Origin of the sequence: Streptococcus porci DSM 23759 (assembly GCF_000423765.1) — a bacterium.
In the GTDB taxonomy this organism is placed as follows: domain Bacteria; phylum Bacillota; class Bacilli; order Lactobacillales; family Streptococcaceae; genus Streptococcus; species Streptococcus porci.
Window position 1 is genome coordinate 57,672 of the sequence record NZ_AUIP01000009.1, and the last position, 55,449, is coordinate 113,120.

Below are 55,449 nucleotides of genomic sequence, written 5' to 3' on the forward strand. Positions count from 1 at the left end.
TGAACATTCGTCGCCAGCTATCCTATCCGCCTTATTACTTCACAGTGGGCTTGACTCTATCTCATAAAGATGAAGAATTACTGGTCCGTAAAAGCTATCAGGTTATGGAAATGTTACGTAGTCGGTTGTCCCAGAAGGTTAAAATCTTAGGACCGACGCCTAAACCAATCGCTAGAACCCACAACCTCTACCATTACCAAATTATCATTAAGTACCGTTTTGAGAATCATTTAGAGGCAGTTCTTAATGCTATTTTGGATTGGACTCAGGAAACAGATAATAAGGAGTTACGACTAGCTATTGATCATGAACCACAGAATATGATGTAGAGTCTGTTACAAGGACTCTTCTCTTGTGCTTTGTGCAAGATTTGCTTGATAGGAGCACGGCTGATTGGCCTTTTCACATCTGACTTTTTCCCTGCCTTTTTATAAGGTGAAATTTATGAGTTAGACTTGGAAATATGATAAAATATTAGAAATTACAAATGGATAAAGTGGGATAACAAATGACAAAAACAAGATTATTATTTATGGGAACGCCTGATTTTTCAGCGACAGTTCTCAAAGGCCTTTTGGCAGACGAACGCTATGAGATTCTAGCAGTTGTTACTCAGCCGGATCGTGCTGTCGGACGCAAGAGAGAAATTCGGATGACACCTGTTAAAGAAGTGGCTCTGGCTCATGGTTTGCCAGTCTATCAACCTGAAAAATTGTCGGGCTCGGAAGAAATGGAAGCCATTATTAACTTGGGTGCTGATGGAATTGTAACGGCTGCCTTTGGTCAATTTTTGCCAACAAAACTTTTAAATAGCGTTGATTTTGCGGTCAACGTTCATGCCTCGCTTCTGCCTAAGTACCGCGGTGGAGCACCGATTCATTACGCTATTATCAATGGTGAAAAGGAAGCTGGTGTTACCATCATGGAAATGGTTAAGGAAATGGATGCTGGCGACATGGTAGCAAAAGCTTCAACGCTCATTTTAGATGAGGACAACGTTGGTACCATGTTTGACAAGTTAGCCATTGTCGGTCGTGATTTGTTAATTGAAACCCTGCCAGATTACCTTGCAGGAGAAATCCAACCTGAGCCTCAAGACCACAGTCAGGCGACTTTTTCACCAAATATTTCTCCAGAGCAGGAGCGCATTGACTGGAATAAATCGGCACGCGAGATTTTCAATCATGTCCGCGGCATGTACCCTTGGCCTGTGGCTCACACGCTTTTTGATAACAATCGTTTCAAGGTTTATGAAGTAGTAGAGGTTGACGGTTCAGGGATACCTGGTCAAATTATCGAGAAAACTAAAAAAACTCTGGTCGTTGCCGCAGGTAGCGGAGCGATTTCCCTAAAAACTGTCCAGCCAGCAGGTAAGCCTAAAATGGCAATAGCGGACTTCCTCAATGGTGTCGGGCGCAATCTGCAAGTAGGTGATTCTTTTGGCGAATAAATGGAAAAATACGGCGCGTGGGCAAGCGCTCATGGTTCTGGAAGAGGTTTTCCAAGAGGGAGCCTACTCCAACATCGCCTTAAACAAACAACTCAAAACAAGTACACTATCTGATCAGGACAAAGGTTTGGTGACTGAGTTGGTCTATGGAACAGTGGCTCGAAAAATGACTCTGGAGTGGCTTTTGGCTCACTATATCGAGGATCGTGATAAATTGCAGAGTTGGGTTTATGATTTGCTATTGCTTAGCTTGTACCAGCTGTCCTATCTGGACAAGATTCCAGCCCATGCGGTTGTCAATTCAGCTGTTGACTTGGCTAAAGAACGTGGGCATGGTCGTGGTGCTGAAAAGTTGGTCAATGGGGTTCTGAGAAAAATAATCCGTGATCCTTTGCCAGATCCAAATAGTATCAAGCGGGTTAATAAGCGCTATTCTATTCTCTACTCCCTTCCTGTTTGGTTGGTGAAAAAATTGATTGACCAATACGGAGAGAAGCGCGCGGTTAAAATTTTTGAAAGCCTTTTTGTCCGCAACAAAGCCTCGGTTCGAGTGATCAATCCAGACCATATAACTGAGATTGCTGAGAAGACTGGTGCGGAGCCTTCTCAGCTGTCATCGGTTGGTCTGACCAAACCATCGGGCGTCTTTGCAGCGACAGACTACTTTAAAACTGGTCAGATCACCATTCAGGATGAGACTAGTCAGTTAGTGGCACCAGCCTTGGACATTCAAGGAGATGACCTTATTTTGGATGCTTGCGCAGCGCCAGGTGGTAAGACTGTTCATATGGTTTCTTACCTGACTACGGGAACTATCACAGCCCTCGATTTATATGACCATAAGCTGGGGCTGATTCGTGACAATGCGGAGCGTCTCGGTTTATCTGACAAGATTCAGACCTATAAACTGGACGCAAGCTTAGTAGCTCAGCATTTTCCCAAAGACCACTTTGACAAAATCTTGGTGGATGCCCCCTGCTCTGGGATTGGGCTGATTCGAAGAAAGCCTGACATCAAGTATAATAAGGAGTTACAGGATTTTTCTAGCTTGCAAGAAACACAGCTGGAAATCTTAGCTAGTGTTTGTCAAACCCTCAAGAAAGGTGGTATAATGGTATACAGCACCTGTACCATCGTTCCTGAGGAAAATCAAGAAGTAGTGGCTAAGTTTTTGGCTAGTCACCCCAACTTTGAACAGGTAGAACTAGAACACAAGCAGAAAGATATTGTCCTTGATGGCTGTCTGCTCATCACACCAGAACAATATGGAACGGATGGCTTTTTCATTGCGAAATTCCGCCGTTTGGCTTAGTATCTAAGGAGGAAAGCTGAAAATCAGCAGATTATGATGAAAATTGCATTACAAACGGATATTGGACTCAAACGTTCAAATAACCAAGATTTTATCAACAAATATACCAATAAGAGTGATATTGTGCTGATTGTCCTTGCTGACGGCATGGGCGGACATCGTGCGGGTAATATTGCCAGTGAAATGGCCGTGACCGATTTGGGTTGCTCTTGGGTCAATACTGACTTCACTGAGTTGAGCCAGATTCGCGACTGGATGTTTGAAACCATCGAAGCTGAGAACCAGAAAATCTACGAATTGGGCCAAACAGATGATTATAAGGGGATGGGAACTACAATCGAGGCGGTTGTTCTTCTGAAAGATGTTGCTATCTTCGCCCATGTTGGTGACTCACGTATCGGTCTCATCCGTAACGGCTCCTACCAACTCTTGACTAGCGACCATTCCTTGGTTAATGCTTTGGTCAAAGCAGGGCAACTGACAGAAGAGGAAGCCGCGGCTCATCCGCAAAAGAATATCATCACTCAGTCTGTGGGACAAGCTGCGCCTCTAGAAATTGATGTTGCCGTTCAAGTCTTAGAAGAAGGAGACTACCTCCTGATTAATAGCGACGGTTTGACAAATATGGTTTCAAATCAAGTGATTTTGGATATTGTCATGGAAGAAACTAGCCTTGAAGTTAAGGCGGAAGCTCTTGTCGAACAAGCCAATTTCGAAGGAGGACTTGACAACATCACCGTTGCCCTAGTAGCAGTTGAAAGTGAGGCCGTGAGATGATTCAGATTGGCAAACTCTTTGCTGGTCGGTATCGTATTCTCAAATCCATCGGTCGCGGGGGAATGGCAGATGTTTACTTGGCAAATGACCTGATTTTGGACAATGAAGAAGTGGCTATCAAGGTCCTTCGAACCAATTACCAAACAGACCAAGTAGCTGTTGCCCGTTTTCAACGTGAGGCACGAGCTATGGCGGAGCTTTCTCACCCTAATATCGTTGCCATACGCGACATCGGCGAGGAAGATGGTCAACAATTTCTTGTGATGGAATATGTTGACGGCGCTGATTTGAAGAAATACATTCACGACCATGGTCCTCTATCGAATGAAGAAGTCATTCGCATTATGCGACAAGTCTTGTCAGCTATGACCCTTGCACACCAGAAAGGGATTATTCATCGTGACCTTAAGCCACAAAATGTTCTTCTGACAAAAGATGGTAGAGCTAAGGTGACGGACTTTGGGATTGCGGTGGCCTTTGCTGAGACAAGTCTAACTCAGACCAACTCCATGTTGGGTTCAGTTCACTATCTATCTCCTGAGCAAGCACGTGGTTCTAAGGCTACTATCCAAAGCGATATCTACGCTATGGGAATCATGCTCTTTGAAATGCTAACAGGACATATTCCCTATGATGGTGATTCAGCAGTCACCATTGCTTTACAGCATTTTCAAAAACCCTTGCCTTCAATTGTGGCTGAGAATCCAAATGTTCCACAAGCTTTGGAAAATGTGGTTCTGCGAGCGACAGCTAAAAAATTGACTGACCGCTACATTTCCACCTATCAAATGATTCGTGACCTCTCATCTGCTTTGGATCCAGGACGAGCTAGGGAGCGTCGTTTGACTTTTGATAATGGGTCAACAACGAAGACAAGCCTGCCTAAGCTGGAGACAAATACGGCAAATACGTCTCGTGACCACCTGTTGAAAAAAACATCTGAGATTGAGGCTCCACCAACAGTAGCCGCTCCATCAAGCGAACATGGGCAGCAAACCTCAAAACCTGTCAAGAAAAAACGCCGCCCATTAGCGACATTTTTCAAGATTTTCTTAGGTATTTTACTGATTTTTGGATTAATATTCGGCTATTTGGCACTTTCAGACAAAACTGAAGTTAAGGTACCAGATATGATTGGCATGACGCAGACTCAAGCAGAAAGTGCTCTTGAAGAAGCTGGCCTGAAGCTAGGAACAGTTTACGAAATTGACAGCGAGACTGTTGAATCTGGAAAGGTTGTGAAAACCAATCCGACCCCAGGGGCCAATCGTAAAGAGGGATCGAAAGTTGACTTGTACATTTCATCAGGTAGTGAGACCTTTGACATGCCAGACTATATAGGGAAGACTTATGAAGAGGCAAAAGCTGAGCTGATGGCTACTTATCAAGTACCTGAGGAAAAGATTACCTATGAGGAAGTAGAAGATACTGATGCCGATAATGGAACCATTGTGTCCCAAACGCCAAAGGCAGGAGATTCTTACAATCTAAAAGGAACAACTAAAATTGTTTTTAGAGTAGCTGCTAAGGAAAATATTAGTATGCCAAATGTAACTACAGACGCCTCAGGGAACTCTATGACTTACAGTCAGGCTATAGCTGTTTTAACGGCTCTAGGCATTTCAGAGTCACGGATTAAACTCTACACAAAAACGGAGTCAGGTTATCTAGAGGTTAAAAAACCAAGCAGTAACAGTCTAGTTGTTGGTCAGGAACCTTTTTATGGAACTAGTATTTCTGTCAAGGGTGAAGAAACCATTACTCTCTATCTACAGGCAGAAGTTTCGACGACAACAGAAACCACTGAAACAACAACCGCTTCAACTGAGACGACAACCACTTCAACTGAGACGACAACCAGTGAGACTGAAACGACCACCAGTCAGTAAGAAAATCCGCCCTAGGGTGGATTTTTTGCTTTTTCTGAAAGAATGGCTGAAATTTGAGATTAAATCTGATAAAATGGCATTAGCGATGACAACAGTAAAGGAGTAACATGAAAAAATTTCATATTTTCTTGATTGTGGAGAGTGCCCTCTTGGCTATGGCTATCATGACCATTTTGTCCAAGGACATTTCTGCCTTTCTCTTGCTCTTGGTGGTGACCTTACTTTTGCTCCGCTTTTACAATTTGGGCAGTCGCAATAATTTTCTTCTGACAGCTAGTTTTTGGTTGCTCTTTCTGGTTTTCATGCTTAATCCTTACGTGATTGTGGCCATTCTTTTCGGTGTGGTCTATGTTTTGATTAATCATTTTTCTCAGGTTAAGCAGAACAATCGCAGAGCTTTGATTCGCTTTGAGGAAAAGGAGTTGACGGTATCAACTTCTGCTAATCAGTGGCTCGGTGATCACGAACCTCTCAAACGGACCAGCTTTGCTTTTGACGACATCAATATTATCCGTCTTACAGGAAATGACACCATTGATTTGAGGGAAGTTATCGTGTCAGGAAAGGCCAATCATATCCTGATTCGTAAGGTTTATGGGCCGACTCAGATTATTGTACCAGTGGATGTAGCCGTTCGTTTAAATACAGCTTGTATCTACGGCAGTGTTACCTTTTTTGACTATCCTGAATACGATTTACGTAATGAGACGATTACTCTGGAAGAAGAAGGATTCAATCAGGCCAATAAAAGCATGAAGATTGTTGTCACTATACTAGCAGGCAATGTGGAGGTGGTCAGAGGATGAAAAAACAAACCGTTGCTATGCTCTTTATCTTTGACCTTTTAATTTTGGGAACGGTTACCTTTGTTCTTTTTGATAGTCTGGGTCTAAGTTTCAAACTCCTCTTTTCAAACATTGGACTAGGACTAAGGCTTGGTTTTAGCTTACTCTCTCTAGCGGTAACCCTCATGGTACTTTTACTTATGGGATGGTTTTTATTGGATGAGTTTAGTAAGCGGCAAACCAATCACAATTTGAGAAGAATTTTGGACAATAAACCAGTGCGAGAGACAGACGAGACCGAATTGGGACAGAATCTCTTACGCTTATCCAGTAAGATGAGACACTTAACCAACAACCTTCAAAAAACAGAAAATGCTTATATTGAAAATAGTGAGGACATCGTCAAACAGGAGAGGCGGAGAATTGCTCGCGATCTCCATGATACGGTCAGTCAGGAGCTTTTTGCGGCTAGTATGATTTTATCTGGTTTAGCTCAGACAGCCCCTGATTTGACAAGCAAACAGTTGGAAGAACAGTTAAAAATGGTTGAGGGCATCGTCAATGACGCTCAAAATGATTTGCGGATTTTGCTTTTACACCTGAGACCGACTGAATTGGAAGGAAAGACTTTGTCAGAAGGTTTGCGCATGATTTTGCGTGAATTGACGGATAAAGCAAATATCACGGTGGACTACAGAGCAGAAGTGACTGATATCCCTAAAAGAATTGAGGAAAATCTCTTTAGGATTGCTCAGGAATTTATCAGCAATACGCTCAAACATGCCAAGGCAAGTAGATTGGAAGTTTATCTGATTCAAAGCGACAGCGACTTGGAACTCAAAATGATAGATGACGGTCAAGGCTTTGATCTAGATGCTAATCGTGAGCTCAGCTATGGTCTTAAAAATATCGAAGATCGGGTAGAGGACTTGGCGGGGACCATGAAACTACTTAGCAGTAAAGGAAAGGGCACTTCCTTGGATATTCGGGTGCCTTTGATGGAAGGAGACGAGGATGACAATTAAGGTAATTTTGGTGGATGATCACGAGATGGTGCGCTTGGGACTCAAGGGTTTTCTTAACCTTCAGCCTGATATTGAGGTGATTGGTGAGGCGGAAAATGGCAGAGCTGGGGTTGAGATGGCTTTGGAACGTCGTCCGGACGTAGTGGTTATGGATCTCGTTATGCCTGAGTTGGACGGAGTAGAAGCGACACTGCAAGTTTTAAAAGACTGGCCTGAGGCAAAAATTTTGGTCTTGACGTCATATTTGGATAACGAAAAAATCTATCCCGTCATCGAAGCTGGAGCAAAGGGCTACATGCTCAAGACCTCAAATGCGGCTGAGATTCTCAATGCTATCAAAAAGGTAGCCAAGGGGCAACTGGCTATTGAAACCGAGGTCAATCAGAAGTTAAAAGATTATAAGGATGAACCGCACCTTCATGATGAGCTGACTGCCCGCGAACGTGATATCTTAGCTCTCTTGGCAAAAGGATATGACAATCAGACGATTGCTGATGAGCTTTTCATTTCTTTGAAGACGGTCAAGACACACGTCTCTAATATTCTCTCAAAGCTAGATGTGACCGACCGTACGCAAGCAGTTGTCTATGCCTTCAAGCATAGGCTGGTTAAGGACAGTGACTAAAAGTGGAGACCTAAATAAGCACGATAAGAGGAAATTAAACGCTTATTTCCCTGTTTTTGACGATTAGAATGACCCCAAGGAGCTTCACCATGCAAAACGTTTTTAATTATGAAAAAGTCGGTCAAAAAGGAAGAATCGAGCAGTTTGTCCTTCTATCGACTTCACCTCGAAGGAGGGACCTTCTGGCCTTTTTAAACCCTGCTCTTTCATCGGTAGAAGTGGATGAGAGGGCCTTGGAAGAGCACTTTATGGAGGTTTTTAAGGAGGATGATTTTTTGACGCGGGCTGCCAAGGTCTGCTGTGAAATCACCAAGGCCAAGTCCGACATGGAGCTGGAAGCTGATACCCTCTATATTTCAGCGGATACTATGGTCATTTCGGATGGAAAAATTTTCAACAAACCGGTAGATCTGCAGGAAGCCAGGCAGATGCTCTATTCCTATTTTGGCAAGAGCCATGATGTGGTGACGGCTGTTTGCTTACGGATGCAAGGCTATCTGGAAGTCTTCTACACAGTGGCTAGGATAGAATTTGCCCCTTTTTACCCAGAACTGGAACAGGTGGTGGAGGACTATCTGACCATCAAGCAGCCCCTGGATAAGGCCGGTGCTTATGGTTTTCAAGAACTGGACCCCCGCCTCATCAAGTCTGTAACGGGCGATATCCACACCATCATCGGGCTCCCCGTAGCAGAAGTCTCAGAGAGAATCTTTAAGACAGACCAATAAAAGCTTGCGACTTGCAAGCTTTTATTCGTTTAAGTTCAAACGGCTATAGAGGAAGGCCAGACCGGACATCAGGAGTATGGCCAAACCAAGGACGGCAAATGTTAGAATATGGATGGAGAAAGGCAGGGCCGTCATCAGACTTGTGGCCAAGGGCATAAAGATGACTGCCACTGTGAAAATGGAACTGAAAACCCGACCCAAAAGTTCATTGGGAACCTTTTTTTGCACCATGGAAAAGAAATGGATATTAAAAATGGTCAGGAAAAACTCAAAAATCAGATTGCCTGATGAGATGATGACCGCTGGTAAGCCAAACATGGCTAGTGGTGTTATGAGGGCCAGACCCATTCCGCTCAAAGCCAGCGAGAGGAGGAGATTGGTATGAGAATTTTGGAAGAGCTTCTTGGCAAGCAGAGCCCCTAAAATCGAACCCACAGCCCCCATGGACAGGAGGGTGGCATAGCTACTGCTATCGGAAAACAAGTGATTGCTAAAGGGAACTAAGTAATTGTAGGCTGCGATAAAGAAGTTGACAAGGGCTGCTACAACCAACAAGAAAAAGACTTCTTTCTCATGAAAGATGAACAAGAGGCCTTCCCGAATATCTCTCAAAATAGCCCCGACACTGGCCGCTTCCCTGGGTTCTTCCACATGTTTTTCTTTATGTCGAATGGAAAAGAGAAGGGCAAAAGAGAGAAAGAAGGTCAGGCTATCCAGGAGCAGGGTCGGTTTGAGACCAAAACGGTTCACAAAAAGAAAGGCAAGAAGGGGAGAGGAAATGCTGATGATTTGGGAGATGACTTCCAGCTTGGCATTGAAATCAACCAGACGGTCTTTTTCGACCAAGGTCACCACATAGGAGCGAAAAGAGGTTCCAGAAAAGGCATGGGAAATGGCCAGAATAGCATTGACACTGATGAGGCCATAAAGCATGATGTGGTCCGTTCCAATCAAGGCCAGAAGCAGGCACATGAGACCACCCACGAAGTCTGTTATCAGCAGAATCTTTCTTCGCTTGAAACGGTCAGCAACCGCTCCGCCAATAGGATTCAAAAACAAGGAAATCAGATTTTCAGCCAGTTGATAGTAGCCAAGGTAGCGTTGGGCAATGGGGCCAAGACTGACAATCCAGCTGCTATTTCCATAATCATAGACGACATTACCGATTTTATTGACCGCTCGGCTAGCTAGTAATTTGAGCTCATTTTTCTTCATAAAAACCTCCAAAAACTTTGTGCTTCTCAGTCTACACTAGCATCTTGGAGGTCGGAAAAATTTTGCAGATATGCCTTTATTTTACAAATTTTTCAAAATCAGTCTTGAAATTTTGGGCAATATGGGGAGAATCGAGCCATTCGCAGATTTGGATGGCATTCTTCATATCTTCAATGCCGTCTAAAACTTGACCAGATTTGTAGGCTTGCAGGCCCTTGAGAAAGAGAAAAATGGTCTTTTCATAGAGTTTCGTCTCGTTTTTAATCAGTTTTTGGACTTCTTGCTGGTAAAAGTTGGCGATGTCAAGGGCATCACGGTGCAGGCAGGTTTCCCAGATATTGAGCATGGTCATGAGGACTAGGTGACGATGGGTGGCGATTTCTTTGTAGAAGTGCCTGCGTTTTAGAATTTCTTGTCCCATCAGATGTAGGAGGGGAATATCGATGAAGAGATAGAGATTGCCGATTAGAACTAACTCATAGATGTTCCAATTTTCCGTAGCAAAAAGGTAGTCGGTTACCAGGTCCAAATTTTCTTTTGGGAAGGGGATGGAGTCATCGCATTTGCAAATAAAACCGTGCAATAAAATGCTGTTGAGTTGGTGCCGTTGGCGGTCAGGATGCTCTCTGAATTTCTCCATTTCTGCAGTCTGCATCTGACGAAAGCCCTCAATATTCCGGCGATATTCCAAGTCAATCAGTTGGCTCATAAAACGAATCTGGTCCGAGTGCTGGTAGCCAGAGAGGGCATCCATAAATTCCTTGACTTCAACATGGATATTTTCCAAGGCTGCCAAAAATTTAGAAACAGATAGTTCAGATTCGCCCCGTTCAAAGCGAGATAACTGGGATAGGGAGACGCGATGATCGGCGACTTGCTTGAGAGGAATATGGCGATTATTTCGCAATTCTTTAAAGGTTTGACCAAGTTCTTTAGGATTCATAAGAAGATTATAGCATAGGTAGCACCTGAGAGAAATATTTCCCATATACGAGAACTGTATCTGGTGAAAATGTCGCTCTCCTGTCACCATTCCAAACTGAAATATGCTATAATAGTTTCAAATCTGTTTTTTTGAAAGTGAGCAAAATGGACGCAAAAATAAAATACAAGGCTAAAAAGATTAAGGCCATTTTTTTTGATATTGATGACACATTACGTGTCAAAGACACGGGTTATATGCCAGAAAGTATCAAGGCTGTTTTTGATGGACTTAAAAAGAAGGGCATTCTGACTGGGATTGCGACTGGACGAGGTATATACGGTGTTGTTCCTGAAATTCGTGAGCTGAAGCCTGATTACTTTGTCACGATCAATGGTTCCTATGTGCTGAATGGCAAGGGCCAAGAAATCTTTAGTCAACCTTTGTCAAAAGAAGTCACGTCACGTTTTGTGGATTGGTGTCGTGAAATTGGGATTGCCTACGGATTTGCAGGCAAGGACAAGCCCGTAGTTTCAGAACGTAGCCAGCTCATTGATGAGGCGATGGTACCCGTTTATGGCGTCTGCGATGTGGCACCAGATTTTCATTTGACGCATGATGTTTATCACATGTGGACTTTTGCCAAAAACAATGCAGAGCTGGTCTTGCCAGATGATTTGGCAGAGCATGTTCGCCCAGTTATTTGGCATGAGCACTCATCAGACGTGGTAGACCTAGAAACCTCGAAAGCTTCTGGCCTTGCAAAAGTTCTCGAGAAAGAAAGATTAGTACCAGCTAACGCCATGATGTTTGGTGATGGGCCAAATGATATGGAAATTTTTGACTACGTTGGCCTCAAAATTGCCATGGGAAATGCAGTCTCAGAACTGAAAGAAAAAGCAGATTATATTACAGACACAGTAGAAGAAAATGGCATTTTCAATGCCTTGGAGAAATTAGGAATGGTAGAAAAAGAACTCAACTTCCCACAACTTGACTTGGAAAATACTCAAGGTCCAGTTGCAACAATCAAGACAAATCACGGTGATTTGGTCATCAAACTTTTTCCAGAACAAGCACCCCTGACCGTTAAAAACTTTGTAGACTTGGCGACATCTGGTTACTATGACGGTATTATTTTCCACCGAATCATCAAAGATTTCATGATTCAGGGTGGCGACCCAACTGGTACTGGTATGGGCGGAGAATCTGTTTATGGCGGTAGCTTCCAAGACGAATTTTCGGAGGAACTTTATAATATTCGCGGAGCTTTGTCCATGGCAAATGCTGGGCCTAATACCAACGGCAGCCAGTTCTTCATCGTCCAGAACCAAAACTTACCTTATAGCAAGAAAGAAATTGCCCGTGGAGGCTGGCCAGAGCCTATTGCTGAAGTCTATGCGGAAAAAGGAGGGACACCGCACCTTGATCGTCGTCACACGGTCTTTGGACAGCTCGTGGATGATGCCTCTTATGCCGTACTTGACGCTATCGCAGCAGTTGAGACAGATTATTCAGACAAGCCAAAAGAAGACGTGGTTATCGAGACCATCGAGGTTGTGGACTAATGAAAATTGGGCAAAAATACGAAGGTACGGTTTCAGGTTTAAAACCTTATGGTGCCTTTGTAGATTTGGATAATGGTATTAAAGGACTAATTCACATCTCAGAAATCAAGACAGGGTATGTGGATAGTGTTTATAATGTCTTTAAAATAGGTGAACGTGTGCAGGTTCAGGTCATTGATTACGATGAGTTTAGTGGTAAAGCTTCCCTATCTATGCGCAGTCTTGAAGAGGAAAAACACCACTTTCCCCAACGTCACCGTTTTTCAAATAGTCGACTGAGAATTGGATTCAAACCGCTAGCGGAAAACCTACCAGAATGGATTGATGAGAGCTTGACCTTTTTACGGGAAAGAGAAAAATAATTCAAAAATGACTTCAAGCATAAAACTTGAAGTCATTTTCTGATACATTCATTTAGTCTAGGTCGTATAAGGCTGTTGATAGGTATCGTTCTCCGTTGTCAGGAAGGATGGCTAGTACCTTTTTACCAGCGCCTAGTTCTTTGGCTTTTTCAATAGCGGCATAGATGGCTGCGCCTGAAGAAATGCCTACGAGGAAGCCTTCTTTAGCACCAATTGCTCGTCCAGTTGCTAAGGCATTTTCAGAAGTTACACGAATAATACCGTCATAGGCTGCTGTGTCAAGCGTATCTGGAACAAATCCAGCTGAGATACCTTGAATTTTATGTGGGCCTGGTTTCTCGCCTGAAAGCACAGCAGATTCATCAGCCTCAACAGCAAATACTTGAACATGAGGATTGACTGCTTTGAGGGTGTGAGACACACCAGAGACGGTTCCACCAGTTCCTACCCCTGATATGAAGGCATCAAGCCCCTCATTACCAAACGCTTCGAGGATTTCACGTCCTGTTGTGCTTTCGTGAATTGCAGGGTTTGCAGGGTTAGAAAATTGCAGTGGCACAAATCCATTTCGCTCTTCAGCGATTTCATGCGCTTTAGCGATAGCACCTTTCATACCTTCGCTACCTGGGGTCAGAACAAGCTCCGCCCCGTAGGCTTGAATAATCTTACGACGCTCGATAGACATGGTGTCAGGCATGACAATAACAACTTTGTAGCCTTTGGCAGCACCGACCCAAGCCAGACCAATCCCTGTATTACCAGAAGTTGGCTCAACAATGGTGTCCCCAGCTTTGATTTTGCCATCTTTTTCTGCCTGCTCAATCATAGCCAGAGCGATACGGTCTTTGACCGAAGAACCTGGGTTAAAAGCTTCCAGTTTGACATAAACCTCAGCCGCCCCCTCGGGCACGATATTATTAAGCTTGACGATAGGCGTTTGCCCGACCAATTCAGTAATGTTATTGTAAATCTTAGTCATAAAGAGTACCTCGCTTTTCTGCTTTCTAGTATAAGGGGAAAAGCTGGCGCTGTAAAATACTGATTTTTTATAATCATGATAGAGATTTTTTATCACATGCGAAAACGATAGAAGGTATCGTCAACCTCAAGCAAGGGAAAATCATCTGGGAGGTCAATCTTGTTGATTTTTTCAAAGCCGTAGTTTTGGTAAAAATGCTGGGCAGAGACAAAGACTTGTGTGGTTCCAAGGAAAATTTCCCTGAAACCTTTTTGTTCACAAGCAGTCACTAGCTGATTAACTAAGAGGCGCCCCAAACCATGTTTACGGTAGTCTTCTCTGACAAACATTTTCTTGAGAGCAGCTTTGCCATTTTCCAAAGCAATGAGACCGATACAACCAAGTATCTGACCATCCTTGACTGCTAGCCAAAATCCAGCATAGTGCTCTGCAATATGGAGCAGGTCGGGCTGTTCTTCCAAGGTAATAGCGATTGCAAATTCCTTTTGCTGGATGCCTAAAATCAACTGAATGAGTTGGTCCTGATACGTGGAATGATAAGGAATAATCTCCATAGTGCCTCCTAAAATTGTATTTATCCATCTTACCCCCAAAAATAGCTTTAAACAAGCACTTATAGAGGGACTTCCACCACTTGCTTACCTGATTTTTGACAGGCGACCTTGCCAGCGTAAAACTCAGTCAAATCAGCGATGGTCGTCTCAACCTTGTCCTTATCCACATAGACATGAGTGATGACCTCAGTTCCAAATTGTGTGTCAAATTCCTGAAGTTGCTTATCTTCTAAAAAGTTAGCAAAGGTCTGGTATTGGGAATAGCTGAGCTGGATTTGGATCCCGTTTAATTCCTTAATTTCAACGGTGCCAATCTCATCTAGAGCATGAGCAACTGAGCCAGCGTAAGCTCGAATCAGACCTCCTGCTCCCAGTTTAATCCCGCCAAAGTAGCGAGTAACAACGGCAACGACATTGGTTAGCTCCCTTTTTTCTAAAACGGTCAGCATGGGAATACCAGCCGTACCAGAAGGCTCACCATCGTCTGAGGAACGTTTGACTTGCCCGTCTTCACCAATAATCATGGCAGAACAGGAATGATTAGCCTTGTAGTGCTCTTTCTTAATCTGTGCGATATAATTGCGAGCTTCTTCCTCGGTCTCAACACGTTTGAGATGGCAGATGAAGCGAGATTTTTTGATGTCTTCTTCGACGATACCGTTCGCGGCAATGGTTTTGTAGTTTTTCATATCAGAATTTTACCATATTTTCAGCCAAATCCGAATAGTCAGGTATGGAAGATTTTTATGGACGGTTGTTTGTGTCTAGTCAGTTGACCACAACAGAAAAAAGTGGTGCCAAGACTATGCCAGCCATGACAGAGAGAAAAGGTAAACTGATGTGTAATCGTTGCGGCAGTCAGATTTTAGAAGATTGGTGTCTGCCTAAAGGCGATTTTTATTGCCGAGAATGTCTGATTTTAGGGAGAAATAGGCAGAGCGCCCCACTTTATTATTTCCCGGTTCAACCTTTTCCAAAAGAAAATTATTTGACCTGGCAAGGACAGTTGACAACTTATCAAAAGGAAGTGTCTGATGGCATGCGCCAAGCTGTGAGGAACAGGGAGAATATCCTCATTCATGCTGTGACAGGAGCCGGAAAGACAGAGATGATTTATCAGACGGTAGCTGATGTCTTGTCACAAGGAGGGCAAGTCTGTCTTGCTAGTCCCCGGATTGACGTCTGTTTAGAGCTGTATAAGCGCCTGACTCGTGATTTTTCCTGTCCCATCGCCCTTTTACACGGGGAGAGTCAGCCCTATTTTCGAGCGCCTCTGATTATCGCGACCACCCATCAGCTTTTGAAATTCCACCATGCTTTTGACCTGCTGATTATTGATGAGGTGGATGCCTTTCCTTTTGTGGATAATGCAATGCTTTATCACGGTCTTAATCAAGCCCTGAAAACAGACGGTGTCAAAGTTTTTTTGACGGCCACATCTACCGATACTCTAGACAAAGAGGTGCGTCAGGGACAACTCAAAAAACTTGATTTAGCCCGACGCTTCCATGCTAATCCTTTGGTGGTACCCAAGATGGTTTGGTTGGGAAAACTTTTGGCAAATTTGCAGAAAGGTAAGCTTCCAAGTAAGTTAATCACCTGTCTCAGGAAACAGCGAGAAACAGGATATCCTCTCCTGATATTTTTTCCGCACATTGAGATTGGGCGGAAATTTAGCCAGATTTTAGCTCAGCATTTTCCGACGGAGCAAATCGGTTTTGTTGCTTCAACCACGGAAAATCGTCTGGACTTGGTTCAGGATTTTCGGGATAAAAAGCTGAGCATCTTGGTATCAACGACTATCTTGGAGCGGGGGGTGACCTTTCCCTGTGTGGACGTTTTTGTTCTCTGGAGCAATCACAAACTCTACACGCGGTCCTCTTTGGTACAAATCGGTGGGCGCGTGGGTCGAGCTATGGAGAGACCGACTGGTGAGCTTATCTTTTTCCACGATGGGATTAGTCGTGATATGACAAAAGCAATTGCAGAAATTCATGCTATGAATAAAAAAGGAGGCTTTGCATGACTTGTTTACTTTGCGCGGTTGAAAACAGCAAGGCCCCAGCCTTTCATCAGCTTTTTACCATTGCTCCCTCAAGTAATCAGATGTGTTCTGCTTGCTTAGCCACTTTTGAAAAAATAGCCGAGCTTCACTGCCCCTCCTGCTATAAAGTTGGTGACAATCAGGTCTGCCAAGACTGTCTTTACTGGCAAAATCAAGACAAGATGGTCAGTCATCAAGCGATTTTCCGTTATAATGAAGCCATGAAAGATTATTTTAGTCGCTATAAATTTCAAGGGGATTATTTACTGAGAAAAGTTTTCATAGCGGACATTAAAGAGGCATTAAAATCCTACAAAGACTATACGATAGTGCCGATTCCTTTGAGTGAGAATAGAGAAGAGGAGCGAGGTTTTAATCAAGTGACGGGATTTTTAGAGGCGGCTGGCATTAAATACAAATCTTTATTGACAAAATCAGAAAGTCAAAAACAGTCGGAAAAAACACGAGAGGAGCGTTTGAAGTCGCAAAACCACTTTACTTTAAGATTTGATAAAGGTCTGCCTGATAACATTCTTCTGGTAGACGACATTTATACAACTGGAGCAACTTTGCAAATGGCTGCTCAGGTCTTTTATGAAAAAGGTGTGAAAGAAATTAAAACATTTTCACTGGCTCGTTAAAAAGTCTTGCAATTTTGCTTAAAAAGGGTATAATAAAAGTGTAATAAGAAAGCGCTTTTAAAAAAGCGAGAAAAGAGGTATCTCTATGATTAGATTTAGTATCCGTGGTGAAAATATTGAAGTAACCGACGCTATCCGTGATTATGTAGAAAATAAGATCAGTAAGATTGAGAAATACTTCCATGAAGACCAAGAGCTCAATGCACGTGTCAATTTAAAAGTATATCGTGAAAAGACTGCAAAAGTTGAAGTGACGATTCCGATTGGTTCTGTAACTCTTCGTGCTGAAGACGTGTCACAAGATATGTATGGTTCTATCGACCTTGTTGCAGATAAAATTGAACGTCAAATCCGTCGAAACAAGACAAAAATTGCTAAAAAACACCGTGAAAAAGTTGCGACAGGTCAAGTTTTCACCAGCGAATTTGAAGCTGAATCAATCGAAGAAGCACCTGCAGTTACGGTGGTTCGTACCAAACATGTTGACTTAAAACCAATGGATTTGGAAGAAGCTCTGCTTCAGATGGATCTTTTGGGACACGATTTCTTTATCTATACTGATGCTGAAGATAACGTGACTAATGTTCTCTACCGCCGTGAAGACGGTGAGTTGGGGCTTATCGAAGCAAAATAGGCAAATGGTGAAGGCTGGCTTGGTTCAGCCTTCGTTTTCTTATGCAGAGGGATAACCAGAAATAAAGTAGAATTGTCCTTGCAAGGGCGGAAAATAGGTATATTGGAAACAGAGAACAATGCTAGGCGGCGACTTGATTTTTTCTCACAAAGGCAGTAGCTTTCAATCAAATTTCCCTGACTTTTGACTTGCCAGCGTCAGCTCTTTTTGCTAAAATATTAAGAGTGTGTAATGGACACACGAAAATTACGGCTAATCCGCTGGGACGATAGACTGCTCTTAAGATTAGTAAGATAGGAGAAAAATAAATGAATCCATTAATTCAAAGCTTGACTGAAGGTCAACTTCGTACTGATATCCCATCATTCCGTCCTGGTGACACTGTCCGCGTTCACGCGAAAGTTGTCGAAGGAAACCGCGAACGTATCCAGATCTTTGAGGGTGTTGTTATCTCACGTAAAGGTCAAGGGATTTCAGAAATGTACACAGTTCGTAAAATCTCTAGTGGTATCGGGGTAGAGCGTACGTTCCCACTCCACACACCGCGTGTTGACAAAATTGAAGTCGTACGTTACGGTAAAGTCCGTCGTGCGAAACTTTACTACTTGCGTGCTCTTCAAGGTAAGGCAGCACGTATCAAAGAGATCCGTCGCTAATAGTCTCGTTAGATGGGCTGATACAGCATAACATTCGCCATGATGTATTTCAAACATCTATGTTTTCCTGCCTAGCCTCAGCTCGTTTTCTTCGAGAATATAGCACTGATTTTGAAATCTGCCTTTGGCAGATTTTTTACTAGCTCTCTTAGTTAAATGGATATAACAAATTCCTCCTAAGAATTAGTTGCAGGTTCGATTCCTGCAGGGGGCAAAAGATTGAAAAGGCTGAGACAAAAGTCCTAGCCTTTTAACATGATTGCAGATAGACACTTTGGCGAAGTGGTTGATAGGAAAATCTCATCTCTTGCTACACAATGGATAATGACCTTCCTAATCAACTGTTCGGAGGTGGGCGGCAAAATCGAAATCGGTAAAAATGCCGATTTACTGATCGTTATCCCGCTCTCTTTTCTTGTATCAGGAGGTGATTTGGTTGACTTTAGAAGATAGGGTCTTTGCCCAGAAGCAGGTTCTTTTTGAGCGCCTGCCTTCCTACGGTTTTACTTTTGATGGGGAAAATTACCGATACAGCGAAGCTTTCTTGGATGGAGCCTTTAAGGCTCAGATTTTGGTATCAAAAGCAGGGCAGGTATCAGGCCGTGTACTTGATTTGGACCTGGAGGAGGAGTATTTGGCTCTACGCATTAAAGGGGCATCAGGCTCCTTTATCGGTCAGGTTCGAGAAGCTTACCTTGAGGTCTTAAACAGAATAGCAGAGTCTTGTTTTGAAGCTCAGCCCTTTATTCAAGAGCAAACCAATCGTCTTGCTCGTTATTTGACCCTAACCTATGGTGATCAGACAGATAATCCCTTTAGTAAATTTCCTAATTTTACGGCCTTTCGCCACCCTGATAATCAGAAATGGTACGGTCTAGTAGGGGCTGTTGAGCGCTCAAAATTGCAGCTAAATAATGAAAAGTGGTCAATTGATCAGTTAAAGGAAATTGTGGAAGTAATCAATATTAAGGTGAATCCCAATGATATGCCTAATCTCCTTGCAAAACCTTCCATTTATCCAGCCTATCACATGTCTAAGAAATCTTGGTTGACCATTGTTCTTGACGGTAGATTGTCAGATGAAGAACTTTTTGAATTGGTAAGAACAAGTCGTCAATTGGTGGCCCCAAAAACGGTTTCTAATCCAGATGGACCAGATTATTGGATTCTCCCTGCCAATATGAAAAATTACGATATTGACAAAGACTTTGCGGCTAGTCCTCAGGTGCTCTGGCCGAAGAAAAAGTCCATTAAGAAGGGTGATCTCCTATTAATTTATATCACGGCTCCGACCAAAGCGGTGCGTTACATTTGTCGAGTGACAGAAGTTGATGTGGTGGATAGAGGAGAAAACATGATGAAGGTACAGCTGTTGAAGCAGCTCAGTGACTCAGAATTATCACGAGACCGTCTTGGTGAACTTGGTGTCACAAATATCCGTGGTCCACGTCGTTTGACAGCGTCAGCTATTTCCTACATTGAAAAAAAACTTATTTTGTAAAAAAAATACAATAAGGTCTTTTTTTTTTAACAGAAAGAGGGTATAATAGTCCCATTATTTTATAAAAAGAAGCGGGGTATTCAGATGAAAAAGAGTTTTATCCATCAGCAGGAAGAAATTTCCTTTGTTAAAAACACCTTTACCCAATATTTGAAAGATAAGCTTGAAATTGTTGAGGTACAGGGACCTATTTTAAGCCAAGTTGGTGATGGTATGCAGGATAATCTATCTGGAGTTGAAAACCCGGTATCTGTTAAGGTCAAACTCATTCCTGAGCATACCTTTGAAGTGGTGCATTCCCTTGCGAAATGGAAACGTCACACTTTGGCACGTTTTGGTTTTAATGAAGGAGAAGGGTTATTTGTACACATGAAAGCCCTGCGTCCGGACGAAGATTCCCTTGATCCTACGCACTCTGTTTATGTAGATCAGTGGGACTGGGAAAAAGTTATTCCTGATGGGCAACGCAATATTGCTTACTTAAAAAAGACGGTAGAGAAGGTCTATAAGGCCATTCGCCTAACTGAGCTAGCGGTAGAAGCTCGATATGATATTGATTCTATTCTACCGAAACAAATCACTTTTATTCATACGGAAGAATTGGTGGAGCGCTACCCAGATTTAACGCCAAAAGAGAGAGAGAATGCTATCTGTAAAGAATATGGCTCTGTTTTCTTAATTGGAATCGGAGGTATCTTACCAGATGGGAAACCCCACGATGGTCGAGCACCTGACTACGATGACTGGACAAGTCATTCTGAGCGTGGTTATAAAGGCCTCAATGGTGATATCCTTGTTTGGAACGACCAACTTGGAACAGCTTTCGAACTATCTTCTATGGGAATCCGTGTCGATGAAGATGCTTTGAAGCGTCAGGTGAAAATCACTGGCGATGAGGATCGCTTGGAACTTGAGTGGCATAAAGCTCTTCTAAACGGACTTTTCCCTCTGACCATCGGTGGTGGTATTGGTCAATCACGTCTAGTTATGTTTTTACTTCGTAAAAGCCACATTGGTGAAGTACAGTCCAGCGTTTGGCCACAGGATGTTCGAGAAAATTATGAAAATATTCTATAAAATCAGCCGAGAGGCTGATTTTTTGATTGACAAAAAACGCTAGCGCAGGCTAGCGTTTACTTGATTATTTGAAAGAATCTGCCCATTCTCCACCACGGAAGATTGGAACGATTTGACCGTCAGCGGTGATGCCGTCAACATCCATGTGTTCAGAACCAATCATGAAATCAACGTGAGCTGTAGAACGGTTGAGACCGGCAGCTTCAAGTTCTTCTTGGGACATTTCTGTTCCACCTTTGATTGAGAAAGCGTAGGCTTGTCCGATGGCCAGGTGGTTTGAGGCGTTTTCGTCAAAGAGGGTGTTAAAGAAAGTCAGGCCTGATAGTGAAATTGGCGTTTTGTGTGGAACTAGTGCCACTTCACCTAGGGCGCGTGCCCCCTTGCTTTCTTCTACCAATTTTTTAATCGTTTCTTCACCTTTTTCAGCGGTCACATTGGTAATTTGACCGTCTTTGAAAGTGAATGTCATGCCTTCGATAACTGTGCCAGCGTAGCTAAGGGGTTTTGTTGATGACACGTAACCATCGGCACGGCGAAAATCTGGTGCGGTGAAAACTTCCTCTGTTGGCATGTTAGCGATAAATTCCTCGCCTTGTGCATTGACTGAACCAGCAGCTTCCCAAAGGTGATTTTTTGGCATGCCGAGCGTAAGATCAGTTCCTGGAGCTGTGTAATGCAGGGCATCAAATTGGTACTTGTTGAGCAGTTCGGCCTTTGCCACTAAGTTTGCCTGATGTTGGTCCCATGCCTTAATTGGGTCTTCTTCGTAGACACGGTTCATTTTAAAAATAGTGTCCCATAGTGCATCAACTTGTTCTTCTTCGGTAGCTAGGTCTGGGAACACAAGAGCAGCCCATTCTTTTCCAGCAGCGGCAGCAAGGTTCCAGCTCACTTTGTTAGCTTGAGTCGCTTCGCGCTGTTTAGCAAGTGCTAGTGAGGTTGCCTGCTGTGCTTTTGACAAACGATCCTGATTGACGCCAGCGAAGACATTTGGATCTGATGAACGGATGAAGAGGCGGCTAGCCTTTTTATCTAAGAAATAATTTGATTTAGCCACCACGTAGTCGGCGACAGTTGTCACGCGATCTTCATCAGCGTGTAGAAGTTTTTCTCGAGTGATTTGGTCGTCAACAAAGTCTACAACAACTTCTGCAGCACCGTGAGCGTAGGCTGATTGAACCAAAAGTCGAGCAAATTGAGATTGTTCAACGTCCACAGTCATGGTAATGGTGTGGCCTTTTTTCACTCCAAGCCCTTTGACAATCAGCAAATCAGCATATTTTTTTAAATTTTCTTCAAAATTTGGTAATGTCATAAGATTCTCCTTTTCAAAAGTCGTTTATTAATATATCATATTAACATGAATTTCTCAATGAAAAAATCTTTCCTATTATTTGCGAAATGGTATAGTTCGTGGTAATATAGTAGGGAATTAAGCAAAAAAAGAGGAATAATCATGGCTTTTGGTGATAATGGAAATCGTAAAAAAACACCTTTTGAAATTTTAGTGCAAATTGTAGTCATCTTTATGATTTTGATTACTCTTGGCGGCGTGGTCTTTAGTGCCATCAATGTCTTGATGTAAGGTTCATAAAAAAAGTGGCAGGGCAAAAGCTCTGCTTTTTATAGATAGAAGGTAATAATAGTCAATATCTGAATGATTTATAAAGAATTATCTGATTATTGCTATTTCATAGTTAAAAGAGAAAGGAAAGAGGGGGCTTCAGTTAGGTATTATGCCAAACTGAAGTCGGGCACAATCTTCGGAAATAGATGAACCATCTTGCGTGCGAGTACATGGTCTAGGTTCTCTATCTTTCGGTCGGATTTGGACGCCCTCTGTATCATAAGTTATGTCGATGTTTTTGGATACTGCTAAGATTAGCGTGAAGGCTGGTCGTGGTGGTGATGGAATGGTGGCGTTCCGCCGTGAAAAGTATGTGCCAGATGGTGGCCCTTGGGGCGGTGACGGTGGTAAAGGTGGCTCGGTCATCTTTAAAGTTGATGAGGGGCTTCGTACCCTTATGGATTTCCGTTATAATCGTAAGTTCAAGGCGCAGGATGGAGAAAAGGGGATGACCAAGGGAATGCACGGTAAAGGTGCAAAGGACTTGATTGTCTCTGTCCCTCAGGGAACAACTGTTCGTGATGCTGAGACAGGTAAAGTTTTGACTGACTTAGTTGAAAATGGACAAGAATTTGTGGTTGCACGTGGTGGTCGCGGTGGCCGTGGCAATATTCGCTTTGCGACACCTCGGAATCCAGCTCCAGAAATCGCTGAAAATGGTGAACCAGGTGAAGAGCGCCAACTGGAATTAGAACTTAAAATCTTAGCCGATGTTGGTCTCGTTGGGTTCCCATCTGTGGGGAAATCAACTATTCTTAGTGTAGTATCAGCTGCCAAACCAAAGATTGGTGCTTATCATTTCACGACAATTGTGCCAAACCTTGGTATGGTGCGTACTAAGTCTGGTGAGAGCTTTGCTATGGCTGACCTTCCAGGATTGATTGAAGGAGCTAGTCAGGGCGTTGGACTGGGGACTCAGTTCTTGCGTCACATCGAGCGTACGCGTGTTATCTTGCATGTTATTGATATGTCAGCGAGTGAAGGACGTGACCCTTACGAAGATTATCTGCAAATCAATACCGAACTTGAAACCTACAATCTTCGTCTTATGGAGCGTTCGCAGATTATTGTTGCCAACAAGATGGATATGCCAGACGCAGAGGAAAATCTTAAGGTTTTCAAGGAGAAATTGGCGGCAGATTATGATGAGTTTGACGAGCTGCCAATGATTTTCCCAATTTCATCCTTAGCTCAACAAGGCTTGGATAATCTTTTGGAAGCTACGGCAGACTTGCTTGACAAGACGGACGAATTTCTTCTTTACACTGAAGAAGACATGCAGGACGATGAAGTTTACTACGGCTTCAATGACGATGAACGTCCATTTGAAATTACGCGTGATGACGATGCCGCTTGGGTTCTTTACGGTGAAAAATTGGAGCGTCTCTTTGTCATGACCAATATGGAACGCGATGAGTCTATCATGAAATTTGCCCGCCAGCTACGTGGTATGGGTGTTGACGAAGCACTCCGTGAACGCGGCGCTAAAGACGGCGACATCGTTCGTATCGGAAACTTTGAATTTGAGTTTGTTGATTAACTTGCTAAGAATGATGTTGCTATTAAATAGCCATCACTCTGCGCCAATTAATTGCTAGGATACTTGGCTAAACGCCTTACTAACCTTAGAAAAATGGTATAATCGGTCATTTTTTCCGTGTCTTAGTCCAATGGACTGTTTTAACTCGAGCTTAGAAACAAAGGAGTGAGGCAGGTCCAGTGGACCTTTTTAGCCCTCACTTAGACATCAGACAGTGGTACTGATGTCCGATAGCAGTTGATAGTTTAGAGATATTCTGTATCAAGGTCTTTTATTCTAAAAACGAGATAATCAGGGGTCGGAAGCCTGATTTCAGAAATCCTATACAATAGATTACTGTAATAGAAAGGATTTTAGTCATGGGTGATAAACCAATATCTTTCAAAGATAAAGATGGAAAATTCGTTTCAGCCGCAGATGTTTGGAATAAGGAGAAATTAGAAGAACTCTTTACCCTCCTAAACCCCAATCGTAAACTCCGCTTGGAACGGGAAAAATTAGCCAAAGAAAAGACAGAAGAGCAAGCCTAGTGGCCTGCTCTTTTTATAGTTGTCCCAAAGTATCTGCTGTTAAGTGATAGTTTATCTCAGTGACTTCTTCGATGAATTTTCGATCGTGTGACACGCTGATGATGGCTCCTGGAAAGTTTTGCAATAGTTTTCTAATCTCAGGTTGCGAAGTTGGTGAAAAATTTCGAGTTGGCTCATCTAAGAGAAGAACATTGGCTTTTTCGAGAACCATTTTAGCAAAGAATAGTTTGGCTTTTTGTCCGCCCGATAAGTTTCCGATAGGATGTGTGATTTCCTCTCGGGTAAATTTAAGGCTGGCCAGTAAACTTCGAACTTCTTGCTCAGTTGAGTCTTCGCTGAGAAAAGCTAGTGCGGTTATCTGAGGAGTCATACTTTCCTCATAGGTCTGAGGCATGTAGCCTAGTTTGACATCAGCTCGCGCAGACAAATGAGCATGAATTTTCTTCAGCAGAAGTGTTTTACCAATTCCGTTTTTTCCAGTAAAGACCAGTTTATCTTGGCCAAAAATGTGGAGGTCAATCACTTGACCTGTTTCTAGCACCTCGTTTTCCCAGTTAATTAAACGTTTTCTGGGAGGTAGTGGTGTGATATGGGAAAAGAAGAGGTTGATGATATCATCATTGTCAGGAATTTCAGTGAAGTTTGCTGTCTCCTTTTCATAACGTTTTTCTTGAGATTTGATATTTTTAAACTTTTTAGCTAGGAGCCTACCGGCTGAACTGTTCTTTTCATTTCTTAATTGGTGTTCAACGCTATGGTGGAGGCGATGAATTCTCGCGAGTCGATTGGCGTGTTCTTCCCTCTCCTTGTTAGCCATCTGTAATTGCTTCTCATAGGTCTCCTGGCGCCAAATTTTATAGTGATTGTAGGTTATTGGTTGGAAAGTTGCTTTGGCCTGTCTGCGCTTTTTGACGAGCTCTAGGTGTAAAATAGCTGTCGCAGTTGCTTCTAAAAACTGCTCATCATGTGAGATAAAGATGATGGTTTTCTGACTACGTCTGATAAAGGATTCGAGCCATTGGAGCGTTTCCAAGTCCAAATCATTTGAGGGTTCGTCAAGGAGTAGGAGGTCTGGCTCATAGCTGAGCAGTCTAATCAGCTGGAGTTTTAATCGTTCGCCACCAGATAGGCTTTTTAAGCTCTGCCTTTTTCCCTCAAAATCCGCCAAAGGAAAATCAAGATCTTCAGCTAATTGATAGAGGAGATTAAAGTCAAGGCGATCAAAGTCTGCTTCTTGGTAAAGAAAATCCGTTACGGTCAACTCAAGGTCTTCTTGAGGCAAGCTCTGTGGTAGATAAGCAGGTAACCTAAACTGGTTACTAATCCGTCCCTCAATAGTGGCATACGATGTGACTAAATCTGGCTGGTAGAGCACTTGCATTAGGGTTGATTTACCGGTTCCCTCTTCTCCGATAATCGCTAATTTGTCACCAGGATTGATGACGAGATTTAACTGGTCAATTAGCGTAGAGAGGTCTTTTTGATGAGTTATGGTTAGGTTTTGCAGTTGTAAAATGGGGCTTCCTCCTTCTTAGCGGTTACCACGATTATGATAGCTGCTAGCTTTCTGAGACTTAGTCGTAGGATGTAAGGGTTTATTGTGGTGAACCTCACGATTATGGGATATTTGTTTTTTATTGACGTGATTAAGGATAGTAGTATGAGTAGAAGTTGTTGACATGAGGTATTCCTTTCTAATCTTCACTTCTGGGAGGAAGATAAAAACTCCCGACCTTATCAAGTCGAGAGTTGATTATGTGTACGGAAGTTCCCCAAAAAGCATACTCCAAATGATGGAGTATGTTCAGATATTCGGAAAAAGAGCACACTAAAAAACAGAACTTGATAAGGGTTACCAAAAACTGTATCTTAGTTGCGCATGACTCTCTTCCTCCAAATATTTTTTCGAGCATAGTTTAGCACATTTCGAAAGCGATGTCAAACGATAATAAAGAAAAACCTCTCCAAGTCGGAAAGGTTTACAGGTCTTATTTTGCAGCGTTTGCGTCTTTGAGACCGTATTTTTTGTTGAATTTGTCCACGCGTCCGTCTGCTTGAGTGAATTTTTGACGACCTGTGTAGAATGGGTGTGAATCTGATGAGATTTCCACACGGATAAGTGGGTAAGTTTCACCTTCAAATTCTACAGTTTCTTTAGAGTTCTTTGTTGAACCGCTAAGGAATTGGTAACCAGTCGTTGTGTCCATGAAGACAACTGGACGGTATTCAGGATGGATATCTTTTTTCATGTTAATGGTTCCTTTCTGCCATGGTACTCTGCGCACCATAGTTATTAACTGTTATATTTTATCAAAAATGGCAGAGCTTGACAAGTTATTTAGCCAATAAATCTTTCATTTCTTGATAAATCTGATCGTTTTCTTCCAAACTATAGGAATTGGCTCCGCTGGCAAGTGGGTGCCCACCGCCCTCGTGGCGCTTGGCGATTTCATTGATGATAGCTGACTTGCTCCGCAGGCGAACGCGGAAGTAACCTTCTTCTTGTTCGACGAAGATTGCCCAGCTTTCAACGCTGTCAATCTTTCCAGGTGTACCGACGATAGCGGAGGTCTCGGCATCTGTTACATCAAAGTCTTTCAAAGTTTGTCGGGTCAAAAGGACACGCGCAGCTCCATTGTCATCAACCTCCAGATGGTCAAAAACGTAACCTTGGAGCTTAGCAATCTTCATAGGAAACGAATCCATTTTTCGAGCCATGGCTGAAAAGTCGAAGTCATACTCACGGAGGTGTGCGGCGATCTGCATGGTCTTGCTAGTAGTAGCAGGATAAAGGAAACGACCTGTATCCCCAACAATACCGTTATAGAGAACGGACGCTGCAAAATCAGAAAATTTTAGTCCAGTGGTCAAAGCCCAGTCGGTGATAATCTCGCTGGCAGATGAAGCGCTTGTATCAACATGAACAAGGTCACCGTAAACGTCGTCGTTGGGGTGATGGTCAATTTTGATAAGAAAATCTCCCATGCTGTAGCGGTCATCATCAATTCGAGGGGTGTTGGCTGTGTCAGTCACAATAACCAGTGCCCTCATATAGTCACTGTCAGAAACCTGATCCATCTCAGCAATCCAAGTAAGGGTTGGTTCATTGACGCCAACTGCGAGAACCTTTTTATCTGGAAAATTAGTGCGAATGAGTTCACGCAATCCAATTTGAGAGCCGATAGCATCGGGATCAGGACGCTGGTGACGATGGATAATGATGGTGTCGTAAGTCTTGATTTTCTCAAGAATTTGGTTGAAAGTCATAAGTACCTCACAAATTATTTTTTCCATTATAGCATAAAAACTGGCAGTCACCTGCCAGCTTACTATCGCAACATATCTAAATGCAGAATGCCATCTTCTAGGTATTTTTCAGAGATCGCTTCAAAGCCAAAAGACGCATAAAAGTCTTTGAGATGTGCTTGAGCTTGGGCATAGATTGGTTTTTCTGGGAAAAGCAGGGCAGAGATTTCTAGTGACTTCCTAACCAGTTGACGTCCTAGGCCAGTTTGTCGGGTCTCAGCTACTACCAGAACCCTACTCAGTTTGATCTGACTGTCTGTCTCAATCAGGCGGCAATAGGCGATGATCGCTCCGCCCTTTTCCAAAAAGAGATGGAGTGCTAGCAGATCCAAGTCGTCCACCTCCGGATATGGACAGTTCTGTTCAACTACGAAAATGTCGGTGCGAACCTTGTAGATGGCATGGAGTTCACGTGCAGTAAGCTCATCAAAGGTTTTCAGTTGCCAATCCATTAGTTGATGTCCCTATACTGAGCTTCCAAGCCACGGATAACAGCAGGACGCTTGGCGATTTCTTGGGTCCAACGTTGGAGATTTTTATAGTCTCTGACATTGAGGAAAATGCCTGCGCGATCCCAGATTTTATCCTGCGCTAGGCGACCATACCAAGACCAGATGGCGATGTCTGCGATGGTGTAGTCGTCGCCCGCAATATAGCGCTTGATTGCCAACTCCTTATCCAAAAGGTCAAGTTGCCGTTTGGCTTCCATAGCAAAGCGGTTAATGGCGTATTCAATTTTTTCAGGTGCGTAATGGAAGAAGTGGCCAAAACCTCCGCCTAGAAAAGGCGCTGCGCCTGTTTGCCAAAAGAGCCAGTTCAGCACCTCTGTACGCTTAGCAAAGTCTTTAGGAATGAGCTTGCCGTACTTGTCTGCTAGATAGAGTAGGATAGAGGGGGATTCAAAGACTCGGACGCGCTCATTACCTGTTTGGTCAAGCATGGCAGGAATTTTTGAATTAGGATTGATAGCAACAAAGTCGGAACCGAATTGGTCACCCTCTCCAATCTTAATGCGGTAGAGGTCATAGCTAAGATCCACGCCCAAATCCCTCAATTCTTCAAACATAATGGTAACTTTGATACCGTTTGGTGTTCCCAGCGAATAGAGCTGAAAATCTGCCTCTCCAACAGGCAAATGTTGCTCAAAACGAGCTCCAGCTGTTGCCTGATTGAGTCCGCCCCAAGCACCACCCATCTGCTTGGGAACTTCCCAAATCTCAGGTAAAATATAATCGTTCATGTGCTGCTCCTTTTAGTTTCTTGTGACTAGCCTATCAAAAATAAGAGAAATTTTCAAAAAACTGATACAAGCGGTTTGAACTTGACTTTTGACTTATCTCACTTTTATGGTATCATAGTAAAAATATTTTTCTAAAGGGGAGTGACAGTCATGAGAGATGGATTAAAAGAATTAGCCAAAACTGAATTACATTGTCATTTAGATGGGTCCTTGTCCCTATCAGTCATTCGTCAATTGGCCGCTATGGCTGACATTGAACTTCCTGACAATGACATTGAATTGAAAAGCTTAGTGACAGCTCCGCAGACAGTTTCTAGTCTAAATGATTATTTAAAGACTTTTGACTTTATCCGCCCGCTTTTGCAAACTCAGGAAGCTCTGCGCTTGGCAGCCTATGACGTAGCAAGGCAGGCGGCAGAGGAGAATGTGATTTACATTGAAATCCGCTTTGCACCAGAACTTTCCATGGATAAGGGCTTGACCGTGGCGGAGGTAATTGAAGCAGTCTGCGATGGTCTTAGAAAGGCTCAGGATGATTTTGGTATTGTGGCCAAGGCATTGGTTTGCGGTCTGAGGCAAACGGAATTAAACAGAACCAAAGAAATCTTTAGTCAGGCAGTTCAGTCAGGTCAGGAGCTGTTGGTTGGTGGAGATTTTGCTGGAAATGAAGTTGATTTTCCAACAGAGAAAGTGGCAGATGGTATCACTTATGCGCATGAACTCAATTTTCAGATGACCTTTCATGCAGGTGAGCAATGCGGTTGCGCAGCCAATATTGCTCAGGCTCTAGCGCTAGCTGTTAAAAGGATTGGACACACAACGGCGATTATGGAGAAGCCTCATCTTCTGGAAGAGTTTGTTACATCTGGTGCAACTGCTGAGCTTGCCCTCACTAGCAATTTACAAACTAAAGCTATTGAGAAGATTAGTGACCACCCTTACCTTTCCTTGAAAAAAGCTGGCGCAAGCATTTCGATTAACACCGATAATCGCACCGTTTCAGATACGAATTTAACCAAAGAGTACTCCTTATATGCCCAGTATTTTGGGACTAGCACAGCTGATTTCTTTTCTCATAATCAAGATGCAATTCGGGCTTCCTTTGCTTCAGAGAGTGAAAAAGCACAGCTTTTGACAAAACTTACCCAAGCCTATGCCCCCTTTTGGTAAAAGTATGCTATAATAATGGTAATTTGACTTTGGAGGAATTTGAGGAAGATATGGCTTTAGCAAAAATTGTTTACGCCAGCATGACCGGAAATACGGAAGAAATTGCAGATATTGTCGCGAAAAAATTGGAAGAGCTTGGTCACACTGTCGATGTAGACGAGTGTACAACGGTTGATGCAGCTGATTTTGAAGACGCTGATATGGCTATCGTTGCCACTTACACTTATGGTGATGGGGAGTTGCCAGATGAAATCGTTGATTTTTATGAAGATTTGGCAGATGTTGATTTGTCTGGTAAAATTTTTGGTGTTGTGGGTTCTGGTGATACTTTCTATGACTATTTCTGTAAGTCTGTGGATGAATTTGAAGAGCAATTTGCTTTGACTGGTGCCACTAAGGGGGCTAATTCAGTTAAGGTAGATTTGGCAGCAGAAGACGAAGACATTGCAAATCTGGAAGCTTTTGCGGAAGAAATGTCTGCAAAGTTAGGATAACAAGTTAAGGTTGGGGAATTCTCTAACCTTCTTTATGTATTTGTGAGCAATTTATGAAAACACATCAAAAAGAATTTCGTTTGTCCTCGCAGCATCTTCTGATAGCGGTTTGGCGAGGGATTTTAGTCGGTATTTTAGCTGGTCTAGTCGTCAGTTTTTTTCGTTTTCTTATTGGTATATTTACTGAATGGATGCTGGAGCTCTATCAGATGGCTCAAAATCAACCCTTTTACTTGCTAGGAGTTTTAGGTATCAGCCTCATTCTGATCATCTTTGTAGGGCTTTTGGTCAAATCAGATCCAAACATCAAGGGTTCTGGTATTCCTCATGTTGAAGGAGAATTGATGGGAAGGTTGCGCGTGTCTTGGTGGTCAGTATTGTGGAAAAAATTTCTAGGTGGAAGCCTGGCTATTTCCATGGGGCTAATGCTGGGACGTGAGGGACCAAGTATCCAGTTGGGGGCAGTGACAGCCAAAGGCCTTGCTGATTTTCTTAAGCTGACACCTAAGGAGAAGAGGATTTTAATCGCTAGTGGGGCTGCAGCAGGGCTTTCAGCTGCTTTCAACGCCCCTATAGCCGGTCTTCTTTTTATCGTCGAAGAAGTTTACCACCATTTTTCTCGCTTGGTTTGGGTCACTTCTCTTGTAGCTAGCTTGGTTGCCAACCTCATTTCCCTCAATATTTTTGGTCTAAAGCCAGTTCTTCATATGCCTACTGGCTTTGAAAGTCTGCAGCTTAGTCAATATTTACTTCTGGTTCCTCTTGGATTTTTCCTAGGAATTTTAGGGTATGGCTATGAGTGGGCAGTGCTTCGTGTGGGACGTCTTTATGAGATTTTAGGGGAAAAGCTTAGAATTCCCCCCCATTTTTACAGTGTTTTTGCAGTTTTATTGACGGTGCCCATTGGATACTTTTTCCCAGAACTTTTGGGTGGCGGTCACCATGTGATTTTACATCTCCCAAACAGCGATATTTTGCTTGGGACGGCCATCTTTTTCCTTGCCATTCGCTTTGTCTGGAGCATGATTGCCTACGGTAGTGGTCTTCCGGGAGGGATTTTTCTTCCGCTTTTGGCTCTAGGTTCCTTATCGGGTTATATTTTTGGACTTTTTGCAGAAACAATAGGGCTAGTGCAAACTAGTCAACTAACTCTTTTTATCGTTTTGGGCATGGCGGGTTACTTTGGTGCTGTGTCAAAAGCTCCGCTGACAGCCATGATTCTGGTGACTGAGATGGTTGGGGATTTGTCGCAACTGATGACGATTGGGTTGGTGGTACTAGTGGCCTACTTGACTATGGATTTGTTTGGGGGGGAACCAATCTATGAAGCGATGCTTGCAAAGATGCTACCTCTGAGCCACTTAGAAACTAATCGACCAACCATGATTGAATTGCCAGTAACTGAGGATTTGGCAGGACGCAGGGTTTCTGACTTGAGATTACCAGAGGATGTTTTGATTACTACCCAAGTAGCTCACGGTGTCAATCAAGTTGTCACGGGGAAGACCGTCCTGCAAGCAGGAGCGACCATTTACCTAGTAGTTAACGAAAGTGATATTCATCAGGTCAATCAGACCCTATTACACTAATAAGCAATAAAAAAAAGGAGATAACATGGACTTAAATCTTATCCGTCAGGATATTGACGCTATTGACAGCCAACTGGTTGAGCTTTTGGAAAAACGTATGATTTTGGTAACGCAGGTGACTGCTTATAAAAAAGCGACTGGGAAGCCTATTCTTGATACTAGTCGTGAACAAGCTGTCCTTGATAAGGTAGCTAGCCGCGTCGTCAACAAGGACTTTGAAAAAGCAATTATTGCCACATTTTCAGACATCATGAAAGAATCACGAGCCTATCAAAGTGCCAAATTAGGAGCGGATGAGTGCTAAAAGGGATAAAAAGCGGAGAGATATTCAGTCTTAAAAATCATCTCTTGGCTAGTCTAGTAGCCCTGCTGGTTGGGCTTATTGTGGGATTGGTTGATACTGTTTTTGGCAGAGGATTGCTATTGATTTCTGCTTTTCGTGCGGAGCGTCTGCCAGTTCTCCTACCTTTTTTAGGGCTTTCGGGTTTACTGATTGTTTATCTTTATCAAAGGTTTGGTGGCAAGTCTGGTAAGGGCATGGGACAGATTTTTGCAGTAGGACAGGGAGAGGATGATGAACTCCCTCTGATTTTAGTACCCCTCATTATCAGTACCACTTGGATGACTCATCTTTTTGGTGGCTCTGCTGGACGTGAGGGAGTGGCCGTTCAGCTAGGTGCGACAATATCATATTATTTTTCCCGCTTTCTTTCTTTTGAAAAAAGCTCGCGCTTATTCTTGGTGATGGGGATGGCGGCTGGTTTTGCAGGGCTTTTTCAAACGCCCATAGCTGCTATCTTTTTTGCCTTAGAAGTTCTGGTAATAGGAAATTTGAATCTAACTTTTCTGTTGCCAGTGACTGTGGCGGCTTTCACATCTTCTTGGACATCCCACAGTCTAGGTTTGGAGAAATTCACCCATCACATCCCTGAAAGTATGGAGCTAAATTTTTTCAGTCTTGTCACCTTTGCATTGCTAGGCCTTGTTTTTGGTCTGGTGGGAAACCTTTTTGCAGTTTCCTTGTCTGTTGTTAAGAAAAAAATAGCAGAGCTGATGAAAAATCCTTATCACCGTATTTTATTGGGTGGTTTGATTTTATCTATTTTTCTATGGTTATGTCATCAGGGGCGATATTCTGGCCTTGGGACAAATCTGATTGACCTTAGTTTTTCTGGCGCTGGTATTAAGGCATACGATTGGCTCTTAAAGCTAGGATTGACTGTTTTTACCCTATCTCTTGGATTTCAAGGTGGTGAAGTGACACCGCTCTTTTCGATTGGAGCGTCGCTGGGAGTTGCCTTAGCAGAACTTTTTCACTTACCGGTGGAAATAGTCGCAGCCAGTGGCTATATTGCTGTTTTTGGATCGGCTACCAATACTTTTTTGGCTCCCATTTTTATTGGCGGTGAAGTTTTTGGTTTTGAAAATTTGCCCATCTTCTTTGTAGTGGTAGCTTTTTCTTACATCGTAAATCGCCAATCAAGCATCTATGGAGGTCAAAAAATATTAGTACTTGATTGAGAATCATGCTATAATGGATGAAGCTTTAGCCTATGAAATTGTGAGTGAGGAGTATTATGGTTAAGCGTTTGAAAACCTGGGATCAGCGAGTAGATTATTCGCTTTTGCTGCCTGTTTTTTTTCTATTAGTTGTAGGACTATTGTCGGTCTATGTGGCCACTTTGACTGATTATCCGGACCGCTTGGAAAATGTTTTATTGTTACAAGGGTTATGGCTCTTATTGGGGTGTTTGGCAGCCTTTGTGGTTATGTTTTTTAATACCAAATTTTTATGGAAGGTCACTCCCTGGCTTTATGCTCTAGGACTTGCAGCTATGTTTTTGCCCTTGTTTTTTTACAGTCCAAGTTTATATGCAGCCACTGGTGCAAAGAACTGGGTGACAATCCGAAATGTGACTCTCTTTCAGCCGTCCGAATTCATGAAAATTGCTTATATTTTAGCTCTGGCAAGAGCGACGGTAAGTTTTCAAAAAAAAGCTTCTAAGGAGATTAAAGACGATTGGAAGCTTCTAGGTTTGTATAGTTTGATTACCCTGCCAGTCTTAGCTTTATTAGCGGTGCAAAAGGATTTGGGAACGGCTTTGGTCTTTCTAGCTATCCTAGCAGGAGTAGTCGTTTTATCTGGTATTTCTTGGAAAATCTTATTGCCAATTTTGGTGGTCATCGCTCTTTCTGGAGCGGGATTTTTAGCCCTCTTTTCTTGGGAGCAAGGGAGAGAGTGGCTCTTTAATCTAGGTATGGACACCTACCAAATCAATCGTATTTCTGCTTGGTTAGACCCATTTGCTTATGCAACGGGAATTGCATATCAGCAAACTCAAGGCTTAATTTCTATCGGTAGTGGTGGTCTTCTGGGTAAGGGGTTCAATGTTGTTGAGCTTTCTGTACCTGTCCGGGAGAGTGATATGATTTTCACAGTTATTGGTGAAAATTTTGGCTTTGTTGGCTCAGCTCTGGTTCTTGGAGCTTACCTTTGGCTATTTTATCGCATGCTACGCATCACTTTGGAGTCCAATAATCGCTTTTACACCTTTATTGCGGTTGGTTTTATCATGATGATTCTTTTCCACGTTTTTGAAAATGTAGGGGCTGCGCTTGGCGTTTTACCACTGACAGGCATCCCGCTTCCTTTCATCTCTCAAGGAGGGTCTTCTCTGATTTCAAACCTGATTGGAGTTGGCTTGATTTTATCCATGGCTTATCATAATAATTTTGGAAAGCAGTGAGGCTGAGACAAAGGTCCCAGCCTTTTAATATTATTGTAAACCAGCACTTTGGCGCAGTGATTGATTGGAAGTTCTACCCAATGGATAGGGACCTTCCTAATCAACTGTGCGGAGGTGGGACGACAAAATCAATAAATCGGAAAAAAACTGCCGATTTATCGATTTTTGCCCCACTCTCTTTTTCTGTAAAATATCGTAGAAATATGTTATAATAAAAGCTATGAATTATCACGACTATATTTGGGATTTGGGTGGAACGTTACTGGATAACTATGAAGTTTCCACGCAAGCTTTTGTTGCCTGTCTGAAAAAATATGGCCTGAGAGCATCGCACGACTTGGTCTATGCGAAATTAAAGGAATCAACTAAGGTGGCAATTGATTACTTTGCACCTGATGAGGATAACTTCTTACAAGACTACAAGGCTATCGAGGAGCAGTACCTCAAAAGACCAATTTTGTTTGAAGGTGCCCGTGATATTTTGGCTAAAATTGTTTCTGAAGGCAGTCGCAATTTTTTGATTTCTCACCGAAATCAGCAAGTGCTGACCATTTTAGATAAAACAGAAATTCGTCCCTATTTCACAGAAGTGGTGACGTCCGAGAGTGGTTTTGCCAGAAAACCTAGCCCCCAAAGTTTACTTTACTTAAAAGACAAATACCAGATACAAAAAGCCATTGTGATTGGTGATCGTGATATTGACAGACAAGCAGGTCAGGCAGCGGGATTTGACACCCTGCTGGTTGAACATGAAAAATCCTTGATGGAGATAATAACTTAAATGACTGAAGAAAATAAAGATTTAGAAGCATTAGCGCAAGAGTATGATGCCAGCCAGATTCAGGTCTTAGAGGGACTTGAAGCGGTTCGTATGCGTCCAGGGATGTACATCGGATCCACTTCCAAAGAAGGGCTCCATCATTTAGTTTGGGAAATTGTTGACAACTCGATTGATGAGGCCTTAGCAGGTTTTGCTAGTCAAATCGATGTCATTATTGAGCCTGATAATTCTATTACGGTTATTGATGATGGTCGAGGAATCCCCGTAGATATTCAGGAGAAGACAGGGCGTCCTGCAGTAGAGACTGTCTTCACTGTCCTACACGCTGGAGGGAAATTTGGCGGTGGCGGCTACAAGGTGTCGGGAGGTTTGCACGGAGTTGGGTCTTCGGTTGTAAATGCCCTCTCCACTCAGCTAGATGTACATGTGCATAAGAATGGTAAAATTCATTACCAAGAATATCGACGTGGTGCCGTTGTAGCAGACCTTGAGATTATTGGAGATACAGATCGTTCTGGAACGACTGTTCACTTCACACCAGATCCAGAAATTTTTACAGAAACTATTGAATACGATTTTTCCAAGTTGGCGAAACGTATTCAAGAATTGGCCTTTTTGAATAAAGGTTTGAAGATTTCTATCTCCGACAAACGTGATGGGCTTGAGCAGATTCAAGATTTTCACTATGAAGGTGGAATTACCTCTTATGTTGAGTATATCAATGAGAATAAAGATGTAATCTTTGAACATCCGATTTACACAGACGGTGAGATGGATGGGATTTCCGTTGAAGTGGCGATGCAGTATACAACAGGCTATCATGAGATGGTCATGTCTTTCGCCAATAACATCCATACTCATGAAGGAGGAACTCATGAGCAAGGCTTCCGCACCGCATTGACCCGTGTCATTAATGATTACGCCCGTAGCAATAATATCCTCAAAGAGAGAGATGACAATCTGACGGGTGAGGATGTTCGAGAAGGTTTGACAGCTGTCATCTCAGTCAAACACCCAAATCCGCAGTTTGAAGGGCAAACAAAGACTAAACTTGGTAATTCCGAAGTCGTTAAAATCACCAACCGCCTCTTTTCAGATGCCTTCCAGCGCTTTCTTTTGGAAAATCCACAGATCGCACGAAAGATAGTCGAAAAAGGAATTTTGGCTTCAAAAGCTCGTATTGCTGCTAAGCGTGCCCGTGAAGTGACCCGTAAAAAATCTGGTCTTGAAATTTCAAATCTTCCAGGGAAACTAGCTGACTGTTCATCCAACAATGCTGAAATGAATGAACTCTTCATCGTTGAGGGAGACTCTGCAGGTGGTTCTGCTAAGTCAGGTCGTAATCGAGAATTCCAAGCTATTTTACCAATTCGAGGTAAGATCCTTAATGTTGAAAAAGCAACAATGGATAAAATTCTTGCCAATGAAGAAATTCGTAGCCTTTTCACTGCTATGGGAACAGGTTTTGGTGCTGATTTTGACGTTTCAAAAGCCCGTTATCAAAAATTAGTTATCATGACAGATGCCGATGTCGATGGTGCCCACATCCGTACTCTTCTCTTGACTTTAATCTATCGCTTTATGCGTCCAGTCTTGGAGGCAGGCTATGTCTATATTGCCCAACCACCAATTTACGGGGTCAAAGTTGGCTCTGAAATTAAAGAATACATCCAACCTGGTACAGATCAAGAGATAAAACTTCAGGAGGCTTTAGCCCGTTATACTGTTGGACGCTCAAAGCCAACCGTGCAACGCTACAAAGGTCTTGGAGAAATGGACGATCACCAATTATGGGAAACTACCATGGATCCAGAGCGTCGTCTCATGGCGCGTGTATCTGTTGATGACGCTGCCGAGGCAGACAAGATTTTTGATATGCTGATGGGGGATAAGGTTGAGCCACGCCGTGAATTTATTGAAGAGAATGCGGTTTACTCAACTTTGGACATTTAAAAAATCGGTAACCCGATTGAAAAGAGGGTGTGACTGTGCTATAATTGTAACGTTATAGACCTTTTAGAAAATACGTAAGGAGAGCCCCATGTCGAACGGAATCGTTCTACTCGTAGTAGCTATAATCGTTCTGGTGATTATTGCCTACTTATTCGGCGTAATTGTTCGAAAACGAAACGACGCCTTGATTGCTAGTTTAGAAGAGAAAAAACAAGAACTCTTTGACTTGCCAGTCAATGACGAAATTGAACACGTCAAAAATTTACATCTGATTGGACAAAGTCAGACTTCTTTCCGAGAATGGAACCAAAAGTGGGTTGATTTGACCCTAAACTCTTTCTCAGACATTGAAAATCATATTTTTGAAGCTGAAAGCCTAAATGATACCTTTAATTTCATCAAAGCAAAGCATGAAATCAAAGGGATTCAGAGCCAGTTAAATATTGTCGAAGAAGATATCAAAGCTATTCGTGAAGCTTTAGCGGTTTTGGCTGATCAAGAGGAAAAAAATAGCTCGCGCGTTACCTACGCATTGGATATGTATGAAAAATTACAAACAGAGATTGCTAATCAAGCCGATAATTATGGCAAAGCGATGCCTGAAATTAGCAAGCAACTATCTCACATCCAATCAGAGTTTTCACAATTCGTGACCCTCAATTCTTCTGGTGACCCGGTCGAAGCAGCAGAAATTTTGGAAAGAGCTGAGGAGCACACTATTGCCCTTGGTCAAATATCCGAAAAGATTCCACCGATTGTGACCAAGTTGCAAGAGGACTTCCCAGATCAATTAGAGGATTTGGAGACAGGTTACAGCCGTCTTTTGGAAGAAAATTATTATTTCGCTGAAGAAAACATCGAATCTGGCTTCCAGGCTATCCGTGAAGCGATTAGCGACACTTCTGATGACTTGGCTGAACTTGAATTGGTTAAAGCTGAAACCAGTTGCCAGGATATTCAAGAACGTTTGAATGTTTTCTATGAGCTGTTTGAACGTGAAATTGCTGCTCACAAGGAAGTTGTCAAGGCGACCAATCGCCTACCTAAATACTTGGCTCACGTTAAAGCCAACAATGCTAACTTAGTTAATGAACTCAATCGCCTGACACAACGCTATATTTTTAGTGATAGCATCGGCAATAAGCTAGGTATTTACAGCTCTAATCTTTCAGATATGGAAGAGGAGCTGCAGCCAGCCATTGACAACATGGCAGAGCAGGAAAAACCATTCACTGAGTGGAAAAAATCTTTGGAAAAATTACAATCGAAGATTGCAGATGTGGAAGAAGGTCAACTTTCTATTTATGATAGTTTAAAGGGAACTGAGAAAGGTGAGGCAGAAGCCCGTCATAAGCTAGAAACCTATATTAATCGCCTTCATACCATCAAGCGATTTATGGAAAAACGCAACCTTCCAGGAATTCCACAGGATTTCATGAGCCAATTCTTCACAGCAAGCTCACAGCTAGAGGTTTTGCGCGATGAATTGAGCAGAGGGCGTGTTGACATGGTGACTGTTGAGAAAATGACAGAAGTTTCAACCAAGGCCATGGCTAGTTTAGAAGAAGTGACCTATAAAGTGGTTCAGGACGCTGTCTTAACCGAACAGTTGCTTCAGTACTCAAATCGTTACCGTAGCTTTGATCAAAACGTTCAAGAAAGTTATGAACGCGCTATGGAGCTTTTCCAAATGCATTTCAACTATCAAGCAGCTTTCGATGAAATTTCTTATGCCCTTGAAATTGTTGAACCAGGTGTGACCGATCGTTTCGTTACTTCTTATGGAAAAAGTCGTGAAACAATCAGATTTTAACAAAAAGGTTGCTCTCCAATGAGGGCAACCTTTTTAGGTCTTTGTCAATCGTAGTGAGTGACTTTATGGACGAATGAATTAGCTTTCAAACAAGGAACTGAATGAAGTGCAGGCCGTACTAGAGTACGGTAAGCCGAAAGTGACGAAGTATCAAAACTAATTCAAATGACTTTAATTGAGCAGAAATTCATATTCTTTGCTAATCAGACCGTTTTCAAAGTCAAAAATATCGCAGGAACGTTGACCTAAGTCATTTTCTAAAGGGTAACGATACGATTTTGAAGATGGTCCGTTTCAAAGCTCAGGCAAGTAAAGTGATTGTCGTCCTTGTCATAGACAGATTTGATATGCTCAAGGTAGCTCCCCTTGCCACTTATCACCAGAGTCTCAATTCCATGAAGTTCCCAAGACACATCGGGATGCAAGAAATCGGCATAGCTTGTCCAATCACGGTCATTTTCAGCTCTAAAAAAGATTTGTAATTTCTCAAGATTTGTTAGGAGTCATCCACATTTTTGACCAGAAAGATGTTCTTTTGATTTTTTCTTTATCTGATGATGATGGCAGAGCAGGTTCGATATTTTCAATATTCAAAGCTAGATTGCTGTGAAGCACCAAGACATAAGGGGACTGGCTATCGCTTTCTTGAACGATGGTACTAGCGAGTTTGACTTGGTCGGCTATTTTCATGAGTGTCATCTGTGTAGAGAGTTTTAACTCTGCAGATATTTTCAAACTAAGTGAGGGGTACTTTGTTTGACACTCGGAAAAGTATTGTGGGAGTTTTTCAATGAGCTCAGCTGTCACTTGTGAAGGCTTGGCAGCGAAGACAACGCGTTCCCTAAAAGTCCCTAAAAATTCTTTTTGTTGCTTTGGGTCAAAGCGGTGCTCGCTAGAGGCTTTGGATAGGAGTGTTTTTTCTAAGTAGTCCATGACTTTTTCCTTATATTATTAGAATTTGCTCTGCTATTTTACCAAAAAGAGTAAAGGAAAGCCAGTTTAGCTTTTTAAATTTGCTAAAAGTCTCACATTATGATAAAATAGGCGAGTAAAATAAAAACCAATAAGGAGAGTAATAACATGTCAATTATTACTGATGTTTACGCTCGCGAAGTCCTTGACTCACGCGGTAACCCTACACTTGAAGTTGAAGTTTACACTGAATCAGGTGCTTTCGGACGCGGTATGGTTCCTTCAGGAGCTTCTACTGGTGAACACGAAGCAGTTGAACTTCGTGACGGCGACAAATCACGTTACCTTGGTCTTGGTACACAAAAAGCAGTTGACAACGTAAACAACGTTATCGCTGAAGCAATCATCGGTTTCGATGTGCGCGACCAACAAGGTATTGACCGTGCAATGATCGCTCTTGACGGTACTCCAAACAAAGGTAAACTTGGTGCCAATGCAATCCTTGGTGTGTCTATCGCTGTAGCTCGTGCTGCTGCTGACTATCTTGAAGTACCACTTTACACTTATCTTGGCGGATTCAACACTAAAGTTCTTCCAACTCCTATGATGAACATCGTCAACGGTGGTTCTCACTCAGACGCTCCAATCGCATTCCAAGAGTTTATGATTATGCCAGTTGGTGCACCTACTTTCAAAGAAGGTCTTCGTTGGGGTGCTGAAGTCTTCCACGCTCTTAAGAAAATCCTTAAAGAACGCGGACTTGTTACTGCTGTTGGTGACGAAGGTGGTTTCGCTCCTAAATTTGAAGGGACTGAAGATGGTGTAGAAACAATCCTTAAAGCTATCGAGGCTGCGGGATATGAAGCTGGCGAAAACGGAATCATGATTGGTTTTGACTGTGCTTCTTCAGAATTCTACGACAAAGAACGTGGTGTTTACGACTACACTAAATTTGAAGGTGAAGGCGCTGCTGTTCGTACATCTGCAGAACAAATCGACTACCTTGAAGAGTTGGTTAACAAATACCCAATCATCACTATCGAAGATGGTATGGATGAAAATGACTGGGATGGTTGGAAAGCTCTTACTGAACGCCTTGGCGGACGTGTTCAATTGGTTGGTGACGACTTCTTCGTTACAAACACTGAATACCTTGCTCGTGGTATCAAAGAAAATGCTGCTAACTCAATCCTTATCAAAGTTAACCAAATCGGTACATTGACTGAAACTTTCGAAGCTATCGAAATGGCTAAAGAAGCTGGTTACACTGCCGTTGTATCACACCGCTCAGGTGAAACTGAAGATTCAACAATCGCTGATATCGCAGTTGCAACTAACGCTGGTCAAATTAAGACAGGTTCATTGTCACGTACTGACCGTATTGCTAAATACAACCAATTGCTTCGTATCGAAGATCAACTTGGTGAAGTTGCTCAATACAAAGGAATCAAATCATTCTACAACCTTAAAAAATAATTTAATTATTGTATAAAGGGCTAGAAACCTTGATATAAAGCACTCTAGGGCGTTATCCTAGGGTGTTTTTTATTATTGTGAGAATTGCAAGCACCTTAAAATGTATTACAATGTAGCACAAAGAAACAGGGTAAATAACATGAGTACAGTAACAATCAGATTAAATCAAGAAGAAATATTTTTCAAAAGCTACGCTCAATTAACAGGACAAAGTCTTCCTAGTATTTCAAAAAAAGTTTTAGAGTGCCATTTTCCCTTAGAATGTGGTTTGAAGGTTAATTACGGTCTAGTTGAACACTTTAGACGGAAAGTTCTGTTAGGGAAAGTAAAAAAGTTTGGTAAAGCTAAACTAAACTTTTTTGCCAAAAAAATGCCTGAAACGTAGCTGTTTCAGGCATTTGAAGGATTAGACAGGAAAGTATATAAGTTTGGTTCTTGAAATAAGAGGCTAGTCTACATCTTGAAAGACTCTGTTTGTAATCTAAATATTATTTATCTTCTAGTTTACTTTTTCGTATCTCATCTTTAATGGGACAGGAGCAATCACAGTCTTTACAAGAGCCCTTTTTCTGAATAAAGTTTCTTACAATAAAAGTTGATATAAGCAGAAGAATGATTAGGATAATTAGAGTTGCAGGTGACATGGGATCCTCCTATTTTTGTTTGGAAAGTAGGTTTTCTAATTTGATAGTATTAAGTTTTTCTTGTTTTGGCTGTCTGAAAATCAAATACGTGTAGCAGACAATCAGGAGGAGAGCTACTATTGTCCATTTGAGACTGCTCATTTCACGTTTGATCGCTCCGACTGCTGCAAAGCAGGGTGCGCACAAGAGATTAAATATAAGGAAAGAGTAGGCTGAAAGAGCAGTATAATCAATCTGTAAATTCATCCAAAGTCCTTGGAAACCCTCCGTTGCTTCTTTGACATTATAAAGAACTCCAAATGTTGATACTACAGTTTCTTTGGCAATTAGTCCAGTAATCGTAGCAATGGCTGCTCTCCAGTTACCAAAACCTAAGGGAGTAAAAAACACTGCAAAGCCACGTCCCAGAGTAGCTAGCATACTATCTTCAGTATCCACAGCTTCCAGAGAGAGGTTATAAGAACTCAAAAACCAAATCAGAATATTCATAACAAAAATGACAGAGCCTGCATGCTGTATAAAACTCATCGCTTTATTAGAAGCGTATCTCACGACAGATCTGGCTTTAGGTAAGTGGTAGCTAGGTAACTCCATGATGAAAGGGCTTGCTAATCCTCCCAGAGTTTTGGTTTTTTTGAGGGCAATTCCAGATAATACGATAGCGGCAACCCCGACAAAGTAAGCGCTAGGTGCGACCCATGGATTCTTTTGGAAAAAAGCTCCAGCGACTAAGGCAATGATGGGTAATTTAGCAGAACAAGGCATAAAAGTAGTTGTCATGATGGTGATGCGACGATCTCGCTCATTTTCAATGGTGCGACTTGCCATAACACCAGGCACTCCACACCCAGTCGCAATCAGCATTGGAATAAAAGATTTACCTGACATTCCAAAACGTCTGAAAAATCTGTCCATCACAAAGGCTACTCGACTCATATAACCGATATCTTCTAAGATTCCCAGGCAAAGAAAGAGCACGAAAATCTGAGGTACAAAGCCGATAACAGCTCCGCAACCAGCTAAGATACCATCTAATATCAAACTCTGCATCCAGTTATCGACATTAAGGTAGTCTAACCAAGAGCTGATAAGGCCAGGGAGATATTGGCCAAAAAGAACATCATTTACCCAGTCTGTCCCCATTGTTCCCACAGTCTGGATGGAAAGGTAATAAACCAGCCACATGATAAGGGCAAAAATAGGTAAGGCCAGAAAACGATTGGTTACGACTTGATCGACTCTATCTGAGAGAGTTAAAGTAAAATCGTCTTGTTTGGTTTGAACCATCTTTGCTACTTTTTCTATGAAAGTATAGCGTTCATTGATTAGGATAGAAAGAGCATCTTCGGTATAAATTTCCTCGGTAATCTTGATAACATCTTTGATTTCTTTTGCTTGAAAATCAGACAAAGCAAGGCGTCCCCAAGTTTGTTGATCTCCTTCAAATAGTTTAATAGCATAGAATCTAGCTTGGTTCGATGAAATAGTATCCCCTAGTACATCAATAATTTCTGCAATCGCTACTTCAAACTTTTTACCATAGTTTGGGTAAGTTTTTGGCGTATCCGATTTGGCTATTTTTTTAGCTGTCTTAATCACCTTATCAAGACCTGTTTTTTTAGTGGCGCTGGTTGAAATAACTGGTACACCTAATTGATAACTGAGTTTTTCTTCATCAATAAACTTACCTTGGTTTTTCAAAACATCACTCATGTTGAGGGAGATTACTAAAGGTAATCCAGCTTCTAACAGCTGGGTGGTCAGGTAAAGATTGCGTTCCAGGTTAGTGCTGTCGATAACGTTTATGATGACATCTGCTTGGTGATTAAGAAGGTAATCTCTAGCTAGTAATTCCTCAGGGGAGTAAGGAGACATGGAATATATACCAGGTAAATCTTGGATAGTTAGACTACGATCTAACTTGTAATTTCCTTCTTTTTTTTCGACAGTAACACCCGGCCAATTTCCGACACGCTGGCGGTTTCCGGTCATCTGGTTAAATAGGGAAGTTTTTCCACAGTTGGGATTTCCAATTAATGCAATTTCCATGACTACTCTCTTTCTTGAATGACTGTAATCAACTGGGCTTCTGATTTTCTAAGTGTCAGTTCATAACCCCGCAAACTAATCTCAAGTGGGTCCCCCAGTGGAGCAACTTTTCTTAGATAAATTTTAGTGTGTTTGGTTAAGCCCATATCCATGAGACGGCGCTTTGTTTGGCTATCACTGTTGATTTCTTTGATATAAGCAAAGGAACCGACTGTTAAATCAGATAAGGCAAGGCAATTTGATTCGAATTCGTAAGGTTTGATACTGATTCGCTCTAAAATAGAATTATCCAAGGCAAGGCGAGAACCTTTAATTATGATAATGGCATTCGATTTTGTTTTTGCCACAAGTTTGAGAAGGCCACCTTGCTTCAATCCCAAGGTCATTAAATGTTTGAGGGCTTCATCGTCGAGGTCAATATGTTGAATTTGGTAATTAATGTTTGGTTTGGCATCTATCAAAAACAATAAATGTATCCTCCTTTAGTAAGTCAGTTTTTTTCTTACTGCCATTATAGCATAGCCCCCCTGTGTCAGAAAAAGATATTTTGAGTTTTCTATTCTTTCTTTTCGATTTTTTCCAAAATATGCTATAATAGTAATACTATATTATTTTTAGGAGTCATATTTCATGGAAGACCCTGGTAGTCAGTCCTTATTATTTCAATTTATATTACTCATTCTTCTGACCTTTCTGAACGCCTTTTTCTCAGCTTCTGAAATGGCTCTGGTTTCTCTTAATCGTTCACGTGTGGAGCAAAAGGCAGAAGAAGGAGAGCAAAAGTATGTCCGTCTGGTCAAAGTTTTGGAAAATCCAAATAACTTTTTATCGACCATTCAAGTTGGGATTACCTTTATTTCACTCTTACAGGGGGCAAGCCTATCCGCTTCACTCGGTCAGGTTATTGCAAGCTGGTTTGGAGGTTTTCACTATGCGGCTACTATTGGATCAGTTGCCTCGTTGATATTTCTGACTTACATTTCAATAGTCCTTGGTGAACTTTATCCAAAGCGCATCGCTATGAATTTGAAGGAGAACTTAGCAGTCGTCTCAGCTCCTGTTATTATCTTTGTTGGGAAAGTTGTTAGTCCCTTTGTTTGGCTTTTATCTGCTTCAACAAATCTACTCAGCCGTTTAACACCTATGGATTTTGATGATGCGGATGAACAAATGACGCGTGATGAGATTGAGTATATGCTAACCAAAAGTGAAGCGAGTTTAGATGCAGATGAAATTGAAATGCTTCAAGGCGTCTTTTCTTTGGACGAAATGCTGGCGCGTGAGGTCATGGTGCCTCGAACAGATGCTTTTATGGTTGACATCAATGAGGACACTCAGGAAAACATTCAGGAAATTCTTAAACAGAGTTTTTCGAGAATTCCAGTCTATGATGGGGATAAGGATAAGGTTATCGGCCTCATTCATACTAAAAATCTTTTGAGCGCAGCTTTTAATCAAGGATTTGAAAATATCAATTTCCGACGTATTATGCAGGAACCGCTCTTTGTACCAGAAACCATCTTTATTGATGATCTTCTGAAGGCTTTTAGAAATAGCCAAAGGCAATTAGCAATCTTACTGGATGAATATGGTGGTGTAGCAGGACTGGTGACGTTAGAAGATCTCCTGGAAGAAATCGTTGGTGAAATTGATGACGAAAGTGACAAATCCGAAATTTTTGTCCGTGAAATTGGTGAACATACCTACATCGTTCAAGGGAATATGACTCTTAATGATTTTAATGAGTATTTTGAAACAGAGCTTGAAAGTGATGATGTAGATACTATTGCCGGATATTATTTGACAGGTGTAGGCGCTATTCCTAGTCAGGAAGAAAAAGAAATTTATGAATTTGACAATGCTAATAAGCATATCACCTTGATCAACGATAAGGTAAAGGATGGTCGTGTGACCAAGTTGAAACTCATCCTAGCTGAGGCAAAGCTTTCAGAAGAAGAAAATTAGAATAAGAGCTCGGTGATTCCGAGCTCTTATTGCTTTATGGCTTCAAGCCAGTTTTCTCAATGAGAAAAACAAGAAAACCACCAGCTAAGCTGATGGTTGACAAGGCGTTGAACTTCCATTTCTTTACTCAAGATTGAGTTTGTATTTAATGATAGCATGGGTGGCAAAATAACTGATAATCATGAGGATAATTGTCATGATAAGATCTGCCAAAACTAAGGTATTATTTGAGAATGTCGCTGAGAGCAGAAATGACATCAGAGTTGTAATTAGAATCATGATTCCATAGCTAACAAATCCCATCAGGATACGGTAGCCATTAAACATTTGGCCAATAGCGATAGCTAGATAGATTAAGAGGACAGCCCAAATGGTTGATAAGCACATATTGAGAACCCACAGTATCATCCAAAGTGGGCTAAACAAAGGAAAAAGCTCAGCGGAAATAACTTTAATAAGTTCCTTGACTCCCTCCAAACCAATACTTGGAAGGATAAAAGCTGCGCCAATAATGGCAAAAATCAGGTAAGTAACTACAAATAGAAGAGCTGCCACCAGCAATTTGCTCAAGATAATGGCATGTGGTGACACAGGAAGCGTCATGGTCAAATATCCTTGACGGCTAAAGATACTGGAATAAAAACGACGAATGATAATGACATAAGAAGCAATGGTGATGGTCAACGTAAGGCCGACTAAAATAATGATTGACATCAAGAAGCTCACTTCTTGAGCAGCAAAGCGACCAACCTCATAACCAACTTCATAGGATGAATTACCATCAATGTGCGATAAGAAAGTTTTGAAGAAGTTTCCAGTAGCGATAGCCACTAAACTGGTGATAAAAAGGAGTCCCAGATACCAGTTGCCGATAGATTTTAATTCGTATTTTAACAGTTTCGCAAACATAATAACCTCCTAAGCTTTAAAATAGTCTCTAAAGAGAGAATCAATGGATTGACCATGTTCGAAACGGAGGTCATCGGTGTTTCCTTGCAGGGTGATTTGTCCCTTGTGAAGAAAGACAACTTCATCAAGAATTGGCTCAACGTCTGAGATAAGGTGAGTCGAGATGATAACAGAGGCCTCTTCTGAGTAGTTGTTGATAATAGTTCGGAGTATGTAATCTCTGGCTGCTGGATCTACACCTGCAATAGGCTCATCAAGAACATAAAGTTTTGCACGACGGCTCATGACTAAAATAAGCTGTACTTTTTCCTTGGTTCCTTTCGACAAAGTCTTGATACGTTTGTTTTGGTCAATGTCCAAGTCAAGCAATAGTTTATCAGCGCGTTCGCGGTCAAAGTCTGCGTAGAAATCTTGAAAGAAGGTTAGGGTAGCCTTGATAGTCATGTTTTCGTTGAGGTAGGTGGTATCTGGCAGATAAGAGATAATCTTTTTACTATCTATCGATGGATGGTAGCCATCGATGACAACCTCACCGCTATCAGCCTGCAAGAGACCGTTAATCAGTTTAATTAGAGTCGTTTTGCCACTGCCGTTTGGGCCAAGGAGACCAATGATTTTCCCTGCAGGTAAGGTGAAGGTGACATCATCCAAGGCAATTTGGCTGCCATAACTCTTTGTTACGTGGTGTATTTTCAATAAATCAGTCATTCATATTCTCCTTCAAAAAACGGTCTAACTCAGGAATGATGTCCTCTTTTGAAAAGCCGATTTTCTGCATGTTGTCAACGAAGTTTTGAAGCTCTAGCTGAGCAACTTCTAGTCGCTTTTCGGCGATGAGCTCGGTATCTTCGGTAACAAAACGTCCTGATGTTCGTTGGGAATAGACCATCCCTTCGCGTTCTAACTCCGTGAAGGCGCGTTGCATAGTATTGGGATTAACTCCGGCTTCTTCCGCATACTCGCGAACAGTTGGGAGTTGGTCACCACTTTTTACTTGATTGCTGATAATCTGCATCTTGACATGCTGAGCAATTTGGGCATAGATTGGTGACTTTTCATCAAATTTCCAAGCCATAGTGATTACTAAGGGATTAAGAAAACGAGAGAAGAGTAGAAAACTAAGGTCATGCTTTGTCTGTAGGACAGTTTGCTAGGATGGTTTAGGATCTCTACTTGCGAAAAAGTCATCTTGACTGTTTCACTCCCGAAGTTTTTAGACTGAGATTAAGGACTCAGTTTAAGTTTCTTAAACACTCTTTCCTTTCTATATAGTTTTGATAGGATAATTGGGTTGTTAAAACTATTTTGTACTATAATTATAATACGTAAAGCGCAAGCTTTTGTCAAATATAATCTACGGAAAGCTAGGGATATCTTGGGCAGGAAGCTAAGGCTTTATGAGGGGGCTACTTTATAGTATAATAACAATAAAAAAAGGAGGTTGGTATGTTTGTTCCTTTAGACACTAAGACCGTTTATAGCTTTTTGGATAGTTTGGTTGATCTGCCAACCTACATTAGTACAGCCAAGGATTTGGGATACACTCACATCGGTATCATGGATAGAGATAGTCTTTATGGAGGGTATTCCTTTATCCAGCAAGCAAAAAAAGCGGAGTTGACGCCGATTTTGGGCTTGGAGTTATCGGTGACAATAGCAGATCAGAAGTTGTTGCTCAAGTTAGTGGCCCAAAATACTGACGGTTATCATAGTCTTTTGAAAATATCCAGCCAGCGCATGATGGGAAAGACTGATTGGGCGGTTTTTTTGGAGCTTTTAAAAGGCGTTCTGGTAATCTTGCCAGCGGAGTTTGTGGATTTTGGAAATCAATTAAACTGTGATTATGTCATCGGGGTGACGGTGGACAGTCCGAAAATTAACTATACCAAGCCCTTGGTTCCCCTTCACACCGTTCGCTATTTTTCAAATGAAGATCGTGAAACCGTGCAAGTTTTGCATGCTATCCGAGAGAATGTGACCTTAAAAGATGTGGAACCACCCAATGCCAACCAGCTCCTATATTCAGTAGAGACCATGGATACGGTATTTGCAGAGCGCTTTCCTGAGGCTTTGGAAAACTTGGCAGAGCTCGTTAAGGATATCACTTATGATTTTGATACAGCCTTAAAGTTGCCACGCTTTAACCGTGAAAAAGAAGCCGTGCAAGAGCTCCGTGAAAGAGCTGAGGATGGTTTATCTAAGAAGGGGTTGCTAACACCGCCTTATCAAGAAAGACTTGAAAAAGAATTATCCGTCATTCATAAGATGGGCTTTGATGATTATTTCTTGATTGTTTGGGATTTGCTACGATTTGGACGCAGTAAAGGCTATTATATGGGGATGGGACGTGGATCTGCAGCAGGAAGCTTGGTCTCTTTTGCTCTGGACATCACGGGTATTGACCCTGTCAAAAATAACCTGCTCTTTGAGCGATTTCTAAATGAAGAGCGTTACTCGATGCCTGATATTGATATTGATCTTCCTGATATCTACCGTTCAGAGTTTCTGCATTATGTGCGTGACCGTTATGGCAGTCAGCATTCGGCACAGATTGTGACATTCTCGACCTTTGGAGCTAAGCAGGCAATTCGTGATGTGTTCAAACGCTTTGGTGTACCTGAATATGAGTTGTCCAATTTGACTAAAAAGATTGGTTTTAGAGACACGCTCAGCTCGGTTTATGAGAAAAATATGTCCTTTAGACAGCTAATCAACAGCAAGGCTGAATATGTCAAAGGCTTTGCTATTGCCAAAAAAATTGAAGGTCAACCACGCCAAACCTCTATTCACGCAGCTGGGATTGTTATGAGCGATGATGATTTGACAGATCACATTCCTCTTAAATCGGGCGAGGATATGATGATTACCCAGTATGATGCCCCTTGTGTGGAGGCCAATGGTCTGCTTAAAATGGATTTTTTAGGTCTTAGAAACCTGACCTTTGTCCAAAAAATGCAGGAAAAGGTACTTGCGGATTATGGCAGGACTATTGACATCAAGTCTATTGATCTGGAAGATGAAGAGACCTTAAAACTCTTTGCTAGTGGTCGCACTAAAGGCATTTTCCAGTTTGAACAGTCTGGCGCCATTTCCCTGCTCAAACGGGTTAAGCCCGAACGTTTTGAAGAAGTGGTTGCTACGACCAGTCTTAATCGTCCCGGTGCTAGCGATTATATTGATAATTTTATTAAACGGAAATTTGGTCGTGAGAAAGTTGACTTAATTGATCCTATTGTGGCTCCGATTTTAGAACCGACTTATGGCATCATGCTCTATCAGGAGCAGGTTATGCAGATTGCTCAGGTCTATGCTGGTTTTACGCTTGGTAAAGCCGACTTACTGCGTCGCGCCATGTCTAAAAAGGATAAGGGAGAAATGCAACGTATGGAAGTTGATTTTCTGGCAGGTGCAGCAGCTCTTGGCAGACCAGAAAGCGTTGCTCGAGACCTCTTTGAGCGCATGGCAAAATTTGCTGGCTATGGTTTCAATAGAAGTCACGCCTATGCATACTCAGCGCTGGCTTTTCAACTAGCTTACTTTAAGGTTCACTACCCAGATGCTTTTTACGATGTTATGCTGAATTTTTCTAGTAGTGATTATATCACAGATGCCCTGCAAGCTGATTTCAAACTCGGCAAGTTGCGTCTAAACTCTGCTCCTTACCACGATAAAATTTCTGAGGATAAGATTATTCTAGGTCTCAAGACAATCAAGGGGTTACCCCGAGATTTAGGGCTTTGGATTGTGGAAAATCGGCCTTATCTGAGTATTGAAAATTTTTTGGAAAAATTGCCAATTAAGTACCAAAAAACGGAAATTCTCATACCTTTAGTTCGAATTGGACTTTTTGATGACTTTGAAGCCAACCGTCGTAAGGTGGAAGTCAATCTTGAGCATCTCTTTACCTTTGTCAATGAATTGGGAAGCCTTTTTGCTGACTCAGCTTACTCTTGGCTAGAGGCTGAGGACTATACTGCGGCTGAGAAATACCGAATGGAGCAGGGGTTGCTAGGAGTGGGAATAAGCCCACATCCGCTTGAAGGGCTGTATCAGGAGCTAGCAGGAAACTTTACTCCCATTGAGCAGCTGATCCCCGATAGTGAAGCAACTGTTCTTGGCCAGATTGACAGCATTCGTATCATCCGAACCAAGAGCAAGGGTGAGCAGATGGCCTTTCTTTCGGTCAGCGACACTCACCATCGGCTTGATATTACTCTTTTTCCAGAAGTTTATGGGAAATGGCAGAGCCAGTTGAGTGAGGGTGCTATTTACCTTTTCAAAGGGCGCACGCAGATGCGCGAAGACAAACTTCAAATGGTTTTACAGACTGTTCTTCCAGCAAGTACTGAGAAATGCTGGCTTCAAATTGCTAATCACGACCATGACAAGGAAATTTCTGAAATTCTTGGCAGGTATCAGGGAAGTTTACCAGTTATTCTTCACTATGTTGATAGCAAGAAAACGCTACAAAATAAGACTCACCGTGTCCAAAAATCGAAGGATTTGATAGAAGAACTCGAACCTTATGTTATGAAAACGATTTTTCGTTAAAATCTAGCAGAAAAAAGAGCAATTTAAAAACAACTATGGTATAATAGTGAAGTTAGAAATTAAAAAGGAGAAAACCAAAAATGAAACGTATTGCTGTTTTGACTAGTGGTGGTGACGCCCCTGGTATGAATGCCGCTGTTCGCGCGGTTGTTCGTAAAGCAATCACAGAAGGCATGGAAGTTTTCGGTATTAACCGTGGCTATGCTGGTATGGTTGAGGGAGATATTTTCCCAATGGACGCTCACTCAGTGTCTAATACTCTTTCACACGGAGGGACTTTCCTTCAGTCGGCTCGTTACCCTGAATTTGCTACTCTTGAAGGTCAATTAGCTGGTATTGAGCAGTTGAAAAAACATGGAATTGAAGGTGTCGTGGTCATCGGTGGTGACGGCTCATACCACGGTGCTATGCGATTGACAGAGCACGGCTTCCCAGCAGTGGGTATCCCAGGTACCATTGATAATGACATCGCTGGGACGGATTACACTATCGGTTTCGATACTGCGGTAAATACTGCAACTGATGCTCTGGATAAAATCCGTGACACCTCATTCTCACACGGACGTACTTTTGTCGTTGAAGTGATGGGACGTAATGCTGGGGACATTGCCCTTTGGTCAGGTATCGCAGCTGGTGCTGATCAAATCATCATCCCTGAGGAAGATTACTCAATCGAAGAAGTTGTTGCTAACGTTCGCGAAGGTTACGAGAAAAAAGGTAAATTCCGCCATTTGATCGTTTTGGCTGAGGGTGTCATGCATGCTGAAAAATTCGTTGAGCTTATGAAAGAAGCTGGCGATACAAGTGATCTTCGAGCGACAAACCTTGGACACATTCTTCGTGGTGGTGCGCCGTCACCTCGTGACCGTGTAATTGCTTCATGGATGGGTGCGCGTGCTGTTGAACTTCTTAAGGAAGGTCGTGGCGGTCTTGCCGTTGGTATTCACAACGAGCAATTAGTTGAAAGCCCAATCCTTGGTACTGCTGAAGAAGGAGCCCTCTTTAGCTTGGGAGAAAACGGTAAAATTATCGTTAATAATCCCCACAAGGCTCGCCTTGATTTTGCAGCTCTGAACCGTGATTTGGCTCACTAAGGTATATTAACTAGTTAATTCTGCCGATAATCGGCAATTAAAAAAATAGGAGTTTCTTACAATGAATAAACGTGTAAAAATCGTTGCAACCCTTGGACCTGCGGTAGAATTCCGTGGTGGTAAAAAATTCGGAGAACCAGGTTACTGGGGCGAAGAACTTGATGTTGAAGCATCAGCACAGAAAATTGCTGAGCTGATTAAAGAAGGTGCAAATGTTTTCCGTTTCAACTTCTCACATGGTGACCACGCAGAGCAAGGTGCTCGTATGGCTACTGTACGCCGTGCAGAAGAAATCGCTGGTCAAAAAGTAGGTTTCCTTCTGGACACCAAAGGTCCTGAAATCCGTACAGAATTGTTCGAATCAGGCGAAGGTGAATACTCATACAAGACTGGTGAAGTTATTCGTGTTGCAACTAAACAAGGTATCAAATCAACTCGCGACCTTATCGCTTTGAATGTTGCTGGCGCCCTTGATATCTTCGATGACGTTGAAGTTGGTAAACAAGTTCTTGTCGATGACGGTAAACTTGGTCTTCGCGTTATTGAAAAAGACGCTGAAAAACGTGAATTTGTTGTTGAAGTTGAAAACGACGGTGTCATTGCTAAACAAAAAGGTGTAAATATCCCTTACACTAAAATTCCTTTCCCAGCTCTTGCTGAACGCGATGATTCAGATATTCGTTTTGGTCTGGAGCAAGGTCTTAACTTTATCGCTATCTCATTTGTACGTACAGCTAATGACGTGGAATCAGTACGTAACATTCTGCGTGAAACTGGTAACGAGCACGTTCAACTTTTCTCAAAAATTGAAAACCAACAAGGTATTGACAACATTGATGAAATCATCGAAGCTTCAGATGGTATCATGATTGCTCGTGGTGACATGGGTATCGAAGTACCATTTGAAATGGTTCCAGTTTACCAAAAAATGATCATCACTAAAGTGAATGCAGCTGGTAAAGCAGTTATCACAGCAACAAACATGCTTGAAACAATGACTGATAAACCACGTGCAACTCGTTCAGAAATCTCTGATGTTTTCAATGCTGTTATTGATGGTACGGACGCAACAATGCTTTCTGGTGAGTCAGCGAACGGTAAATACCCAGTTGAGTCAGTACGTACAATGGCAACTACAAGCAAAAACGCTCAAACTCTCCTTAACGAGTACGGACGTTTGAACTCAGATAAATTCCCGCGTGCAACGAAAACGGAAGTTGTTGCTTCTGCTGTTAAAGACGCAACAAAATCAATGGATATCAAGTTAGTTGTTACTGTGACTGAAACTGGTTTCTCTGCGCGCCAAATCTCTAAATACCGTCCAGACGCAGACATCTTGGCTGTTACTTTCACTGAAAAAGTTCAAAAATCACTTATGATTAACTGGGGTGTTATCCCAGTTGTGACTGAAAAACCTGCATCTACAGATGACATGTTTGAATTGGCTGAACGCGTTGCCCTTGAGCAAGGTCTTGTTGAGTCAGGTGACAACATCGTTATCGTTGCTGGTGTTCCGGTTGGTGTATCAGGTTCAACAAACACAATGCGTATCCGCACTGTAAAATAATCAGATAGTCTATTTGACTATCTAGAGCTACAAAGTTCTTGTTACAAGACCAGTAGTTGAGAAGACTGAAGAAAACTTCGGTCTTCTTTTTTATATTAATAGATAAAATTATGGGTCTATCAATCATTAAATAATCATTATCAGCTTTAATGTTGGAATATATAGTAGAGTGAATTAGAAACAGGACATATCTAGGTTTGTCAATTTGAGAACTCTAGAGTTATTTTAGGAGTGGGTTATTAACACTATAACTCAAAATTGTCCTTTTCCTAATTCAAACTATTATATTATCAGACAAGCAAAGAAGAAATTTTTTCCCGCGTTGTAAAATGAAGTGCAACAAAAAAGACATGTTCGTCTGATATACTAGAATTCCCAAACTCAGTATAGAAAGCAGATGAACATGTCCAACACTCATTCTACCAAAAAATCATCCTATTCTCATCTCACAGCAACAGAACGTGGTGAAATTGCTGCTTATCTTAAAGTAGGAAAGAAACCAGTTGAGATTGCTCGGTTCTTGGGTCGTCACCGTTCTACAATTTGTCGAGAAATCAAACGTGGTTCAGTCAATCAGGTACAGGATAAAAATGGGAAACGAACCTATTTCAGCGCCTATTTCGCTGATAGTGGACAACGTGTCTATGAAACCAATCGATCTGCCTAAGATGGTTAGTATCAGAAAACGTTCTAAGAAAGTCACGAAGACGAATCGGAAGACTTTGGGTAAGTCTATCGAAGAACGTCC

General features: G+C 42.2%; 56 protein-coding genes, 1 tRNA gene and 1 pseudogene (1 of these 58 cut by a window edge). 39 read left to right on the forward strand and 19 right to left on the reverse strand.

Translation table 11 applies throughout. The annotated features are described in order from the left end of the window. From G576_RS0103955 to G576_RS0103995, 9 genes are all read left to right on the forward strand, one after another. On the forward strand, nucleotides 1–329 hold the 3' portion of the coding sequence (locus G576_RS0103955) for a primosomal protein N' (RefSeq protein WP_027973499.1). 2,056 nt of this gene lie to the left of the window's left edge; the window shows 329 of its 2,385 coding nt (coding positions 2,057–2,385); its start codon lies beyond the left edge, outside the window; it ends in the stop codon at nucleotides 327–329. Nucleotides 330–508: 179 nt separating this feature from the next. Next, nucleotides 509–1,450: a methionyl-tRNA formyltransferase gene (gene fmt, locus G576_RS0103960; RefSeq protein WP_027973500.1), complete on the forward strand. Its 942-nt coding sequence runs from the start codon at nucleotides 509–511 to the stop codon at nucleotides 1,448–1,450. Further along, the gene (gene rsmB / locus G576_RS0103965; protein WP_027973501.1) at nucleotides 1,440–2,762 is read left to right on the forward strand and encodes a 16S rRNA (cytosine(967)-C(5))-methyltransferase RsmB; all 1,323 of its coding nucleotides are present in this window, start codon (nucleotides 1,440–1,442) and stop codon (nucleotides 2,760–2,762) included. The genes fmt and rsmB overlap by 11 nt, the downstream gene beginning before the upstream one ends. Nucleotides 2,763–2,798: 36 nt before the next feature. Beyond that, nucleotides 2,799–3,539 carry a Stp1/IreP family PP2C-type Ser/Thr phosphatase gene (locus G576_RS0103970; protein ID WP_027973502.1) on the forward strand — a complete coding sequence of 247 codons (741 nt, stop codon included), beginning with the start codon at nucleotides 2,799–2,801 and terminating at the stop codon, nucleotides 3,537–3,539. Next, nucleotides 3,536–5,428, forward strand: coding sequence for a Stk1 family PASTA domain-containing Ser/Thr kinase (gene pknB, locus G576_RS0103975; RefSeq protein WP_027973503.1), 1,893 nt, complete (start codon nucleotides 3,536–3,538; stop codon nucleotides 5,426–5,428). The genes G576_RS0103970 and pknB overlap by 4 nt, the downstream gene beginning before the upstream one ends. Nucleotides 5,429–5,535: 107 nt before the next feature. Continuing rightward, nucleotides 5,536–6,234, forward strand: a complete 699-nt coding sequence (gene liaF, locus G576_RS0103980) for a cell wall-active antibiotics response protein LiaF (protein ID WP_027973504.1) — start codon at nucleotides 5,536–5,538, stop codon at nucleotides 6,232–6,234. Next, nucleotides 6,231–7,238 (forward strand): envelope stress sensor histidine kinase LiaS, encoded by a 1,008-nt coding sequence (locus tag G576_RS0103985; protein WP_027973505.1) that lies wholly within the window; start codon nucleotides 6,231–6,233, stop codon nucleotides 7,236–7,238. The genes liaF and G576_RS0103985 overlap by 4 nt, the downstream gene beginning before the upstream one ends. Beyond that, nucleotides 7,228–7,863: a response regulator transcription factor gene (locus G576_RS0103990; RefSeq protein WP_027973506.1), complete on the forward strand. Its 636-nt coding sequence runs from the start codon at nucleotides 7,228–7,230 to the stop codon at nucleotides 7,861–7,863. Before G576_RS0103985 ends, G576_RS0103990 begins: the two co-directional genes overlap by 11 nt. An 89-nt stretch (nucleotides 7,864–7,952) precedes the next feature. Then, nucleotides 7,953–8,591 carry a Maf family protein gene (locus G576_RS0103995; RefSeq protein WP_027973507.1) on the forward strand — a complete coding sequence of 213 codons (639 nt, stop codon included), beginning with the start codon at nucleotides 7,953–7,955 and terminating at the stop codon, nucleotides 8,589–8,591. Between the two features lie 21 nt (nucleotides 8,592–8,612). Here the strand turns inward: G576_RS0103995 and G576_RS0104000 are convergent, their stop codons facing one another. After that, nucleotides 8,613–9,806, reverse strand: a complete 1,194-nt coding sequence (locus G576_RS0104000) for an MFS transporter (protein ID WP_027973508.1) — start codon at nucleotides 9,804–9,806, stop codon at nucleotides 8,613–8,615. A gap of 76 nt (nucleotides 9,807–9,882) precedes the next feature. Further along, complete coding sequence (locus G576_RS0104005) at nucleotides 9,883–10,749, reverse strand: Rgg/GadR/MutR family transcriptional regulator (protein WP_027973509.1); 867 nt, start codon at nucleotides 10,747–10,749, stop codon at nucleotides 9,883–9,885. Nucleotides 10,750–10,895: 146 nt separating this feature from the next. Between G576_RS0104005 and G576_RS0104010 the strand changes: the two genes are divergently transcribed. Together G576_RS0104010 and G576_RS0104015 are read left to right on the forward strand one after the other, a co-directional pair. Then, complete coding sequence (locus G576_RS0104010) at nucleotides 10,896–12,296, forward strand: Cof-type HAD-IIB family hydrolase (protein ID WP_027973510.1); 1,401 nt, start codon at nucleotides 10,896–10,898, stop codon at nucleotides 12,294–12,296. Continuing rightward, on the forward strand, nucleotides 12,296–12,658 hold the full coding sequence (locus G576_RS0104015; RefSeq protein WP_027973511.1) for a S1 RNA-binding domain-containing protein: 363 nt from the start codon (nucleotides 12,296–12,298) through the stop codon (nucleotides 12,656–12,658). Before G576_RS0104010 ends, G576_RS0104015 begins: the two co-directional genes overlap by 1 nt. A 52-nt stretch (nucleotides 12,659–12,710) precedes the next feature. Here the strand turns inward: G576_RS0104015 and cysK are convergent, their stop codons facing one another. The 3 genes from cysK to G576_RS0104030 all read right to left on the reverse strand — a co-directional run bounded on the left by cysK (nucleotide 12,711) and on the right by G576_RS0104030 (nucleotide 14,880). Further along, nucleotides 12,711–13,637: a cysteine synthase A gene (gene cysK / locus G576_RS0104020; RefSeq protein WP_027973512.1), complete on the reverse strand. Its 927-nt coding sequence runs from the start codon at nucleotides 13,635–13,637 to the stop codon at nucleotides 12,711–12,713. A 92-nt stretch (nucleotides 13,638–13,729) separates the two neighbouring features. Continuing rightward, nucleotides 13,730–14,191, reverse strand: coding sequence for a GNAT family N-acetyltransferase (locus G576_RS0104025; RefSeq protein WP_027973513.1), 462 nt, complete (start codon nucleotides 14,189–14,191; stop codon nucleotides 13,730–13,732). Nucleotides 14,192–14,250: 59 nt separating this feature from the next. Then, nucleotides 14,251–14,880, reverse strand: coding sequence for a YigZ family protein (locus G576_RS0104030; protein ID WP_027973514.1), 630 nt, complete (start codon nucleotides 14,878–14,880; stop codon nucleotides 14,251–14,253). 44 nt (nucleotides 14,881–14,924) lie between these two features. On the opposite strand from G576_RS0104030, the gene G576_RS0104035 reads away from it, so the two are divergent. The 8 genes from G576_RS0104035 (at nucleotide 14,925) to asnA (ending at nucleotide 20,744) form a co-directional block, all read left to right on the forward strand. Beyond that, nucleotides 14,925–16,217 carry an ATP-dependent helicase ComFA gene (locus G576_RS0104035; protein ID WP_027973515.1) on the forward strand — a complete coding sequence of 431 codons (1,293 nt, stop codon included), beginning with the start codon at nucleotides 14,925–14,927 and terminating at the stop codon, nucleotides 16,215–16,217. After that, nucleotides 16,214–16,876: a ComF family protein gene (locus tag G576_RS0104040; RefSeq protein WP_027973516.1), complete on the forward strand. Its 663-nt coding sequence runs from the start codon at nucleotides 16,214–16,216 to the stop codon at nucleotides 16,874–16,876. The genes G576_RS0104035 and G576_RS0104040 overlap by 4 nt, the downstream gene beginning before the upstream one ends. An 85-nt stretch (nucleotides 16,877–16,961) precedes the next feature. Continuing rightward, complete coding sequence (gene hpf, locus G576_RS0104045; RefSeq protein WP_027973517.1) at nucleotides 16,962–17,510, forward strand: ribosome hibernation-promoting factor, HPF/YfiA family; 549 nt, start codon at nucleotides 16,962–16,964, stop codon at nucleotides 17,508–17,510. 308 nt (nucleotides 17,511–17,818) lie between these two features. Next, nucleotides 17,819–18,166, forward strand: a complete 348-nt coding sequence (rplS, locus tag G576_RS0104050) for a 50S ribosomal protein L19 (RefSeq protein ID WP_027973518.1) — start codon at nucleotides 17,819–17,821, stop codon at nucleotides 18,164–18,166. 142 nt (nucleotides 18,167–18,308) lie between these two features. Further along, nucleotides 18,309–18,380: transfer RNA gene (locus tag G576_RS0104055), tRNA-Arg, on the forward strand. 41 nt (nucleotides 18,381–18,421) lie between these two features. Continuing rightward, nucleotides 18,422–18,619 carry a hypothetical protein gene (locus G576_RS0104060; RefSeq protein ID WP_027973519.1) on the forward strand — a complete coding sequence of 66 codons (198 nt, stop codon included), beginning with the start codon at nucleotides 18,422–18,424 and terminating at the stop codon, nucleotides 18,617–18,619. Next, nucleotides 18,603–19,667, forward strand: coding sequence for an MmcQ/YjbR family DNA-binding protein (locus G576_RS0104065; RefSeq protein ID WP_027973520.1), 1,065 nt, complete (start codon nucleotides 18,603–18,605; stop codon nucleotides 19,665–19,667). The genes G576_RS0104060 and G576_RS0104065 overlap by 17 nt, the downstream gene beginning before the upstream one ends. A gap of 84 nt (nucleotides 19,668–19,751) precedes the next feature. Further along, nucleotides 19,752–20,744: an aspartate--ammonia ligase gene (asnA, locus tag G576_RS0104070; protein ID WP_027973521.1), complete on the forward strand. Its 993-nt coding sequence runs from the start codon at nucleotides 19,752–19,754 to the stop codon at nucleotides 20,742–20,744. A gap of 64 nt (nucleotides 20,745–20,808) precedes the next feature. Here the strand turns inward: asnA and G576_RS0104075 are convergent, their stop codons facing one another. Beyond that, on the reverse strand, nucleotides 20,809–22,059 hold the full coding sequence (locus G576_RS0104075; protein WP_027973522.1) for an aminopeptidase: 1,251 nt from the start codon (nucleotides 22,057–22,059) through the stop codon (nucleotides 20,809–20,811). 141 nt (nucleotides 22,060–22,200) lie between these two features. On the opposite strand from G576_RS0104075, the gene G576_RS13180 reads away from it, so the two are divergent. The 3 genes from G576_RS13180 (at nucleotide 22,201) to G576_RS13520 (ending at nucleotide 24,441) form a co-directional block, all read left to right on the forward strand. Then, nucleotides 22,201–22,329: a DUF4044 domain-containing protein gene (locus G576_RS13180; RefSeq protein WP_083959937.1), complete on the forward strand. Its 129-nt coding sequence runs from the start codon at nucleotides 22,201–22,203 to the stop codon at nucleotides 22,327–22,329. Between the two features lie 268 nt (nucleotides 22,330–22,597). Beyond that, the gene (obgE, locus tag G576_RS0104085; protein WP_027973523.1) at nucleotides 22,598–23,911 is read left to right on the forward strand and encodes a GTPase ObgE; all 1,314 of its coding nucleotides are present in this window, start codon (nucleotides 22,598–22,600) and stop codon (nucleotides 23,909–23,911) included. A 359-nt stretch (nucleotides 23,912–24,270) separates the two neighbouring features. Beyond that, nucleotides 24,271–24,441, forward strand: a complete 171-nt coding sequence (locus G576_RS13520; RefSeq protein ID WP_027973524.1) for a hypothetical protein — start codon at nucleotides 24,271–24,273, stop codon at nucleotides 24,439–24,441. Between the two features lie 13 nt (nucleotides 24,442–24,454). On the opposite strand, the gene G576_RS0104095 is transcribed toward G576_RS13520, so the two are convergent. The 6 genes from G576_RS0104095 to yghU form a co-directional block, all read right to left on the reverse strand. Then, nucleotides 24,455–25,957, reverse strand: a complete 1,503-nt coding sequence (locus G576_RS0104095) for an ATP-binding cassette domain-containing protein (RefSeq protein ID WP_027973525.1) — start codon at nucleotides 25,955–25,957, stop codon at nucleotides 24,455–24,457. A 15-nt stretch (nucleotides 25,958–25,972) separates the two neighbouring features. Then, nucleotides 25,973–26,122, reverse strand: coding sequence for a hypothetical protein (locus tag G576_RS13525; protein ID WP_156875106.1), 150 nt, complete (start codon nucleotides 26,120–26,122; stop codon nucleotides 25,973–25,975). 307 nt (nucleotides 26,123–26,429) lie between these two features. Continuing rightward, nucleotides 26,430–26,690, reverse strand: a complete 261-nt coding sequence (locus tag G576_RS0104100; RefSeq protein WP_027973526.1) for a type B 50S ribosomal protein L31 — start codon at nucleotides 26,688–26,690, stop codon at nucleotides 26,430–26,432. 85 nt (nucleotides 26,691–26,775) lie between these two features. After that, nucleotides 26,776–27,708, reverse strand: coding sequence for a DHH family phosphoesterase (locus G576_RS0104105; protein WP_037618420.1), 933 nt, complete (start codon nucleotides 27,706–27,708; stop codon nucleotides 26,776–26,778). Between the two features lie 62 nt (nucleotides 27,709–27,770). Further along, nucleotides 27,771–28,199 (reverse strand): GNAT family N-acetyltransferase, encoded by a 429-nt coding sequence (locus G576_RS0104110; RefSeq protein WP_027973528.1) that lies wholly within the window; start codon nucleotides 28,197–28,199, stop codon nucleotides 27,771–27,773. Beyond that, nucleotides 28,199–28,987 (reverse strand): glutathione-dependent disulfide-bond oxidoreductase, encoded by a 789-nt coding sequence (gene yghU / locus G576_RS0104115; RefSeq protein ID WP_027973529.1) that lies wholly within the window; start codon nucleotides 28,985–28,987, stop codon nucleotides 28,199–28,201. The genes G576_RS0104110 and yghU overlap by 1 nt, the downstream gene beginning before the upstream one ends. A 150-nt stretch (nucleotides 28,988–29,137) precedes the next feature. Between yghU and add the strand changes: the two genes are divergently transcribed. From add to G576_RS14080, 10 genes are all read left to right on the forward strand, one after another. Next, on the forward strand, nucleotides 29,138–30,157 hold the full coding sequence (gene add / locus G576_RS0104120; RefSeq protein WP_027973530.1) for an adenosine deaminase: 1,020 nt from the start codon (nucleotides 29,138–29,140) through the stop codon (nucleotides 30,155–30,157). A 50-nt stretch (nucleotides 30,158–30,207) separates the two neighbouring features. Next, nucleotides 30,208–30,651, forward strand: coding sequence for a flavodoxin (locus G576_RS0104125; RefSeq protein WP_027973531.1), 444 nt, complete (start codon nucleotides 30,208–30,210; stop codon nucleotides 30,649–30,651). A gap of 53 nt (nucleotides 30,652–30,704) precedes the next feature. After that, on the forward strand, nucleotides 30,705–32,240 hold the full coding sequence (locus G576_RS0104130; protein ID WP_027973532.1) for a ClC family H(+)/Cl(-) exchange transporter: 1,536 nt from the start codon (nucleotides 30,705–30,707) through the stop codon (nucleotides 32,238–32,240). Nucleotides 32,241–32,265: 25 nt separating this feature from the next. After that, nucleotides 32,266–32,544 carry a chorismate mutase gene (locus G576_RS0104135; protein WP_027973533.1) on the forward strand — a complete coding sequence of 93 codons (279 nt, stop codon included), beginning with the start codon at nucleotides 32,266–32,268 and terminating at the stop codon, nucleotides 32,542–32,544. Further along, on the forward strand, nucleotides 32,538–33,761 hold the full coding sequence (locus tag G576_RS0104140; protein WP_037618424.1) for a chloride channel protein: 1,224 nt from the start codon (nucleotides 32,538–32,540) through the stop codon (nucleotides 33,759–33,761). Before G576_RS0104135 ends, G576_RS0104140 begins: the two co-directional genes overlap by 7 nt. Before the next feature lie 56 nt (nucleotides 33,762–33,817). Further along, complete coding sequence (locus G576_RS12245; RefSeq protein WP_051177978.1) at nucleotides 33,818–34,987, forward strand: FtsW/RodA/SpoVE family cell cycle protein; 1,170 nt, start codon at nucleotides 33,818–33,820, stop codon at nucleotides 34,985–34,987. Nucleotides 34,988–35,207: 220 nt separating this feature from the next. Then, nucleotides 35,208–35,768, forward strand: coding sequence for an HAD-IA family hydrolase (locus tag G576_RS0104150; protein WP_027973535.1), 561 nt, complete (start codon nucleotides 35,208–35,210; stop codon nucleotides 35,766–35,768). Next, nucleotides 35,769–37,721 (forward strand): DNA topoisomerase (ATP-hydrolyzing) subunit B, encoded by a 1,953-nt coding sequence (gyrB, locus tag G576_RS0104155; RefSeq protein ID WP_027973536.1) that lies wholly within the window; start codon nucleotides 35,769–35,771, stop codon nucleotides 37,719–37,721. A gap of 88 nt (nucleotides 37,722–37,809) precedes the next feature. Then, on the forward strand, nucleotides 37,810–39,534 hold the full coding sequence (gene ezrA / locus G576_RS0104160) for a septation ring formation regulator EzrA (protein ID WP_027973537.1): 1,725 nt from the start codon (nucleotides 37,810–37,812) through the stop codon (nucleotides 39,532–39,534). A gap of 278 nt (nucleotides 39,535–39,812) precedes the next feature. Further along, on the forward strand, nucleotides 39,813–40,016 hold the full coding sequence (locus G576_RS14080; RefSeq protein WP_169361569.1) for a hypothetical protein: 204 nt from the start codon (nucleotides 39,813–39,815) through the stop codon (nucleotides 40,014–40,016). Nucleotides 40,017–40,020: 4 nt separating this feature from the next. Here the strand turns inward: G576_RS14080 and G576_RS12250 are convergent, their stop codons facing one another. Next, nucleotides 40,021–40,467, reverse strand: coding sequence for a DUF1694 domain-containing protein (locus G576_RS12250; RefSeq protein WP_051177980.1), 447 nt, complete (start codon nucleotides 40,465–40,467; stop codon nucleotides 40,021–40,023). Between the two features lie 147 nt (nucleotides 40,468–40,614). Between G576_RS12250 and eno the strand changes: the two genes are divergently transcribed. Next, nucleotides 40,615–41,922: a surface-displayed alpha-enolase gene (eno, locus tag G576_RS0104175; RefSeq protein ID WP_027973539.1), complete on the forward strand. Its 1,308-nt coding sequence runs from the start codon at nucleotides 40,615–40,617 to the stop codon at nucleotides 41,920–41,922. A 139-nt stretch (nucleotides 41,923–42,061) separates the two neighbouring features. Continuing rightward, the gene (locus G576_RS14085) at nucleotides 42,062–42,307 is read left to right on the forward strand and encodes a hypothetical protein (protein ID WP_342664548.1); all 246 of its coding nucleotides are present in this window, start codon (nucleotides 42,062–42,064) and stop codon (nucleotides 42,305–42,307) included. 103 nt (nucleotides 42,308–42,410) lie between these two features. On the opposite strand, the gene G576_RS13190 is transcribed toward G576_RS14085, so the two are convergent. From G576_RS13190 to G576_RS0104195, 3 genes are read right to left on the reverse strand one after another with little or no spacing between them, the layout of a single operon-like run. Further along, nucleotides 42,411–42,566, reverse strand: a complete 156-nt coding sequence (locus G576_RS13190; RefSeq protein ID WP_027973540.1) for a FeoB-associated Cys-rich membrane protein — start codon at nucleotides 42,564–42,566, stop codon at nucleotides 42,411–42,413. Nucleotides 42,567–42,575: 9 nt separating this feature from the next. Next, the gene (gene feoB, locus G576_RS0104190; RefSeq protein ID WP_027973541.1) at nucleotides 42,576–44,615 is read right to left on the reverse strand and encodes a ferrous iron transport protein B; all 2,040 of its coding nucleotides are present in this window, start codon (nucleotides 44,613–44,615) and stop codon (nucleotides 42,576–42,578) included. A gap of 2 nt (nucleotides 44,616–44,617) precedes the next feature. Further along, entirely contained in the window at nucleotides 44,618–45,082 is a 465-nt protein-coding gene (locus G576_RS0104195; RefSeq protein ID WP_027973542.1) for a FeoA family protein, read from the reverse strand. 163 nt (nucleotides 45,083–45,245) lie between these two features. On the opposite strand from G576_RS0104195, the gene G576_RS0104200 reads away from it, so the two are divergent. Beyond that, a complete protein-coding gene (locus tag G576_RS0104200) occupies nucleotides 45,246–46,580 on the forward strand; it encodes a hemolysin family protein (protein WP_027973543.1) in 1,335 nt (444 codons plus the stop codon). 123 nt (nucleotides 46,581–46,703) lie between these two features. On the opposite strand, the gene G576_RS0104205 is transcribed toward G576_RS0104200, so the two are convergent. The 3 genes from G576_RS0104205 to G576_RS0104215 are packed head-to-tail and all read right to left on the reverse strand — an operon-like array spanning nucleotide 46,704 to nucleotide 48,564. Continuing rightward, nucleotides 46,704–47,489, reverse strand: a complete 786-nt coding sequence (locus tag G576_RS0104205; RefSeq protein WP_027973544.1) for a hypothetical protein — start codon at nucleotides 47,487–47,489, stop codon at nucleotides 46,704–46,706. A 9-nt stretch (nucleotides 47,490–47,498) separates the two neighbouring features. Next, nucleotides 47,499–48,197: an ABC transporter ATP-binding protein gene (locus tag G576_RS0104210; protein ID WP_027973545.1), complete on the reverse strand. Its 699-nt coding sequence runs from the start codon at nucleotides 48,195–48,197 to the stop codon at nucleotides 47,499–47,501. Then, nucleotides 48,190–48,564: a GntR family transcriptional regulator gene (locus G576_RS0104215; protein ID WP_027973546.1), complete on the reverse strand. Its 375-nt coding sequence runs from the start codon at nucleotides 48,562–48,564 to the stop codon at nucleotides 48,190–48,192. Before G576_RS0104215 ends, G576_RS0104210 begins: the two co-directional genes overlap by 8 nt. A gap of 371 nt (nucleotides 48,565–48,935) precedes the next feature. Here G576_RS0104215 and G576_RS0104220 point away from each other — a divergent pair, with 371 nt between their 5' ends. The 4 genes and pseudogenes from G576_RS0104220 to G576_RS12260 all read left to right on the forward strand — a co-directional run. Beyond that, nucleotides 48,936–52,040 (forward strand): DNA polymerase III subunit alpha, encoded by a 3,105-nt coding sequence (locus G576_RS0104220; RefSeq protein ID WP_027973547.1) that lies wholly within the window; start codon nucleotides 48,936–48,938, stop codon nucleotides 52,038–52,040. A gap of 80 nt (nucleotides 52,041–52,120) precedes the next feature. Beyond that, nucleotides 52,121–53,134: a 6-phosphofructokinase gene (gene pfkA / locus G576_RS0104225; protein ID WP_027973548.1), complete on the forward strand. Its 1,014-nt coding sequence runs from the start codon at nucleotides 52,121–52,123 to the stop codon at nucleotides 53,132–53,134. 61 nt (nucleotides 53,135–53,195) lie between these two features. Beyond that, nucleotides 53,196–54,701, forward strand: a complete 1,506-nt coding sequence (gene pyk, locus G576_RS0104230) for a pyruvate kinase (RefSeq protein ID WP_027973549.1) — start codon at nucleotides 53,196–53,198, stop codon at nucleotides 54,699–54,701. Nucleotides 54,702–55,104: 403 nt separating this feature from the next. Beyond that, a pseudogene (locus tag G576_RS12260) lies at nucleotides 55,105–55,359 on the forward strand (helix-turn-helix domain-containing protein); the annotation flags it as partial. Between the last annotated feature and the right edge of the window lie 90 nt (nucleotides 55,360–55,449).

Coding starts and splice junctions, on each gene's coding strand:
- G576_RS0104075 (WP_027973522.1), bottom strand. CDS start 22,059: ATGACATTACCAAATTTTGAAGAAAATTTAAAAAAATATGCTGATTTG.
- G576_RS0104060 (WP_027973519.1), top strand. CDS start 18,422: ATGATTGCAGATAGACACTTTGGCGAAGTGGTTGATAGGAAAATCTCA.
- G576_RS0104210 (WP_027973545.1), bottom strand. CDS start 48,197: ATGACTGATTTATTGAAAATACACCACGTAACAAAGAGTTATGGCAGC.
- G576_RS0104125 (WP_027973531.1), top strand. CDS start 30,208: ATGGCTTTAGCAAAAATTGTTTACGCCAGCATGACCGGAAATACGGAA.
- G576_RS0103985 (WP_027973505.1), top strand. CDS start 6,231: ATGAAAAAACAAACCGTTGCTATGCTCTTTATCTTTGACCTTTTAATT.
- gyrB (WP_027973536.1), top strand. CDS start 35,769: ATGACTGAAGAAAATAAAGATTTAGAAGCATTAGCGCAAGAGTATGAT.
- G576_RS0104220 (WP_027973547.1), top strand. CDS start 48,936: ATGTTTGTTCCTTTAGACACTAAGACCGTTTATAGCTTTTTGGATAGT.
- G576_RS0104130 (WP_027973532.1), top strand. CDS start 30,705: ATGAAAACACATCAAAAAGAATTTCGTTTGTCCTCGCAGCATCTTCTG.
- fmt (WP_027973500.1), top strand. CDS start 509: ATGACAAAAACAAGATTATTATTTATGGGAACGCCTGATTTTTCAGCG.
- G576_RS0104105 (WP_037618420.1), bottom strand. CDS start 27,708: ATGACTTTCAACCAAATTCTTGAGAAAATCAAGACTTACGACACCATC.
- rplS (WP_027973518.1), top strand. CDS start 17,819: ATGAATCCATTAATTCAAAGCTTGACTGAAGGTCAACTTCGTACTGAT.
- G576_RS14085 (WP_342664548.1), top strand. CDS start 42,062: ATGAGTACAGTAACAATCAGATTAAATCAAGAAGAAATATTTTTCAAA.
- pfkA (WP_027973548.1), top strand. CDS start 52,121: ATGAAACGTATTGCTGTTTTGACTAGTGGTGGTGACGCCCCTGGTATG.
- G576_RS0104010 (WP_027973510.1), top strand. CDS start 10,896: ATGGACGCAAAAATAAAATACAAGGCTAAAAAGATTAAGGCCATTTTT.
- G576_RS0104000 (WP_027973508.1), bottom strand. CDS start 9,806: ATGAAGAAAAATGAGCTCAAATTACTAGCTAGCCGAGCGGTCAATAAA.
- obgE (WP_027973523.1), top strand. CDS start 22,598: ATGTCGATGTTTTTGGATACTGCTAAGATTAGCGTGAAGGCTGGTCGT.
- G576_RS0104135 (WP_027973533.1), top strand. CDS start 32,266: ATGGACTTAAATCTTATCCGTCAGGATATTGACGCTATTGACAGCCAA.
- pyk (WP_027973549.1), top strand. CDS start 53,196: ATGAATAAACGTGTAAAAATCGTTGCAACCCTTGGACCTGCGGTAGAA.
- hpf (WP_027973517.1), top strand. CDS start 16,962: ATGATTAGATTTAGTATCCGTGGTGAAAATATTGAAGTAACCGACGCT.
- G576_RS0104040 (WP_027973516.1), top strand. CDS start 16,214: ATGACTTGTTTACTTTGCGCGGTTGAAAACAGCAAGGCCCCAGCCTTT.
- G576_RS13520 (WP_027973524.1), top strand. CDS start 24,271: ATGGGTGATAAACCAATATCTTTCAAAGATAAAGATGGAAAATTCGTT.
- feoB (WP_027973541.1), bottom strand. CDS start 44,615: ATGGAAATTGCATTAATTGGAAATCCCAACTGTGGAAAAACTTCCCTA.
- pknB (WP_027973503.1), top strand. CDS start 3,536: ATGATTCAGATTGGCAAACTCTTTGCTGGTCGGTATCGTATTCTCAAA.
- G576_RS12250 (WP_051177980.1), bottom strand. CDS start 40,467: ATGGACTACTTAGAAAAAACACTCCTATCCAAAGCCTCTAGCGAGCAC.
- G576_RS13190 (WP_027973540.1), bottom strand. CDS start 42,566: ATGTCACCTGCAACTCTAATTATCCTAATCATTCTTCTGCTTATATCA.
- G576_RS0104035 (WP_027973515.1), top strand. CDS start 14,925: ATGGAAGATTTTTATGGACGGTTGTTTGTGTCTAGTCAGTTGACCACA.
- G576_RS0104205 (WP_027973544.1), bottom strand. CDS start 47,489: ATGTTTGCGAAACTGTTAAAATACGAATTAAAATCTATCGGCAACTGG.
- add (WP_027973530.1), top strand. CDS start 29,138: ATGAGAGATGGATTAAAAGAATTAGCCAAAACTGAATTACATTGTCAT.
- ezrA (WP_027973537.1), top strand. CDS start 37,810: ATGTCGAACGGAATCGTTCTACTCGTAGTAGCTATAATCGTTCTGGTG.
- liaF (WP_027973504.1), top strand. CDS start 5,536: ATGAAAAAATTTCATATTTTCTTGATTGTGGAGAGTGCCCTCTTGGCT.
- asnA (WP_027973521.1), top strand. CDS start 19,752: ATGAAAAAGAGTTTTATCCATCAGCAGGAAGAAATTTCCTTTGTTAAA.
- G576_RS0103970 (WP_027973502.1), top strand. CDS start 2,799: ATGAAAATTGCATTACAAACGGATATTGGACTCAAACGTTCAAATAAC.
- G576_RS0104110 (WP_027973528.1), bottom strand. CDS start 28,199: ATGGATTGGCAACTGAAAACCTTTGATGAGCTTACTGCACGTGAACTC.
- G576_RS0104215 (WP_027973546.1), bottom strand. CDS start 48,564: ATGGCTTGGAAATTTGATGAAAAGTCACCAATCTATGCCCAAATTGCT.
- G576_RS0104100 (WP_027973526.1), bottom strand. CDS start 26,690: ATGAAAAAAGATATCCATCCTGAATACCGTCCAGTTGTCTTCATGGAC.
- G576_RS0103990 (WP_027973506.1), top strand. CDS start 7,228: ATGACAATTAAGGTAATTTTGGTGGATGATCACGAGATGGTGCGCTTG.
- G576_RS0104015 (WP_027973511.1), top strand. CDS start 12,296: ATGAAAATTGGGCAAAAATACGAAGGTACGGTTTCAGGTTTAAAACCT.
- G576_RS0104150 (WP_027973535.1), top strand. CDS start 35,208: ATGAATTATCACGACTATATTTGGGATTTGGGTGGAACGTTACTGGAT.
- G576_RS12245 (WP_051177978.1), top strand. CDS start 33,818: ATGGTTAAGCGTTTGAAAACCTGGGATCAGCGAGTAGATTATTCGCTT.
- G576_RS13180 (WP_083959937.1), top strand. CDS start 22,201: ATGGCTTTTGGTGATAATGGAAATCGTAAAAAAACACCTTTTGAAATT.
- G576_RS0104030 (WP_027973514.1), bottom strand. CDS start 14,880: ATGAAAAACTACAAAACCATTGCCGCGAACGGTATCGTCGAAGAAGAC.
- G576_RS0103995 (WP_027973507.1), top strand. CDS start 7,953: ATGCAAAACGTTTTTAATTATGAAAAAGTCGGTCAAAAAGGAAGAATC.
- eno (WP_027973539.1), top strand. CDS start 40,615: ATGTCAATTATTACTGATGTTTACGCTCGCGAAGTCCTTGACTCACGC.
- cysK (WP_027973512.1), bottom strand. CDS start 13,637: ATGACTAAGATTTACAATAACATTACTGAATTGGTCGGGCAAACGCCT.
- yghU (WP_027973529.1), bottom strand. CDS start 28,987: ATGAACGATTATATTTTACCTGAGATTTGGGAAGTTCCCAAGCAGATG.
- G576_RS0104005 (WP_027973509.1), bottom strand. CDS start 10,749: ATGAATCCTAAAGAACTTGGTCAAACCTTTAAAGAATTGCGAAATAAT.
- G576_RS0104025 (WP_027973513.1), bottom strand. CDS start 14,191: ATGGAGATTATTCCTTATCATTCCACGTATCAGGACCAACTCATTCAG.
- G576_RS0104200 (WP_027973543.1), top strand. CDS start 45,246: ATGGAAGACCCTGGTAGTCAGTCCTTATTATTTCAATTTATATTACTC.
- G576_RS13525 (WP_156875106.1), bottom strand. CDS start 26,122: ATGTCAACAACTTCTACTCATACTACTATCCTTAATCACGTCAATAAA.